General features: G+C 54.5%; 52 protein-coding genes (1 of these 52 running past the window's edge). 45 read left to right on the top strand and 7 right to left on the bottom strand.

Annotated elements, in window-relative coordinates:
• From mltG to L6990_RS08215, 20 genes are all read left to right on the top strand, one after another.
• A protein-coding gene (gene mltG, locus L6990_RS08310; protein WP_237203656.1) for an endolytic transglycosylase MltG crosses the window boundary here: on the top strand, nt 1–746 show its 3' portion. The gene continues 481 nt to the left of window position 1, outside the view; only the last 746 of its 1,227 coding nucleotides appear in the window; the start codon falls outside the window, past its left edge; it ends in the stop codon at nt 744–746.
• Nucleotides 747–1,682, top strand: a complete 936-nt coding sequence (locus L6990_RS08305; RefSeq protein ID WP_237203655.1) for a shikimate dehydrogenase — start codon at nt 747–749, stop codon at nt 1,680–1,682.
• A gap of 91 nt (nt 1,683–1,773) precedes the next feature.
• Nucleotides 1,774–2,988 carry a chorismate synthase gene (aroC, locus tag L6990_RS08300; RefSeq protein WP_237203654.1) on the top strand — a complete coding sequence of 405 codons (1,215 nt, stop codon included), beginning with the start codon at nt 1,774–1,776 and terminating at the stop codon, nt 2,986–2,988.
• Between the two features lie 3 nt (nt 2,989–2,991).
• Nucleotides 2,992–3,612: a shikimate kinase gene (locus L6990_RS08295; protein WP_237203653.1), complete on the top strand. Its 621-nt coding sequence runs from the start codon at nt 2,992–2,994 to the stop codon at nt 3,610–3,612.
• Nucleotides 3,609–4,703, top strand: coding sequence for a 3-dehydroquinate synthase (gene aroB / locus L6990_RS08290; RefSeq protein ID WP_237203652.1), 1,095 nt, complete (start codon nt 3,609–3,611; stop codon nt 4,701–4,703). Before L6990_RS08295 ends, aroB begins: the two co-directional genes overlap by 4 nt.
• A gap of 159 nt (nt 4,704–4,862) precedes the next feature.
• The gene (efp, locus tag L6990_RS08285) at nt 4,863–5,426 is read left to right on the top strand and encodes an elongation factor P (RefSeq protein ID WP_237203651.1); all 564 of its coding nucleotides are present in this window, start codon (nt 4,863–4,865) and stop codon (nt 5,424–5,426) included.
• Entirely contained in the window at nt 5,426–5,836 is a 411-nt protein-coding gene (nusB, locus tag L6990_RS08280) for a transcription antitermination factor NusB (RefSeq protein WP_237203650.1), read from the top strand. Before efp ends, nusB begins: the two co-directional genes overlap by 1 nt.
• A 182-nt stretch (nt 5,837–6,018) precedes the next feature.
• Nucleotides 6,019–6,618 carry a bifunctional pyr operon transcriptional regulator/uracil phosphoribosyltransferase PyrR gene (pyrR, locus tag L6990_RS08275; protein ID WP_237203649.1) on the top strand — a complete coding sequence of 200 codons (600 nt, stop codon included), beginning with the start codon at nt 6,019–6,021 and terminating at the stop codon, nt 6,616–6,618.
• Nucleotides 6,618–7,601, top strand: coding sequence for an aspartate carbamoyltransferase catalytic subunit (locus L6990_RS08270; protein ID WP_237203648.1), 984 nt, complete (start codon nt 6,618–6,620; stop codon nt 7,599–7,601). Before pyrR ends, L6990_RS08270 begins: the two co-directional genes overlap by 1 nt.
• 27 nt (nt 7,602–7,628) lie before the next feature.
• On the top strand, nt 7,629–8,948 hold the full coding sequence (locus L6990_RS08265; protein ID WP_237203647.1) for a dihydroorotase: 1,320 nt from the start codon (nt 7,629–7,631) through the stop codon (nt 8,946–8,948).
• A gap of 18 nt (nt 8,949–8,966) precedes the next feature.
• A complete protein-coding gene (locus tag L6990_RS08260) occupies nt 8,967–9,491 on the top strand; it encodes a PH-like domain-containing protein (protein WP_237203646.1) in 525 nt (174 codons plus the stop codon).
• Nucleotides 9,492–9,551: 60 nt separating this feature from the next.
• Nucleotides 9,552–10,715 carry a glutamine-hydrolyzing carbamoyl-phosphate synthase small subunit gene (gene carA / locus L6990_RS08255; RefSeq protein ID WP_237203645.1) on the top strand — a complete coding sequence of 388 codons (1,164 nt, stop codon included), beginning with the start codon at nt 9,552–9,554 and terminating at the stop codon, nt 10,713–10,715.
• A gap of 8 nt (nt 10,716–10,723) precedes the next feature.
• Entirely contained in the window at nt 10,724–14,032 is a 3,309-nt protein-coding gene (gene carB / locus L6990_RS08250; protein ID WP_237203644.1) for a carbamoyl-phosphate synthase large subunit, read from the top strand.
• Between the two features lie 4 nt (nt 14,033–14,036).
• Complete coding sequence (pyrF, locus tag L6990_RS08245; RefSeq protein WP_237203643.1) at nt 14,037–14,891, top strand: orotidine-5'-phosphate decarboxylase; 855 nt, start codon at nt 14,037–14,039, stop codon at nt 14,889–14,891.
• Between the two features lie 236 nt (nt 14,892–15,127).
• Entirely contained in the window at nt 15,128–15,442 is a 315-nt protein-coding gene (gene mihF / locus L6990_RS08240; RefSeq protein ID WP_237203642.1) for an integration host factor, actinobacterial type, read from the top strand.
• Nucleotides 15,443–15,454: 12 nt separating this feature from the next.
• Nucleotides 15,455–16,027 (top strand): guanylate kinase, encoded by a 573-nt coding sequence (gene gmk, locus L6990_RS08235; RefSeq protein WP_272879278.1) that lies wholly within the window; start codon nt 15,455–15,457, stop codon nt 16,025–16,027.
• A 144-nt stretch (nt 16,028–16,171) separates the two neighbouring features.
• The gene (gene rpoZ, locus L6990_RS08230) at nt 16,172–16,555 is read left to right on the top strand and encodes a DNA-directed RNA polymerase subunit omega (RefSeq protein WP_440480491.1); all 384 of its coding nucleotides are present in this window, start codon (nt 16,172–16,174) and stop codon (nt 16,553–16,555) included.
• A gap of 12 nt (nt 16,556–16,567) precedes the next feature.
• Entirely contained in the window at nt 16,568–17,809 is a 1,242-nt protein-coding gene (gene coaBC, locus L6990_RS08225; protein WP_237203639.1) for a bifunctional phosphopantothenoylcysteine decarboxylase/phosphopantothenate--cysteine ligase CoaBC, read from the top strand.
• A gap of 43 nt (nt 17,810–17,852) precedes the next feature.
• Complete coding sequence (metK, locus tag L6990_RS08220; protein ID WP_237203638.1) at nt 17,853–19,058, top strand: methionine adenosyltransferase; 1,206 nt, start codon at nt 17,853–17,855, stop codon at nt 19,056–19,058.
• 12 nt (nt 19,059–19,070) lie between these two features.
• A complete protein-coding gene (locus tag L6990_RS08215; RefSeq protein ID WP_237203637.1) occupies nt 19,071–21,236 on the top strand; it encodes a primosomal protein N' in 2,166 nt (721 codons plus the stop codon).
• Here L6990_RS08215 and L6990_RS08210 read toward each other — a convergent pair.
• Both L6990_RS08210 and L6990_RS08205 read right to left on the bottom strand, forming a co-directional pair.
• Nucleotides 21,233–22,333 carry a glycosyltransferase gene (locus tag L6990_RS08210; RefSeq protein ID WP_237203636.1) on the bottom strand — a complete coding sequence of 367 codons (1,101 nt, stop codon included), beginning with the start codon at nt 22,331–22,333 and terminating at the stop codon, nt 21,233–21,235. The genes L6990_RS08215 and L6990_RS08210 overlap by 4 nt on opposite strands.
• Nucleotides 22,330–23,250, bottom strand: a complete 921-nt coding sequence (locus L6990_RS08205; protein ID WP_237203635.1) for an alpha/beta fold hydrolase — start codon at nt 23,248–23,250, stop codon at nt 22,330–22,332. The genes L6990_RS08210 and L6990_RS08205 overlap by 4 nt, the downstream gene beginning before the upstream one ends.
• 240 nt (nt 23,251–23,490) lie before the next feature.
• Between L6990_RS08205 and leuS the strand changes: the two genes are divergently transcribed.
• The 6 genes from leuS (at nt 23,491) to holA (ending at nt 31,512) form a co-directional block, all read left to right on the top strand.
• Complete coding sequence (gene leuS / locus L6990_RS08200; protein ID WP_440480496.1) at nt 23,491–25,929, top strand: leucine--tRNA ligase; 2,439 nt, start codon at nt 23,491–23,493, stop codon at nt 25,927–25,929.
• An 84-nt stretch (nt 25,930–26,013) separates the two neighbouring features.
• Complete coding sequence (locus L6990_RS08195; protein WP_237203632.1) at nt 26,014–26,901, top strand: DegV family protein; 888 nt, start codon at nt 26,014–26,016, stop codon at nt 26,899–26,901.
• Nucleotides 26,902–27,078: 177 nt separating this feature from the next.
• Nucleotides 27,079–27,984, top strand: a complete 906-nt coding sequence (locus L6990_RS08190; RefSeq protein ID WP_237203631.1) for a helix-hairpin-helix domain-containing protein — start codon at nt 27,079–27,081, stop codon at nt 27,982–27,984.
• Nucleotides 27,985–28,259: 275 nt separating this feature from the next.
• Nucleotides 28,260–29,564: a ComEC/Rec2 family competence protein gene (locus L6990_RS08185; RefSeq protein ID WP_237203630.1), complete on the top strand. Its 1,305-nt coding sequence runs from the start codon at nt 28,260–28,262 to the stop codon at nt 29,562–29,564.
• Nucleotides 29,561–30,451: a ComEC/Rec2 family competence protein gene (locus L6990_RS08180; RefSeq protein ID WP_237203629.1), complete on the top strand. Its 891-nt coding sequence runs from the start codon at nt 29,561–29,563 to the stop codon at nt 30,449–30,451. Before L6990_RS08185 ends, L6990_RS08180 begins: the two co-directional genes overlap by 4 nt.
• A 56-nt stretch (nt 30,452–30,507) precedes the next feature.
• Nucleotides 30,508–31,512: a DNA polymerase III subunit delta gene (gene holA / locus L6990_RS08175; protein ID WP_237203628.1), complete on the top strand. Its 1,005-nt coding sequence runs from the start codon at nt 30,508–30,510 to the stop codon at nt 31,510–31,512.
• A gap of 113 nt (nt 31,513–31,625) precedes the next feature.
• Here holA and rpsT read toward each other — a convergent pair whose 3' ends face one another.
• Both rpsT and L6990_RS08165 read right to left on the bottom strand, forming a co-directional pair.
• The gene (gene rpsT / locus L6990_RS08170) at nt 31,626–31,889 is read right to left on the bottom strand and encodes a 30S ribosomal protein S20 (protein WP_237203627.1); all 264 of its coding nucleotides are present in this window, start codon (nt 31,887–31,889) and stop codon (nt 31,626–31,628) included.
• Nucleotides 31,890–32,080: 191 nt separating this feature from the next.
• Nucleotides 32,081–32,764 (bottom strand): type II toxin-antitoxin system PemK/MazF family toxin, encoded by a 684-nt coding sequence (locus L6990_RS08165; protein WP_237203626.1) that lies wholly within the window; start codon nt 32,762–32,764, stop codon nt 32,081–32,083.
• Nucleotides 32,765–32,966: 202 nt separating this feature from the next.
• On the opposite strand from L6990_RS08165, the gene lepA reads away from it, so the two are divergent.
• Both lepA and hemW read left to right on the top strand, forming a co-directional pair.
• Complete coding sequence (gene lepA, locus L6990_RS08160) at nt 32,967–34,823, top strand: translation elongation factor 4 (protein WP_237203625.1); 1,857 nt, start codon at nt 32,967–32,969, stop codon at nt 34,821–34,823.
• Nucleotides 34,823–36,067: a radical SAM family heme chaperone HemW gene (hemW, locus tag L6990_RS08155; RefSeq protein WP_237203624.1), complete on the top strand. Its 1,245-nt coding sequence runs from the start codon at nt 34,823–34,825 to the stop codon at nt 36,065–36,067. The genes lepA and hemW overlap by 1 nt, the downstream gene beginning before the upstream one ends.
• 88 nt (nt 36,068–36,155) lie before the next feature.
• Here the strand turns inward: hemW and L6990_RS08150 are convergent, their stop codons facing one another.
• A complete protein-coding gene (locus tag L6990_RS08150; protein ID WP_237203623.1) occupies nt 36,156–36,572 on the bottom strand; it encodes a DUF4870 domain-containing protein in 417 nt (138 codons plus the stop codon).
• A gap of 149 nt (nt 36,573–36,721) precedes the next feature.
• Entirely contained in the window at nt 36,722–37,573 is an 852-nt protein-coding gene (locus L6990_RS08145) for a DUF3097 family protein (RefSeq protein ID WP_237203622.1), read from the bottom strand.
• Between the two features lie 149 nt (nt 37,574–37,722).
• Here L6990_RS08145 and hrcA point away from each other — a divergent pair, with 149 nt between their 5' ends.
• The 12 genes from hrcA (at nt 37,723) to L6990_RS08085 (ending at nt 51,293) form a co-directional block, all read left to right on the top strand.
• Nucleotides 37,723–38,715, top strand: a complete 993-nt coding sequence (hrcA, locus tag L6990_RS08140; RefSeq protein ID WP_237203621.1) for a heat-inducible transcriptional repressor HrcA — start codon at nt 37,723–37,725, stop codon at nt 38,713–38,715.
• Nucleotides 38,716–38,779: 64 nt separating this feature from the next.
• On the top strand, nt 38,780–39,910 hold the full coding sequence (gene dnaJ, locus L6990_RS08135; RefSeq protein ID WP_237203620.1) for a molecular chaperone DnaJ: 1,131 nt from the start codon (nt 38,780–38,782) through the stop codon (nt 39,908–39,910).
• A gap of 5 nt (nt 39,911–39,915) precedes the next feature.
• Nucleotides 39,916–40,677, top strand: a complete 762-nt coding sequence (locus L6990_RS08130) for a 16S rRNA (uracil(1498)-N(3))-methyltransferase (RefSeq protein WP_237203619.1) — start codon at nt 39,916–39,918, stop codon at nt 40,675–40,677.
• 112 nt (nt 40,678–40,789) lie between these two features.
• A complete protein-coding gene (locus tag L6990_RS08125) occupies nt 40,790–41,881 on the top strand; it encodes a PhoH family protein (protein WP_237203618.1) in 1,092 nt (363 codons plus the stop codon).
• Complete coding sequence (gene ybeY, locus L6990_RS08120; RefSeq protein WP_237203617.1) at nt 41,881–42,387, top strand: rRNA maturation RNase YbeY; 507 nt, start codon at nt 41,881–41,883, stop codon at nt 42,385–42,387. Before L6990_RS08125 ends, ybeY begins: the two co-directional genes overlap by 1 nt.
• A 3-nt stretch (nt 42,388–42,390) precedes the next feature.
• Entirely contained in the window at nt 42,391–43,686 is a 1,296-nt protein-coding gene (locus tag L6990_RS08115) for a hemolysin family protein (RefSeq protein WP_237203616.1), read from the top strand.
• A gap of 193 nt (nt 43,687–43,879) precedes the next feature.
• The gene (locus tag L6990_RS08110) at nt 43,880–44,968 is read left to right on the top strand and encodes a GTPase Era (protein ID WP_237203615.1); all 1,089 of its coding nucleotides are present in this window, start codon (nt 43,880–43,882) and stop codon (nt 44,966–44,968) included.
• A gap of 162 nt (nt 44,969–45,130) precedes the next feature.
• Nucleotides 45,131–46,540, top strand: coding sequence for an LCP family protein (locus tag L6990_RS08105; RefSeq protein ID WP_237203614.1), 1,410 nt, complete (start codon nt 45,131–45,133; stop codon nt 46,538–46,540).
• 213 nt (nt 46,541–46,753) lie between these two features.
• Nucleotides 46,754–48,493 carry a 2-isopropylmalate synthase gene (leuA, locus tag L6990_RS08100; protein WP_237203613.1) on the top strand — a complete coding sequence of 580 codons (1,740 nt, stop codon included), beginning with the start codon at nt 46,754–46,756 and terminating at the stop codon, nt 48,491–48,493.
• Nucleotides 48,494–48,591: 98 nt separating this feature from the next.
• Nucleotides 48,592–49,362 (top strand): DNA repair protein RecO, encoded by a 771-nt coding sequence (gene recO, locus L6990_RS08095; RefSeq protein ID WP_237203612.1) that lies wholly within the window; start codon nt 48,592–48,594, stop codon nt 49,360–49,362.
• Between the two features lie 6 nt (nt 49,363–49,368).
• Nucleotides 49,369–50,148, top strand: coding sequence for an isoprenyl transferase (locus L6990_RS08090; RefSeq protein ID WP_237203611.1), 780 nt, complete (start codon nt 49,369–49,371; stop codon nt 50,146–50,148).
• A gap of 53 nt (nt 50,149–50,201) precedes the next feature.
• A complete protein-coding gene (locus L6990_RS08085) occupies nt 50,202–51,293 on the top strand; it encodes a quinone-dependent dihydroorotate dehydrogenase (RefSeq protein WP_237203610.1) in 1,092 nt (363 codons plus the stop codon).
• A 67-nt stretch (nt 51,294–51,360) separates the two neighbouring features.
• On the opposite strand, the gene L6990_RS08080 is transcribed toward L6990_RS08085, so the two are convergent.
• Nucleotides 51,361–52,008 (bottom strand): DUF3043 domain-containing protein, encoded by a 648-nt coding sequence (locus tag L6990_RS08080; protein WP_272879277.1) that lies wholly within the window; start codon nt 52,006–52,008, stop codon nt 51,361–51,363.
• A gap of 21 nt (nt 52,009–52,029) precedes the next feature.
• Here L6990_RS08080 and L6990_RS08075 point away from each other — a divergent pair, with 21 nt between their 5' ends.
• The 5 genes from L6990_RS08075 to L6990_RS08055 all read left to right on the top strand — a co-directional run bounded on the left by L6990_RS08075 (nt 52,030) and on the right by L6990_RS08055 (nt 57,094).
• Nucleotides 52,030–53,415 carry a dipeptidase gene (locus L6990_RS08075; protein WP_237203608.1) on the top strand — a complete coding sequence of 462 codons (1,386 nt, stop codon included), beginning with the start codon at nt 52,030–52,032 and terminating at the stop codon, nt 53,413–53,415.
• Nucleotides 53,416–53,509: 94 nt separating this feature from the next.
• Nucleotides 53,510–53,866: a HesB/IscA family protein gene (locus L6990_RS08070; protein WP_237203607.1), complete on the top strand. Its 357-nt coding sequence runs from the start codon at nt 53,510–53,512 to the stop codon at nt 53,864–53,866.
• 232 nt (nt 53,867–54,098) lie between these two features.
• Nucleotides 54,099–54,968: an aa3-type cytochrome oxidase subunit II gene (gene ctaC / locus L6990_RS08065; RefSeq protein ID WP_237203606.1), complete on the top strand. Its 870-nt coding sequence runs from the start codon at nt 54,099–54,101 to the stop codon at nt 54,966–54,968.
• Nucleotides 54,969–54,978: 10 nt separating this feature from the next.
• The gene (gene ctaD / locus L6990_RS08060) at nt 54,979–56,682 is read left to right on the top strand and encodes an aa3-type cytochrome oxidase subunit I (protein ID WP_237203604.1); all 1,704 of its coding nucleotides are present in this window, start codon (nt 54,979–54,981) and stop codon (nt 56,680–56,682) included.
• Nucleotides 56,683–56,692: 10 nt separating this feature from the next.
• Nucleotides 56,693–57,094, top strand: coding sequence for a cytochrome c oxidase subunit 4 (locus tag L6990_RS08055; RefSeq protein WP_237203603.1), 402 nt, complete (start codon nt 56,693–56,695; stop codon nt 57,092–57,094).
• The last annotated feature ends 577 nt before the right edge of the window (nt 57,095–57,671 follow it).

The following is a 57,671-nucleotide window of genomic DNA, read 5'->3' as shown; positions in this document are numbered from 1 at the left end:
CTGCTCTCAGCGAGCTGCTTAACCTGGATGAGGCGAACACCAATTACGTTGCTGTTTCCCGCACCTGGCGTATGGACGAAACATTTGACGCCCTGGCAAAGGGCACCGGGATCAGTGCCGGTGAATTTGAGTCTTTGGGTAACTCACCTGATGCCTTTGGTATTCCTTCTAACTTCCCCACGATCGAGGGTTTCTTGTACCCCGGTGAATATCGCTTCCCCAAGGACGCTACCGCCGAAGAGATCTTGCAGACCATGGTTGATCAAACCAAGGAGCAGCTTGAGGCCGATGGCGTGACCGGTGACGACCGTATTTTCCATGTACTAACCGTTGCCTCCATCCTGGAGTTCGAAGGTATTGAGAAAGACTACGCGCCCATCGCCGGTGCCATTGAAAACCGCATGAATAACCCAGACGGCGAAACATCAGGCTATCTGCAGTCCGACGCCACCGTGGCCTACGGCCTAGGGATCAAGAGCTACCACATTTCCAAAGAGCAGAAAGCTGACTCCTCGAACAAGTACAACACCTTCTACTACAAGGGATTGCCTGAGGGCCCAATCGGCTCACCTGGCGAAGCCGCTATCAAGGCTGCTGCTAACCCCGAGAAGAATGACTACTACTTCTGGGTGACAGTTGACCTCTTCACCGGTGAGACCCTCTTTGCTGAAACCTACGAAGAGCATCTGGATAATGTAGAGATTTACGATGAGTTCTGTGAAAACAACAAGAATGTGTGCCAGTAAATGACCCTTCTGTCAGGTGTGGGCCCCAAGGCGTTTGTCTTGGGGTCTCCCATTAGCCATAGCAAGTCTCCGCTCCTCCACCAAGCTGCTTACAGTGCCCTGGGCGAACCTATTGAATACCAGCGTCAAGAGACGCAGGGGGAAGATCTGCCTGCGGTTTTTGCCCAGCACGGTCCCCACGACGACACCTGCGGTTTCTCTGTGACTATGCCGCTCAAAACAGCCGTCCTAGACTACTTGGACGAGCTAACTCCCTTTGCCCAGGCAGTCGGTGTAGTTAACACCATTTACTGGAGAAAGGGTGTTAAGGGGTGGAGCGCTTGGGGGCACAACACCGATGTATCAGGGATCGTGAATGCTCTGAAGACCGCTGGTGCCCCAGCAGAAGTGCAAACCGGAGCAATTATTGGCGGGGGAGGCACAGCGACCGCGGCCCTCGCCGCTTTAGCCTACCTGGGGCTTAAGAGGGTAGACGTTTTTGTGCGAAACCCTGACCGAGCTCAAAGTGTCGTGGAGACGGCTCAGAGGCTAGGCGTTACTGTGCAGTTTGAGCCTATAGAAGCTTTTTCTCACCAGTGTTCACTTTACGAAGTCTGTATCTGTACTCTGCCAGCCGGTGCGGCTGACCACCTAGTGTCTGACACGACCTCGCCCCTGAGGTCGCAGTTGGGGGTTCTGCTCGATGTCACCTACGATCCTTGGCCCTCACCTCTTGCTCAGCGCTGGCAAGAAAGAGGTGGAAAGGTAACCTCTGGCCTAGAAATGCTGATGTATCAGGCAGTTGACCAGGTCAAGCTATTCACGGGGCGTAACTTAGAAGAGCGGTTGCCGAGCGAAGATAAGGTGATAGAGGCGATGCGCAGTGCCGTTGGGCTACCTCCGGCTGAGATTTCACCGCAGATGGTCTGGGATCCTCTCAAGCTAATTCGCTCCTAAAAAGTCCCAAATAACGGCCCCGGTTTGCACCAACCGGTTAAGTTTGAAAATCTTAGAAACAATACATACGACAGACGAATGAAGGTGGCAGATGCTACGTTGGCTATCAGCCGGTGAATCACACGGTGAGGCACTGGTAGGAATCATCGAAGGTGTACCAGCCGGAGTCGAGCTCACCAGCGCTATGGTAAGTGACGCTCTGGCCCGCCGACGGCTAGGGTATGGCCGTGGCGCCCGCATGAAATTCGAAGAGGACCGTGTACGCATTCTTGGCGGCGTCCGTCATGGGATTACCCAGGGCGGGCCGGTTGCCATTGAAATTGCTAATACCGAGTGGCCCAAGTGGAAAGATGTGATGTCATCTGACCCTGTTGACCCCGCTCTGATTGAAGGCCGTGCCCGGAATGCTGCACTGACACGCCCGCGCCCCGGCCACGCCGATTTTGCCGGTATGCAGAAGTATGACTTCGCTGAGTCCCGCCCCGTACTGGAGCGCGCTTCAGCCCGCGAAACCGCAACCCGTGTTGCTCTGGGCGTTGTTGCTTCTCAAATATTGAAGTCACTCGGCATCTCGTTGGTAAGCCATACCACCGCTATCGCTGAGGTGGCTGCACCCGTGGACGCGGCGCGTCCGCTACCTTCGGACCTTGAATACCTGGATGCTGACCCACTGCGTTGCTTCGATAAGGAAGCCAGTGATGCCATGGTTGAGACCATCGACCGTGCCCACAAAGACGGCGAAACGCTGGGCGGCGTGGTTGAGGTTCTTGCCTACGGTATGCCCCCTGGGCTAGGTTCTTACGTCCACTGGGATCGCCGACTCGATGCTCGTCTGGCTGCGGCGCTCATGGGTATTCAGGCAATCAAGGGTGTTGAAGTTGGCGACGGTTTCCTTACCGCTGCCCGCCCCGGAACCCGCGCTCACGATGAAATCGTGCCGGGTGAGAATGGCGTGACCCGCCAGTCAAACCGTGCCGGAGGCATAGAAGGTGGTATGAGCATCGGTGACCTTCTGCGCGTACGCGCTGCCATGAAGCCAATTGCTACCGTACCTAAGGCGCTTGCTACCATCGACACTTCAACGGGTGAGGCAGCTACAGCCCACCACCAGCGCTCTGACGTTTGTGCTGTTCCTGCTGCAGGCGTGGTTGCCGAAGCTATGGTGGCTCTGGTGCTGGCTGACGCGGCTCTTGAAAAGTTCGGTGGCGACAATATCGCTGAGACCCGCCGCAATATGGAGTCCTACCTATCAGCTATCCCTGAGTCTTTAGCCTGGGAGTCTAACGTGGCTGGATGGGACAGCTAAACCATGACCCCCCGATCCCGTGAACACGCGATCGATATGACCGGAGGGCTTGCGCCCAACCAGGTGCGCGAGGTTCAAGAAACCTACATCGAGAAATCCCGACCGGTGGTTATTATCGGTCCCATGGCAGCCGGTAAATCCTACATCGGTACGCACCTCGCGCGCTTTTATGGTTATGAGTTTATTGACTCTGATCACCTCATCGTTGATAAATACGGTGAAGTCTCTCAAATCTTCACTGACTTCGGTGAAGATGAGTTTAGGCGCATGGAGGCTGAAGTTATTCGTGAGGTCCTGACGTCCCCGTCCCGAAGGAACACTATTTTCTCTTTGGGTGGGGGAGCTCCTATGACGCCTGAAACGGCGGAGCTCCTGCGGCAAGAAACGGTTATTTACATCAAGGTTGATGCAGAGACCGTTGCACCGCGTATTATCCACGGGCGGGCACGCCCGCTTTTGCAACCCAATCCAATTGAAAAATGGTCGGAAATTTTTGAAGCTCGACGTGAGCGTTTTGAAGAACTGGCCAGCTACACCTTGGATGCCAGGGGTGGTCGCAGTATCTCAGATATGGCAGCTGAAATTCAGAACTTTATTCTTCGATCCAGAAAAGGGCAGGTATGAGCACCGAAGCTAGCACCCGCATCAGCGTGACCGGCAGCCAAGCATCAGAAAATTACGATGTGCTGGTAGGGCATAATTTGCTGGGAGAAATCCCGGGTATCTTAGGCCAGCGCACCCAGCGTATCTTGGTGATCCACCCGCGTGCTCTGCGGTCGACCGGTGAGCTCGTGATGGAAGATATGCGCAAGGCTGGTTTTGAAGCCTTTTCAGCAGAGATTCCTGATGCTGAGGAGGGCAAACATATTCAGGTTGCCGCCTTCTGCTGGAAGGTATTGGGGCAGAACGATTTCACCCGCACTGACGCCATTATTTCAGTGGGCGGCGGGTCCGTGAGCGATGTCGCGGGCTTCGTTGCAGCCACCTGGCTCAGGGGCATCAGGGTTATTCATATCCCCACTACACTCCTAGGCATGGTGGACGCCGCGGTGGGGGGTAAAACCGGCATCAATACCGCTGAGGGTAAGAACCTGGTGGGTGCCTTTTACCCGCCCGCTGCCGTCCTCTGCGAACTGGGTGTGCTCAGAACCCTGCCTGAAAACGAATTGCTCACCGGCATGGCTGAAGTCGTTAAGTGTGGGTTTATTGCTGACCCAGAGATTCTGAAACTGATTGAAGATAACCCCGAGAAGATCAGGGATTCTCAGTCTCTGGTCGTTCGCGAGCTGATTGAACGGTCGATCAGGGTAAAAGCTGATGTTGTCTCGGAAGACCTTAAAGAGAGCGGGCGTAGGGAGTTCTTGAACTACGGTCACACGCTGGGCCACGCTATCGAGCATGCCGAGCGCTACCAGTGGCGTCACGGTGCTGCGGTTGCTGTGGGCATGGTCTTTGCTGCAGAGCTGTCACTGGCAGCCGGTTACCTGGACGAAGCCACGGTGGACCGTACACGGGCCATCTGCGAGTCGTTAGGGTTACCGGTTAGCTACCCGGCAGATCGCTGGAGCAAGCTTCTTGAAACGATGCGTCGTGACAAGAAAACTCGCGGTAACCTGCTGCGGTTTGTTGTGTTGGAAGGTCTGGGTAAGCCCCGCATCTATGAAGTACCTGAAGAGTCAATCCTTTTTGCGACCTACCAAGAAATAGCTGAGTAGAAATAGGGTGCAACTGCAGGGTGGTTAGCCTATCTGTAACAAGGGAACAGCTCTGAGGTGAAAAACTCACCCCTGGTTGAAGCAAGTAGGGGAGTGAGCAGGTAGACTTGAGCACGGTTTACCCCATGCTTATTGAAAATTTATTGTGAGGAGCGTCTGTTGGCTACTACCGCAGATATCAAGAACGGTGTTGTTCTCAAGATTGATGGAAACCTCTGGTCCATCGTTGAGTTTCAGCACGTCAAGCCCGGTAAGGGTGGCGCATTCGTGCGCACCAAGATGCGTAACGTGACCTCCGGCAAGGTAGTTGATAAGACTTTCAACGCTGGTGCTAAGGTCGAAACTGCAACCGTTGATCGCTCTGATTACCAGTACCTCTACCAGGACGGTACCGACTACGTCTTCATGGACATGAAGACTTACGACCAGATCAACGTTTCAGAGACCGTTGTTGGTGATGCCGCTAAGTTCATGCTGGAGAACCAGACTACAACTATCGCAATGCATGAAGGCTCACCTCTCTACATTGAGCTTCCCGCCTCAGTCGTTCTCGAAATCACCTACACTGAACCCGGTCTACAGGGTGACCGCTCAACCGGCGGTACCAAGCCCGCAACCGTTGAGACCGGTGCTGAAATTCAGGTCCCACTCTTCCTAGAGACTGGCACCAAGGTTAAGGTTGATACCCGTACCGGCGATTACCTCGGTCGCGTCAACGACTAATGAATTCAAGAACTAAAGCTAGACTTCGCGCGCTAGAGGTTCTTTTTGAGGCTGAGCAGCGCGGTGAGGGCGTGATTGATGTTCTCACCAGTCGCAGGCTTCATACCTCAGCGCAAATATCCCTCTACTCTGAGCAGATTGTTCGAGGGGTTCGTGACCGTGAAGAGGAAATCCGTGAGTACATTGAGACATACTCACAGGACTGGACCATGGACCGTATGCCCAGCGTAGACCGTATTGTTCTACTGATTGGCGCTTGGGAACTCCTCTTCAATGATGAGATTCCTGATGCCGTTGCCATTTCAGAAGCAACTGGTCTGGCACGCATGCTCTCCACCGACGACTCACCCAAGTTCGTCAACGGTTTGCTAGACCGCTTGCGCCAGGTTAAACCAACTCTCCTTGCTTAACTGCTCATGAGTGCCGCACCTTTTCGGTGCGGCACTTTTTGTGTCTTAATGCTTCACAAGGTATGGCTTGGTGTTTTATACAGCGAGCAACACTTTGTATGAAGAGACGCGCATGATAAGTTTGGTTCACGACAGCAACCTTTAAGTCCGTCCTGTGAGGCGGGGAAGGAGGCCGGCGACCAATGAGCGATACCAGAAGTGTATCTTCAGCAGGGTCACAACGTGTGATTCTGGAATCTGCCGACATCGATCGCGCGCTAACCCGAATAGCGCATGAAATTCTTGAGGCTAATAGGGGTGCCCAGAACCTGGTCATCTTGGGTATACCCCGCCGCGGTTACCCGCTAGCTCAGCGACTAGCCCAAAAAATCTCAGATACTGATGCATCATTCAACCCGGCAATGTCGCTGGGACAGCTCGATATAACGATGTATCGTGACGATTTGCGTTCTAAGCCAGGGCGAACCCCCGAACCTACACGTCTGCCACCTCTTGGCCTTGACGGTAAAAATGTTTACCTGATTGATGACGTCCTTTTCTCTGGCCGTACTATTCGTGCAGCCCTTGACGCTTTACAGGATTACGGACGCCCCGCCTGCGTGCGCCTGGCAGTTCTTGTTGATAGGGGCCACCGCCAACTACCCATCAGGGCTGATCACGTGGGCAAAAATCTACCCACGAACTCAGATGAATCGGTCAAAGTTCTCTTGGAGCCCATCGACGGTGTAGCCGATCAGGTGGTTATTATTCAGCCCGGTGCAGAGACAGGGGAACAGCTCTAATGCGTCATTTACTCGATACTAAAGACCTGAGTCTGGCTGATGCTCTGAACATCCTTGATACAGCCGACTACATGGGCGAAATCGGTCAGCGCGAAGTAAAAAAATTGCCGGTTCTTCAGGGACGCACTGTCGTCAACCTCTTCTTCGAGGACTCCACCAGAACCCGCCTTTCTTTTGAAGCGGCAGAGAAGCGGCTGTCGGCGGACATCATTAACTTCTCAGCTAAAGGTTCATCTGTTTCTAAGGGTGAATCACTTAAAGATACAGCTCAGACCCTTGCTGCCATCAATGCGGATGCTGTTGTAATTAGGCACAGTGCTTCTGGCGCTCCTCAGCGTCTGGCTGAGGCTGGGTGGATTGATGTTCCGGTTCTCAATGCCGGTGATGGAACCCACGCCCACCCTACCCAGGCTCTGCTTGATGCTATGACCCTGCGCCAGTTTCGTGCCCAAACAACGGGGGCTGAAACCAGAGGGCTTACTCTTGAGGGGATGCGTGTCGCTATAGTGGGCGACATCCTGCACTCCAGGGTGGCGCGTTCTAACCTCTGGCTTCTGACAACTCTGGGGGCACAGGTCAAGTTCGTCGCTCCACCTACTCTTTTGCCGGTAGAAACAGAAGACTGGCCCTGCCAAATTTTCTATGACTTCGATGAAGCTATTGAATCTGGGGCTGATGCTGTCATGATGTTGCGCATCCAAAAAGAGCGCATGCATAACGCCTTCTTCCCCAGCAGTGAGGAATACTCAAGACTGTGGGGCCTGACACCCGAACGTTTCGCTCGCCTGGACGCCGCGGACCATGAGACCGCTGTGCTCCACCCTGGCCCCATGAACCGGGGTCTAGAAATTAGCGCTGAAGCAGCTGACTCAGACCGCTCATGGGTGCTACGACAGGTCACCAACGGGGTTTCTGTGCGTATGGCGGCGCTTTACCTCCTGATGACCGGTGGCAAAGCAGCCGACTTTTACCCCGGTGCCTAAACCCTAGATTGAAGAAAAGAGAACACCGTGACTAAACCATCTACCTATCTCATCAAGGGCGCTTCACTGCTGGGCGAACGTGAGGCGGACATCCTCATTCGTGACGGTTTGATTGCCGAAGTAGGGGCTGATCTGTCAGCGCCTGAAGCAGACATCATTGACGCTGCCGGTCTTATTGCTCTGCCCGGTCTCGTAGATCTGCACACCCATTTGCGGGAACCAGGCTTAGAAGATGCTGAGACCGTAGAAACCGGTAGCCGTGCTGCGGCACTGGGAGGTTACACCGCTGTATTCGCTATGGCTAATTCCAACCCCGTAGCCGATACCGCTGGTGTTGTTGAACAGGTTTACGAGCTGGGCAGAAAGTCAGGTTGGACCGAGGTGCAGCCCATCGGTGCCGTTACTACAGGTCTAGCCGGTGAGCGCCTGTCTGAGATTGGAGCTATGGCAGAATCTCGCGCCAAAGTGCGAGTATTCTCGGATGATGGCATGTGCGTGTGGGACCCGGCCCTTATGCGGCGAGCCCTTGAATACGTCAAAACCTTCAACGGTGTCGTTGCCCAGCACGCCCAGGAGCCCCGTCTAACCGAGGGCGCTCAGATGAACGAAGGCAAAGTCTCTGCAGAGCTTGGCCTTGCTGGCTGGCCTGCTGTGGCAGAGGAATCCATCATTGCCCGGGACGTCCTGTTGGCTGAACATGTGGGTTCACGACTGCATATCTGTCACCTTTCCACTAAGGGATCGGTTGAGATCATTCGCTGGGCTAAAGAACGCGGCATTGATGTTACCGCTGAGGCTACCCCCCACCACCTGCTACTGACCGATGAGCTCGTGCGCACCTACGACCCTGTCTATAAGGTCAATCCACCGCTGCGCACCGAGGAAGATGTTATGGCGCTGCGTCAGGCTGTTGCGGACGGAATCATCGATATTATCGGCACCGATCACGCGCCTCACCCCACCGAATCTAAGGATTGTGAGTGGGCCTGTGCTGCTAACGGTATGACCGGGCTTGAGCAGGCGCTGTCGATTGTCCAGAAAACCCTGGTTGATACCGGCCTCATCTCCTGGGCTGATGTGGCTCGTATTATGAGCACTAAGCCAGCTGAAATTGGCCTGGCAACGGGGCAGGGGCGTCCTCTGGAAGCCGGTGAACCAGCCAACCTGGTTTTGGTTGACCCCGCCGCGGCTCGCACTATTGACCCACAGGCTCAAGCGACCAAGGGCAAAAATAACCCCTACCGAGGATTGGAAGTCCCAGGCGCCGTCATGGCAACCTTCTATGGTGGTCACCCGGTGGTTCAAGACGGCAAGCTGACCACTCCCGTGGTTCACTCTGGCAACTAGGGAATCGAAGGTAGATTCGTGGACAGACTCCTACCAGTAACTCTTCTAGTACTGCTCTGTGCCCTCATATTTTGGGGCATGTGGGCTGGCTGGAAGGGGCGTCAAAAACGTCAGAAAGGCACGGGAGTTCTTGCTCCTGTCCCTGACCGATACGAGGATGCCGAAAGCCTGCTTGCCGTCCCCGGTGTTTACATTGCTACCACCCGCATGGGGGACTGGCTGGACCGTATCGCTACTAACACTCTCGGTGTTAAGGCAGCCGGCACCCTTTTTATCTTCGAGGACGCTGTGGTTATCGCTAGAGATGGCGCTCAAGACCTCTGGGTACCAGCCAGTGACATTCTTGCGGTACGAACAGAGGCCGGCATGGCCGGTAAGTTCGTGGAGAAAAACGGTCTCGTGATGCTGTCCTGGGATCTCAACGGCACGCCCGTTGATACCGGATTCCGCACCCGTTTTGCAGCCGATAAAAAGACCGTTCTCGCCACTATTCAGCAGATTGCACCTCAGGCCCTAGAAGAGCTACCGGCGCCTTCTGCCTAAATCTATAAATCTTTGGGGCTAGCCCCCACACCCGACCAACCTACGACAGGAAGTACGCGAATGACCCAGTTAGCACCCAGCGAGCGTGCAGCGGTTCTCGTATTAGAGGACGGCACAGTATTCCGCGGCCAGAGCTACGGAGCTACCGGAAGTACCCTCGGCGAAGCAGTATTCTCCACCGGCATGACCGGTTACCAAGAAACCCTGACTGACCCCTCCTATGCGGGCCAGATTGTGGTGCAGACTGCGCCCCACATCGGCAACACCGGTGTCAACGAAGAAGATGCCGAATCTCGTAAGATTTGGGTTTCAGGCTACGCTGTGCGTGATGCAGCGCGTCGAGCCTCTAATTGGCGCTCAGAGCGCACTCTAGATGAGGAGCTTGTTGAGCAGGGGATTGTTGGCATTCAAGGCATTGACACCCGTGCACTGACCCGCCACCTGCGGAGTGCAGGAGCTATGCGCGCCGGTATCTTTACCGGCGAGCAGGCACTGGCTTCAACCGAATCACTGGTGGAAAAGGTCAAGGCGAGCGCCCAGATGCAGGGGCAGAAACTGGCTGATACGGTATCCATCGATCAGGCTTACACCGTTGAACCAGCCGACCAGGGCTGGGAGGGGGAGCCCAAGGCAACCCTGGTTGCCCTTGATCTAGGGATTAAAGCCATGACCCCCAAGCGTTTTGCTGAGCGAGGGGTGCGCGTGCACGTCCTACCGGCAACTGCCACCCTAGAAGATATCAAGTCCTACCGGCCGGATGGCGTTTTCTTCTCCAACGGCCCCGGTGACCCAGCGACCGCTGACGACCAGGTTGCCCTGCTTCAGAGCGTCCTGCGCACCGGTACCCCCTTCTTCGGCATCTGCTTTGGTAACCAGCTGCTTGGCCGGGCCCTGGGCTTTGGCACCTACAAGCTTCCCTTCGGTCACCGGGGTATCAACCAGCCGGTCATGGATCGTACCACCGGTAAAGTCGAAATTACCGCCCAGAACCACGGCTTTGCAGTGGATGCGCCCCTGGACGGCGCAGTTGAAGCTCCCCACGCTGAGTTCGGCAGGGTTGAAGTTTCACACATCGGTCTCAACGACCAGGTCGTTGAAGGGTTGCGCTGCCTAGATATCCCAGCTTTCTCTGTGCAGTACCACCCAGAGGCAGCAGCTGGTCCCCACGACGCAGCCTACCTCTTTGACCGCTTTATTGACCTCATGCTTGAGAAGAAGAACTAGGAAGAACTATGCCAAAACGTCAAGATCTCAACTCAATTCTCGTCATTGGTTCTGGCCCCATCGTCATTGGTCAGGCTGCCGAATTCGATTACTCCGGCACCCAGGCTCTGCGAGTTCTCAAGGAAGAAGGCGTTCGCGTCATTCTGGTTAACTCCAACCCGGCTACCATCATGACTGACCCCGAGTTTGCTGATGCGACCTACATCGAGCCGATTACTACCGAAGTCATCGAAAAGATTATCGCTAAGGAAAAGCCGGACGCGATTCTCCCCACCCTGGGCGGCCAGACCGCCCTCAATGCTGCCATTGCTCTCGACGAACAGGGCGTACTAGAGAAGTACAGTGTCGAACTCATTGGCGCTAACATCGAGGCAATTAACCTCGGCGAAGATCGTGAAGCCTTCAAGGGCGTTGTCGAACGTGCCGGCGGCGAGTCTGCTAAGTCAGTTATCGTTCACACCATGGATGAAGCCCTAGAAGCTGCCAAGATCCTGGGCTACCCCATGGTGGTGCGCCCGTCCTTCACCATGGGTGGCCTGGGCTCAGGTATGGCCTACAACGAGGAAGACCTCCACCGCATCGCCGGTGCCGGTATTCAGTACAGCCCCACTAGCGAGGTTCTGCTCGAAGAATCTATTCTGGGCTGGAAAGAATACGAACTCGAAATGATGCGAGATAAGAACGACAACGTGGTGGTAGTTTGCTCCATCGAAAACTTTGATCCCGTTGGTGTGCACACCGGTGACTCCATCACCGTTGCCCCGGCACTCACCCTCACGGACCGCGAGTACCAGAAACTACGAGACATTTCGATCAACGTAATCCGCGAAGTTGGTGTCGACACCGGTGGCTGTAACATTCAGTTCGCCGTTGATTCGGCCACCGGGCGCATTATCGTCATTGAGATGAACCCCCGCGTCTCCCGTTCGTCAGCGCTGGCGTCCAAGGCAACAGGCTTCCCCATTGCAAAGATTGCCACCAAGCTTTCCCTGGGCTACACCCTGGACGAAATCCCCAACGATATCACCCAGAAAACCCCGGCGTCCTTTGAACCGACCCTAGACTACGTGGTAGTCAAGGTGCCCCGTTTCGCTTTTGAGAAGTTCCCGGCAGCTGACCCCACCCTGACCACCACCATGAAGTCAGTGGGGGAGGCTATGGCTCTAGGCCGCAACTTTACCGAGGCACTGCAGAAGGCCATGCGTTCACTCGAGCAGAAGGGTGGAGCCTTCTCCTACGCCAACCCCGAGCTGCCGGCAGGGGAGCTGGCAGAACTCATTGAGAAGTCTAAGACCGCCACCACAGAGCGTATCCACCAGGTACAGCGGGCACTTCTCGCAGGAGCTACCGTTGAGCAGATGTTTGAGACAACCAAGATTGACCCCTGGTTCCTCGACCAACTGGTACTGCTCAACGAGGTAGCCGGCGAAATTGCTGCTTCTAAAAACCTCAATGAGGAGTCCCTACGCCTGGCGAAACGACACGGTTTCTCTGACGCCCAGATTGGCGAGATTCTCAACATAGACGAGGCTGTGGTCCGCGGTATTCGTCACGCACTGGATATTCGCCCCGTCTTCAAGACCGTAGATACCTGTGCAGCCGAGTTTGAGGCATTTACCCCCTACCACTATTCCTCCTATGACATGGAGGACGAGGTCGCACACCACGAGAAGCCCTCCATCATGATTCTGGGTTCTGGGCCCAACCGTATCGGTCAGGGTATCGAGTTCGACTACTCCTGTGTGCACGCTTCGATGGTGCTGCGCGAAGCCGGTTACGAGACCGTTATGGTCAACTGTAACCCTGAGACAGTTTCAACCGACTACGATATCTCAACCCGCCTCTACTTTGAGCCTCTCACCCTGGAAGATGTACTTGAAGTTGTTGAAGCGGAACGCCGCACCGGTGGGCTGATGGGCGTCTTTGTGCAGCTCGGTGGACAGACCCCGCTGAAGCTCGCGCAGGAACTCAAGGCAGCCGGAATTCCGATTCTAGGCACCTCACCCGAGGCTATTGACCTCGCCGAAGACCGCGGTGAATTTTCGCGAGTCCTGGAAAATGCCGGTCTTATCTCACCTAAAAACGGCACCGCCTCGACCTTTGAGAACGCCAAGCGAATCGCTGATGACATCGGCTACCCGGTTCTGGTGCGCCCCTCTTACGTTTTGGGCGGTCGCGGTATGGAGATTGTTTACAGCGAAGAACAGCTGGCTCGCTACCTAGAAAATGCGACTGAAGTTTCTCCCTCCCAGCCGGCTCTCATTGATAAGTTCCTTGAAGATGCCGTTGAAATTGACGTTGACGCTCTCTATGACGGCACCGAGCTTTACCTCGGCGGTGTCATGGAACATATTGAAGAAGCTGGCATTCACTCGGGCGACTCTGCCTGCACCCTGCCACCTATCACCCTCAGCCCTGACATCATTGCCAAGGTTGCAGATGCCACCGAACGCATTGCAGCCGGCGTAGGTGTTCGCGGTCTGATCAACATTCAGTTTGCGGTAGCTTCAGATATTCTCTATGTCATCGAAGCCAACCCCCGCGCATCACGCACCGTTCCGTTCGTCTCCAAGGCAACCGGCGTCCAGATGGCTAAAGCAGCCGCCCTCATCGGCACGGGTCAGACCATCAGCCAGCTTAAAGAAGAGGGCTACCTGCCCACGTCGATGGACGGAGCCAGCCTTCCGGCAGATACAGCAATCGCTGTCAAAGAAGCTGTTCTACCCTTTAGCCGTTTCCGTACTCCGGAAGGGGTTGTGGTCGATTCACTGCTTGGCCCCGAGATGCGCTCAACCGGTGAAGTCATGGGTCTCGACCCCCATTTCGATACCGCTTTTGCTAAGGCTGAAGCATCCGTGGGCTCCTTCTTGCCCACCGAAGGCAAGGTCTTTGTCTCGGTTGCTAACCGCGACAAACGCAACAGCATTATCTACGTGAAGATGCTCCAGCAGCTGGGCTTTGACATTGTTTCAACCGGTGGAACCGCTGAGGTTCTGCGTCGCAACGGAGTAAAGGCTCAGGTCGTTTCAAAGATTGCTGAAACAGCTGAGGGGGAGCGCTCCATTGTTGACATGGTCCGCGATGGTGAAATCAACCTCATCCTCAACACTCCCTCGGGAGGTCAAGCACGAGGCGATGGCTACGAAATCCGCGCAGCTGCAACCTCGGTGGGCTGCCCCATCATGACCACGGTCTCAGAGTTTGGTGCTGCTGTTCAGGCTATTAACGCCTTGCGTGAATACAGCTGGGGAGTGATGAGCCTCCAGGAACACGGGGCATCAATCCGTGAAGCGATTTCCCAGCGTGAGAGTGCATAAGCGCATGAGCAATGTGCTTCCTTTCGGGGATCGACTTTCACGCGCAATGGCAGAGAAGGGGCCTTTGTGCGTGGGAGTTGACCCCCACCCAGGGCTCCTGGCTCAGTGGGGACTTGAAGATACAGCTGCCTCCTTGGAGCGTTTCGCCTTCACCGTTCTGGACGCCTGCGGTGACGTTTCGGCGGCTCTAAAACCCCAGGTAGCTCTCTTTGAACGTCACGGCTCAGCTGGTCTTGCGGTGCTAGAGAAGTTTCAGGCTGAAGCTGCTCAGCGGGATGTCTTGGTGGTGGCAGATGCTAAACGCGGAGATATTGGGTCAACCATGGCTGCCTACGCGGATGCTTGGCTGGGTAAAGCGTCCCCTTTGGCGACCGATTCAGTAACCCTAAGCCCCTATCTGGGGTTTGAATCTCTTCGACCGGCCCTTGACCTCGCTTCAAAGAACCAGCGAGGTACCTTTGTGCTAGCTCTTACTTCTAACCCAGAAGGAAAGAGTGTACAGCACATTGGGGGGTCTGAAAAGTCTGTGGCCGGCTCAATTATTCAAGCAGCTCAGCGTGAGAATGAATCTTCTACCTGGCAGAATATGGGCTCCTGTGGTTTGGTGATTGGGGCTACGGTGGGTCATGCCTTGGCTGAGCTCAACATTGATCTTTCAACCTTCAATGGGCCGATCCTTTCACCCGGATATGGAGCTCAGGGAGCTACAGCCGACGATCTTTACAGGGTATTTGAAGGCATCGAGCGCCAGGTACTGGTTAACTCTAGCCGCGGTGTTCTTAGCGCAGGGCCTCATCGTTCTGGTTTGAGGGATGCCGCTCAGCGTTCTGCTGAGGAGCTGAACTCGGCTTCACGATAGGGCTAGATGATAAAAGATGGCGGGGGGAGGGAGCTTCCCCGCCATTTTTATATTAATTACATTACCCACGGGTAACTTACTTTGAAAAAACCACCTGACGTGCTAATTTATAAATGTTGGATCGCAAATAGCTTTCATTTGATTTCCCCCTGGGTAATACCTATAAGAAAAAGCTATTCCACACTCGTATATTCCATGTTCGCACCGTGAACACCTCGCACATAAGGAAGGCAATCATGCCCCTCAAACCCCTCACCGAAGAACAGCGCGCCGCAGCCCGTGAAAAGGCCAAGAAAGCCCGTGTTACCCGCGCTGAAATCAAAGAGGCTGTCAAGAATAAGCAAATTACCATCTCAGAGGTGCTTAAGCGCGCTGAAACTGATGAAGCTGTCGCTAGACTGAAGGTAACCGATCTTCTCACTTCCCTACCGGGTGTTGGTGAAGTTCGAACCGAAAATATTCTGAAAGACCTGAATATTGCTGCGTCTCGCCGCCTGCGTGGTCTTGGCATCCACCAGCGTCGAGCACTCATCAATCTTCTTGACCGTTAAGGGCTTGATACCGTGGCAGAAACTCACCAGACACCCAAACTCACCGTCTTGGCCGGTCCCACAGCTGTAGGCAAGGGGACCGTGTCTACCTACATTCGTGAGAATTACCCGGACGTATGGTTTTCGGTTTCTGCCACAACTCGTGACCCCAGGCCAGGCGAAGAAGACGGAGTCCACTACTACTTTGTCTCTGATGATGAATTTGACTCAATGGTCGAAAATCGTCAGATGCTGGAGTGGGCAACCGTGCATAACTCTTACAAGTACGGAACCATCCGCTCCATGGTTGAACGCCAGCTCAAAGCGGGTAAGAACGTACTTCTTGAAATTGATCTGCAGGGCGCACGCCAGGTGCGTAACGCTATGCCTGAAGCTCAGCTGATCTTCTTGGCGCCCCCTAGCTGGGATGAATTGGTGTCCCGCCTAATCGGTAGAGGCACTGAATCTGCCAGGGAACAGCAGATGCGGCTTGAAACAGCAAAAATTGAGCTGGACGCTGAGCCCGAGTTTGACCATACGGTCATTAATGATTCGGTACCAGAAGCTGCTGAAGCAATTATCAAGCTCATGGGCGTAGAGCGTTAAATAGTAGGCGCGGGCGGCACTAGGGGAACATCACCTCTGGGCCGCCCGCGTTTTACGTGACAAAAAATCGGTTCGCCGATAGTATTAGTAAAGTTTTTTGCCACCGGATTGCGGTGGCGCAGTCCAGTAAAGATGGAGTCTTACGTGGCTAACGCACACAACGATCAAGGTATCATCAACCCCAGCGCAGACGCTCTGATTAAGAAGGCTGAGTCTAAGTATGGTCTGGTGATTTTCGGTGCTCGCCGTGCCCGTCAGATCAACGCTTACTACTCACAGCTGCACGAGAACCTCTACGATCACGTAGGGCCCCTTGTTGATTCAGAGCCCAACGAGAAGTCACTATCTGTGGCCATGCGTGAAATTAATGAAGATCTGGTTGAAGCTCGCCACGTTACCGATGGCAAGTTTGATGAAAACGGCACCCTCATTCACGATGACGAACCCAGCGCTTTCCTGGGTGCAGATTTCTACATCGACGAGCCCTTCGTGGAATACGTCGACGCTGAAGACGCCGAACAGGCATAGTTTCTAAAGACAATGCGCGTCATTATCGGCATTGGCGGGGGCATCGCTGCTTATAAAGCAGCGATGCTCCTGCGTCTTTTTTCCAAAGATGGCCACGAAGTAGTAGCTATCCCTACCGAAGCTGCTCTTAAATTCATTGGCCAGCCCACTCTTGAGGCTCTTAGTGGCAACCCTGTGTCGGTTGATGTTTTTGACCGGGTGCCCGAGGTCAATCACGTACGCCAGGCAGAGAAAGCTGATGCTGTGGTCATTGCGCCGGCAACGGCTGATTTAATGGCACGCTTAGCTAGCGGTCGCGCTGACGACCTACTCTCGGCAACCGTCCTGACAACCTACGCTCCGGTGATTCTGGCGCCGGCGATGCATACCCAAATGTGGGAGCATCCGGCTACTCGCGCCAATGTTGAGACTCTGCGTGGGTTTGGCTATCACATTATTGAACCCGCCGTTGGGCGCCTGACAGGGCCTGATTCCGGTATTGGCCGCTTGCCTGAGCCCGACGATATTTTCGCGCAGGCACAGGCGATTTTGGGCTGGGATACCGAAGAAGCGGCCCCGGCTGATTTGCCCTTGGCCAGACGCCGCGTGGTGATTACTGCTGGTGGGACGCGTGAGGCTTTGGACCCGGTCCGTTTTTTGGGGAACCGTTCCTCCGGTAAGCAGGGCTTTGCCCTGGCCAGCGTAGCGCAGCAGCTAGGAGCCAGCGTGCACCTCATCGCGGCGCATGTGGAAGTTGAGCTACCGACAGGTCTTGATACCGTGACCCGCGTGTCTAGCGCCAGAGAGCTACGAGAGGCTACTTTGGCAGCTGCCCAGGGGGCTGATCTGGTGATTATGGCTGCTGCTGTGGCTGACTTCCGCCCTGCTGAGTACGCCGACTTCAAGATAAAGAAGACGGATGACCCGGGGCAGGACCCCGTCATACAGCTGGTGCGTAACCCGGATATTCTGCGAGAGCTCGTTGAGCGCCGGTCAGCTAATAGAGAGGCAGGCCCACAGCTTATCGTTGGCTTTGCAGCTGAAACCGGTGATGATAGCGCTAGTCCCTTAGATTACGGACGTGCAAAGTTAACCCGCAAGGGTTGCGACTACCTAGCGGTTAATACCGTGAGCGCTACCCAGGGGTTTGGGGCTGAGGACAATACTCTAATCATCCTTTCCGCCAACGGAGCTGAGCCTTTGGTGACCCAGGGAACCAAGTATGAAGTTTCTGAAGACCTTCTGCGTCATGTAGCGCAACACCTCAACAATTAATCATCTTTACCTCCAGTTAGACCAAGAGAAGTACAGTAGAACCGTGACTGAAAATAACCATCTTCGCCTTTTTACCAGTGAGTCTGTGACCGAAGGTCACCCTGACAAAATCTGTGATCAGATTTCTGATGCCATCCTCGACGCTCTGCTTGAGACCGACCCCCGCTCTAACGTAGCCGTTGAAACCCTGGTCACTACCGGGCAGGTACACGTTGCCGGTGAGGTAACCACCAACGGATACGTCGATATCCCCAGTATCGTCCGTAAAACCATCCTGGACATTGGCTACAACTCGTCAACCCACGGTTTCGACGGCGAATTCTGCGGTGTTTCCGTTTCGATCGGCGAACAGTCCGGTGATATCAACGCAGGCGTCTACAACTCTCTCGAAGAACGCCAGGGCACAGCGGTCGATGAGCTGGATAAGCAGGGTGCCGGCGACCAGGGAATCATGTTCGGGTACGCAACCAACGAGACCAAGGCTTTGATGCCTGCCCCTATCTTCGTGGCGCACCGTCTTGCTGAGCAGCTCACCAAGGTACGTAAGGACGGCACCCTGCCCAACCTGCGCCCCGACGGCAAAACTCAGGTCACCATGGGGTACAACGAAGATTTCACCCCCGTCACCATTGATACCGTGGTGGTTTCAACCCAGCACACTGCCGATTACGATCTGGACCAGCTGGCTGCTGACGTCCGCGAACATGTAATTGAGCCCGTCCTCGCTGACTTCGATTTTGATGCCAGCGATGCCAAGCTCATCATCAACCCCGCTGGCCGCTTTGTTCAGGGCGGCCCCGTGGGCGACGCCGGTCTGACCGGCCGCAAGATTATCGTTGATACCTATGGCGGTATGTCCCGCCACGGTGGAGGTGCTTTCTCAGGTAAGGACCCCTCAAAGGTAGACCGTTCAGCTGCTTACGCTATGCGCTGGGTCGCCAAGAACATCGTGGCTGCCGGTCTAGCTGACCGTGCAGAGGTTCAGGTTGCCTACGCTATCGGTCAGGCTGCTCCCGTAGGTATCTATGTTGAGACCTTTGGGACCGAAAAGGTTGATGTCTATAAGATTGAGGCGGCAATTCGCGAGGTCTTCGACCTGCGCCCGCTAGCCATTATTCGCGATCTTGAGCTGCGCCGTCCTATCTACAAGAAGACTGCGGCTAACGGTCACTTCGGCCGTGAGGGCGCTGACTTCACCTGGGAGCGCACCAACCGTGTAGCCGAGCTGAAAGCCGCTGTTGGCCTATAGTAAACTGGTCACATGACCAGCTTTAACACCGAACCCCTGCAAACAGACCTGTTGCAGGGGTTCGGTGTTTCTTTGCCCTCTCAGGCAGGTTCTACCGAGGCTGAAGATAGCGCTGTTAGCCTGCCCGTTGCGCGGGTGCATATCGATACCCATGTGCCCCATCTTGACCGGCTCTTTGACTACTCTGTGCCTGCCGCGCTGGATACCGAGGCTCAGCCGGGGGTGCGGGTGAGGGTCAAATTTGGTGGCCGGGAGGTGACCGGCTGGCTTCGCGAGCGCGTAGCACGGTCCGATTCCCCAACCAGGCTTGTTCCCCTGCATAAGATTGTTTCTCCCTTGCCCGTGGTGGATGCTGAAATCTTTGAGCTGGCCGATGCTCTTGCTGATCGTTATGCGGGCCTTGTGCCCGACGTCCTGCGGCTAGCTGTACCGCCCAGGGTTGCAAGTGTTGAGCAGCAGTACCTCGTACCTGCGTCGTCTGTCAGCTCACCGGAGGGTGAGGACGCAGAGGGAAAGCCAGAGCCAAACCAGCTAGCAGAAGCAGTTACCGAGGAAGTCCGGGAGGCAGAACCGGAGCCTCTTCAGGCACCGGATATTTCAGTCTTTGAAGACTATGCTCAGGGCACAGAATTTTGTGATGATGTTGCTGCTGGAGCCGCGGCCCGCGCCGTCATGAGCGTGCTGCCTTCACACCCGGAACACGGTTGGGAGGATCTAATGGCTGTGAGCCTTGTGCACGCGGCGGCTAACGGCAGGGGAGCGCTGGGCGTTGTCCCTGATCTCAAAAGTCTAGAGCGGCTTGAAGCAGCGCTTGCCCAGCTTGCCATTCCTGAGCATTACGCCCGGCTGACAGCCGGTGACTCGCCTACCCCGCGCTATGAAAGTTTTTTGCGAGCCAAGCAGGGGCTTGCAGAGATCGTTATTGGCACGCGGTCAGCAGCCTACGCCCCTGTAAAGAATCTAGGTTTTGTTGCCTGTTGGGATGATGGGGACTCATCACTGATTGAACAACGCGCGCCCTACTGCCATGCCCGTGACGTCCTTCTTCTGCGTGCTACGCTGACGGATTCTGCGGCTCTTTTCATGGGCTATGCAGTCAGCAGCGAGGCAGCACGACTCGTGCGCAGCCGCTGGGCTACCCTGCTGTCAGCTGATCGAGCGGTCGTCCGCTCCTTCACTCCGCGGGTTCTACCAACAGGCGATGACTACCAGCTGGCTAGGGACCCCCTCGCTGCTATAGCTCGTATACCCCATCAGGCTTTTGCAGTCGCCCAGGACGCTTTGAAGCAGGGGCCGGTGCTTGTCCAGGTAGCGCGAGCGGGCTACATACCGAGCCTCAGCTGCCAGCGCTGCCACATGCCGGCGCGGTGTAGCGACTGCCGCGGCCCTCTTTCGCTGGCTCATGGTCAAGGGCTGCCACAGTGTGGGTGGTGTGGTCGCATAGCTCAAAACTGGGCCTGTACTGACTGTGGCGAACGCAGATGGCGCTCTGGTGCGGTGGGAGCCCTTCGAACTGCCGAGGAACTGGGCCGTGCTTTCCCTGATGTGCCGGTCATCAGCTCCAGTGGTGAGAACATTAGACCCTCTATTGGCCCTGAACCTGCTTTGGTGATTGCTACCCCGGGTGGAGAGCCGGTTGCTGAGGGAGGCTATTCAGCCGCTCTGCTGCTGGATGCTGATCGAATGATGCAGGCTGATTCTCTCCGCGCTCCTGAAACTGCCTTGCGACGCTGGTTTAACGCTGCAGCCCTGGTGCGGTCTTTTGCTGTTGGTGGCCGCGTCGTGACAACTGCTAGCCCTTCACCCGTACTTGAGGCGTTGGTGAGGTGGGACCCGATGGGCTATGCCCTGTGGGAGATTGATGAACGGCACGATATTGGTTTGCCACCGGCAGTCCGTACGGCGGCTATTACCGGTAGCGAGAAGGGGGTCGAGACCTTCCTCGCCTCTCTCGCAATCCCTGAGGACGTTCGGGTCAGCGGGCCGGTGCCCCTACAGGAGGATGGGGATTACTTTGAGCCGGATATAGACGGTGAAGTTTACCGGGCTATTCTCTTCTTTACTTATGCCCGCGGGCACGAGTTCACCCGTCACCTGAGGGCTGTCAAGGCCTCCCTCTCAGCCCTCAAGAAAAGCGAACCGGTGCAGGTGCGCTGCGATGGTCTAGATATTCTCTAAAGCTCGCTGACAAGGTCAAGGAGCTTGAGAGCTGAGGCGTGCCAGCTATACCGGGCAGCATCAGCTAACCCACCCTCAACCCGAAGTTTTACCTCCTGTGGGTCTTCAAGGTCTCGCACTGCCCATGCAAATTCACTGGGGGAGTTAGCGTCAGCGAAGAGCGCTGAGGGGGCGATTTCTCTAAAGATAGGGATATCGCTGAGCACCACGGGGCACCCTGCTGACTGTGCCTCAACCACCGGCAGACCGTACCCTTCATCTTTCGAAGCGGTCAGCAGGGCAGCGGCTGAGCTCAGCAGGGCTGAATAAGTTTCTTCATCTACTCCGTTGTGAAACACAATATTGGGCCCGGCTTTTTGCTCTAGCTCGCGCCGTCGAGCCGGAGAAATCCGGGAGAGCAGGTGCAGGGTGTAATCCGGCAGGGATTCCATAGCCGCTATCAGTGTCTCTACGTTTTTATAGGGCATAAAAGAGCCCATGTAGATTAGATCTTTGCTGCGCAAAGGGAGTTGGCTTAGCGCTTGGTCTTGACTGTTGACCGTTCCCTGGGGGGCGTTAGGTACCACGTGAAGGGGCTTGTTCGTTAGGCTGTGCTGCCTCATCAGCCCCGCGGTAGTTTCAGACACCGTCACCACGGCATCAGCCCGGTTGAGCAAAAAACGCTGCGGAGCGTAGGTGGTGTGAAAGACTCGCCAGCCCGCGCGGACGGGAGCAGGGAGGAAACCCGGCGGATCGGGGTGGGCGTAGTAAATCAGATCGTGGAGGGTGAGTACCAGCTTGAACTTCCGCCCCCAGCCCCCCAGCCCCAGAGTCTGCATGGGGGAGAAGACCACATCTGGCCGGTAACGGTTAATCTGAAGAGCAGCCGTGGGTTCCAGGGGAGAAGTAGGTGAGCAAATCTTTACGTGAGGAAGTTCTGGAAGCATCTCTAGCTGCCGCTCATCACTAATCACCATAGCCAGCTGCAGATCGCCAGATACTGCGGGGTGACCGGCGTCCTGCAGCTCTTTGAGACCTGTTAGCAGGGACGCCGTGTAGCGGCTAATACCGTCATGTACGCCGATGCGGGTGTAGCGGGCGTCGATCATCAGTTTCATCGGGTGGCCTCCTGATGGAAATCAGCAATGAGAGCAGCAGCGCGGAGAGGAGTTTCGTAGTGGATGAGGTGCCCGACCTCCGGAATGACGTCACAACGGCCCCGCTGAAGAGCGGCAAACATGGACCGCTGGCCCTCCATGCTGCCCAAATCATCTTCCTCCGCCACAATCATCTGCACCGGTGCGGTGATTACGGGAGTGAATTCAGCAGCAGTTGATGAGATGGAAGCCCGGTAGGCTTGAAGCACAGCATCGCGGGAAGAGAAAGCACCAAAGTAAGCTGCATGCTGACCGTTGATGAAATTCCTCAGTTCTGCATTGCTATTCTTCATCATAAACTCGCTACTGAGCCTGGTGATGATGTGAGATTTCAGCAGACTGAACCCAAGAGGACCAGGCAGTAGCGCACCCGCTGCGTAGTACATCTCAGCTAGTCGGCTCATCAGTTTCTGGTCGCCGTCCAGGGCAGGTTCACAGATCGGGTTAATGAGTGTCAGTCTCTGAACGAGGTCCGGCCGGGTAGCCGTAAGGTAGGAGCTAACAATCGACCCGAAAGAGTGACCCACCAGGTGAATGGGCTCTTGAACAGTAAACTCTAGAAATTCTGCCAACCAGGCAGCATAGGTGCTCACGTTATGCTCTGCAGCCGGTATGGGTTCAGACCTGCCGAAACCCGGCAGATCGGGGATAAGCACGCGATAGTCCAGCAGCCCCTGAGCCAGGAGTTCTAGACCGTGGTGGTCCCCTCTAAAACCGTGAACCAAGACAAGGGTTTCACCGCTTCTATCCCCGTATTCCCACCACCGGGTGAGCGAACCGTTCATCGTGGCTTCGTGGAGCTTGCCGTGGGAAGTGACGGTAGGGTCTAACTCAAAAACACTGGCAGGGGGCATCGATACTCTAGCTTTCTCACTCACCCCTTTACTCTACCGCCGCGGCAGCGACCCCGCTGCCCACTGCCGCTCAACAGCGTCCAAAAAACTGGGTGGTCAGGCGAAAAATGGGCGAAACCGATAGACTGTACCCAAAGGTTTTGACACCGGCGCCTTTCGTGCGCCCAAAACTCAAAACTCAACCTACTCGTACAGACAGGAAGTCAAGTGACTGCTGAGGTAGAAACTACCGAACAGAACGAAAATACCTGGGATTTTCGCGCGATGGAGACCAAGTGGCAGCCCTACTGGGAAGATACCAAGGTCTTTGAACCCACCAACGAAGAGGGCAAAGAAACCCGCTATGTAGCGGATATGTTCCCCTACCCCTCAGGCGACCTTCACATGGGCCACGCCGAGGCTTTCGCTATTGGAGATGTCACTGCCCGTTACTGGAAGCAGAAGGGCTACGACGTTCTGCACCCCATCGGTTGGGATTCATTTGGTCTACCCGCAGAGAACGCGGCTATCAAAAACAACACCCACCCCAAAGAGTGGACCTACAAGAACATCGAGACTCAGGCGGGTTCTTTCAAGCGCTACGGCATTATGGCTGACTGGTCACGCCGCCTGCACACCTCAGACCCCGAGTACTACCGCTGGACCCAGTGGCTCTTCCAGCAGTTCTACAAGAAGGGCCTGGCCTACCGTAAGTATTCCCAGGTTAACTGGTGCCCCAAGGACCAGACCGTTCTGGCCAACGAACAGGTCGTCAACGGTGAGTGCGAGCGCTGCCATACCCAGGTCACCAAGAAATCCCTGAACCAGTGGTACTTCAAGATCACTGACTACGCCCAGGAACTGCTGGACGATATGAAGGACCTGGAGGGTCACTGGCCCGAGCGTGTGCTGGCTATGCAGCGCAACTGGATTGGTCGCTCCGAGGGTGCCGAGGTCAGCTTTGCAGTTGAGGCTACCAAGGGCAAGGAAGCATCTACCGTTGATGTTTTCACCACCCGCCCGGACACTCTCTTTGGCGCTACCTTCTTCATCGTGGCAGCAGACGCTGACCTGGCTATCGAATTGGTCACCGATGAGCAGCGCGAGGCTCTGGAGAACTACCGCGAGAGCATCAAGGTACTCTCTGACATCGACCGCCAGGCATCAGACCGCGAGAAGACCGGTGTCTTCTTGGGCCGCTACGCTATCAACCCGCTGACCGGCGATAAGCTGCCCATTTGGGCGTCCGACTACGCCCTGGCTGACTACGGCACCGGCGCCCTGATGGCTGTGCCCGCTCACGATCAGCGAGACCTTGACTTCGCTCGTAAGTTCGATATCCCCGTCATCACCGTGGTCGAAACCGGTGAAGAAGACCCAGCTGAAAGCGGAGTGGCGACAGCTGGCGACGGCAACCACATCAACTCTGGCCCCCTGAACGGGCTGAACCGTGCAGAGGCTACCAGCAAGGTCATCGAGCTGCTGGAAGACCAGGGTGCAGGCAAGGGTAAGGTTAACTTCCGCCTGCGTGACTGGTTGCTCTCCCGCCAGCGTTTCTGGGGCTGCCCCATTCCCGTCATTCACTGTGAAGAGCACGGCGAAGTTCTGGTTCCTGAAGATCAGCTACCCGTTCGTCTGCCGGATAACCTCTCCGGTGAAGACCTAGCGCCCAAGGGTCAGTCACCCCTGGCAGCAGCCGAGGACTGGAACAACGTACCTTGCCCTGAATGTGGCAAGCCTGCCAAGCGCGATTCAGACACCATGGACACCTTCGTGGATTCCTCCTGGTACTTCATGCGCTATGTTTCCCCAAACTTTGATGCCGGTGTCTTTGACCCCGAGCAGATGAAGAAGTGGAACCAGGTTGATATGTATGTGGGCGGTGTTGAACACGCAATTCTGCACCTGCTCTACGCCCGTTTCTTCACCAAGGTTATCCGTGACCTTGGTCTGATTGAACATTCAGAGCCCTTTAAGGCCCTCATGAACCAGGGTCAGGTGCTCAACCAGGGCAAGGCCATGTCTAAGTCACTGGGTAACGGCGTTGACCTGGGTGAACAGCTCGATAAGTTCGGCGTGGACGCCGTGCGCACCGTCATGGTCTTTGCCTCGCCCCCCGAGGACGATGTGGACTGGGCAGACGTTTCACCGGCAGGTTCACAAAAGTTCCTGGCCCGTGCTTGGCGTGTTGCCAACGACGTCACCAGCACCCCCGGCGTCGATGGTGCAGAGGGCGATAAAGACCTACACAAGCTAGTGCACCGCACCATGTTTGAGGCAGCCAAGCTGGCTGAAACCGGCAAATTCAATGTGCTGGTTGCAAAGACCATGGAGCTGGTCAATGCCACCCGTAAGACCATTGACTCCGGTGCTGGTGCTGGGGATCCCGCCGTTCGCGAAGCCGCTGAAGCTATCGCGATTCTGCTCTCCCTTTACGCGCCCTACACCGCTGAGGACGCCTGGCACCTGCTGGGGCATGAGACCCCCGTGCTCACCGCCGGCTGGCCCGAGGTTGACGAGACCCAGCTGGTAGACGATACCGTCACCGCTATCGTCCAGATCAAGGGCAAGGTTAAGGATCGCCTCGAAGTTGCTCAGGACATCTCTGAAGCTGATCTAGAGAAGCTAGCTTTGGAATCCGAGGCAGTTCAGCGTTCCATTGGGGACGATGAGATTCGCAAGGTCATTGTTCGAGCACCCAAACTGGTGAACATCGTCATCTAGGGTTTTCCTGAGCTGAGGGGCAGCCAAGGTCATAACGATCTTGGCTGCCCCTTCTATCTGCCCGGGAGGCGGTAGAGTGGAACGGTGCGTTCTATAGCTATCGTGACTGACTCTTCGGCGGCCCTGCCCGCCGATTTCTTGGCCGAAGCCACAGCCTCTGGTGGCTTGGCCCAGGTTGATTTACCTGTTTCCATTGCCGGGAAGCCGTTGGAGGGGCTGAACTCCGCCGAGATAGATGCTGCTATCTTCACCGCCCACGTTCAAGGGGAACAGGTCACCACGTCAGGCGCTTCACCGGGGGAACTTCTAGAAGTTTACGAAGGGCTTGCTAGCCAAGGGTTCACGGGCATCATTTCTATTCATCTCTCGGGAGCGCTCTCAGGCACCTGTGACGCGGCGCGAGTTGCCGCTGATATGGTTCAGCTACCGGTGGCGGTTATCGATTCTGAAAATCTAGCCATGGCACTTGGCCAGGTCGTTATGGACCTCTACCGTTTCACCGAGAATACCGATGATGTAGAGGCTGCCGTAGAGGTAGCAGAAGACCTGTGCGCCGCTGTAAAACTGTTCTTCTTTATACCGACGCTGGACGCCCTCAAACGGGGCGGTCGCGTTGCACCTGCCCTGGCAGTGGTGGCCCAGATGTTTCAGATACGGCCAGTTGCCACGGTGCTTGATGGGAAGCTGATCTACCTGGAACGGCCGCGTACCACGCCAAAAGCTATTGAACGGCTCACCGAACTTACCCAAGACTTCAGTGCTGAACAGGCCAAGGGCTCTCATCGTTTTCCCGCCGGGGTTCCAGCACCTACCGGCCGGGTCGTCGCCGTCCACTACTGCGGTAATCTCCTGCAAGCCCAGGAATTTCAACGAGCTCTGGGTGAGCCTGCTGAAAACGCGGAGCTACTGCCTCTTCCGCCAGTGCTCTCTGCTCATTCAGGCTTGGGTGCTCTGGCAGCTGTGGTGTATTAGTTCAAAGATCGGTGAAACAGCCTGTGGATAGGATGCAACCGGCCGGTTAAAGATTCGTCTCAGGTTCACCGAGGTGGGTGGGAACCGATGCAAAATACTGGCGGTTAAGCGGGCTGTTCGTATCCACAGGTCTTCGTTTTAGAGCTAAGCTCTCAGACCCGCGCTTATCCTGAGGGCATGAAACATGGCAGGCGAGAAGACGGCCCAGACTGGGGCTCACATGATGATGTCGCTGAGAGTGCAGAGCCACAGGAATCCTTAGGTGACCTAGAGACAGAGCGTCTTCTAACGAGCCGCCGTTACGGTTCCCAGCGGGCAAGGGCACACACTTCATCGGGTTTACGCAGCCGCACTCTTCTCAAGGAAACTCTAGAAGCAAGCCCTCACCATTCTCTTTCATCAGATCAGCACCTTGTACGGTGGAAAATTCCTAGCGGGCTCATTGCCACCGTGGCGGTCTTACTCACCCTGTTGACGCTCTGGACCACGGTCAAGGGGGCGCTTCCCGGCGAAACTGAAACGGTGTCACTCGCGCTTCCTTCTTCAACCGGCTCTACCTCTGCTTCTTCCCCTTCTCAACACCATGCCGGCTTAGCGACGCAGGAGTCTCTAAGCCCTGCCCCTCAAGAGTCTCTGACGGTCCATGTGGACGGTGCTGTTGCTGCTCCGGGTGTTTATACTCTTCCACCCGATAGCCGCGTGAACGATGCAGTTCAGGCGGCCGGCGGCGCCCTTCCCGAAGCCGAGACAGGAGCAGTAAACCTGGCAGATAAGCTCTCTGACGGGGTGAAAATCTACCTCCCAACTCCCGGCGAAGCCCCACTTCAGAATGAAACAGGGCTTACCGACGGTGGAGCAGCGACCGGGCAGGCCCCTTCCGCCGGTGCTAACGCTCTGGTCAACATCAATACCGCGACCGCAGAAGAGTTACAAACCCTTCCAAAAGTCGGGCCGGTGTTAGCTTCGAGCATTATTAGCTGGCGCGAAGAGCACGGTGGGTTTAAAAGCATCGAAGAGCTGGACCAGGTATCGGGAATCGGGCCGGCAACTATGGAAAATCTCAGAGATTTGGTCACTCTATGAGGATTACATGGGGGCAGGAGCGCTTCAAGCAATACTGGCTCTCCGATAGAGACCGGCAGCTTCATCTCAGAGAATTACCTCGCCTACTAGACGCACGATTGCTGGCCCCAGCCACCTGTGTCTGGGTCTTTACCCTCGTGTGGATTCTGAGTGGCACTAGGGCAGCGCTTGTAGGTCTAGTCTTCATAGCCGCAGCTACAGCCCTCCTAACCCTGGCCAAAAACGCGGGGCCGGTTTCGTGGCGGTTGAGACTACAACCGCTGTTAGGTGTCCTGATGCTCTGCTTGCTCTTTACCTGCGTCCAGGCTGCTCTCATTACCGCTCGTGGCTATCAGGAGCGCTGGGACTTCCTGGGCGCGGCCAATGGCCAGGGTGTTCGATTCTCCGGTTTCGTTCTCGAATCCTCTCCCAGTGCTTATAGCGGTTCGTTGACAAAGGTGAGAATAGGGGAGCTTGAACACCGAGGGCAGATTCTTGGACAGCCTCTAACCCTGAGTATTTTTACCGATAGCCGCTTTGAACCCGGCAGAGAGGTGACGGGGGTGGGCACCTTCAGCGTTGATGGTAGCTACTACCGTGTTAAGGGAGGGCTCTACTCCCAAAGTTCTGATGTATCACCGCCAGCCGTTTACGGTCACAAGACCGTGGTCAGGGAACGGGCTGTCCAGGAGGTAGGAGGGGACGCTGCCGGGTTGCTTCTCGGGATGGCTTACGGTGATGACTCATCCCTCAGCGCTGAGGCTGTTAACAAGATGCGGGTATCGGGGCTCACTCACCTGACCGCAGTGTCTGGGGCTAATATCTCCCTGGTTTTTGTGGTCTCTTACCGTCTTGCGCAAAAATTTCGTATTAGTCGCTACGCCCTGGTTTTTGTTGGCCTGATCTCAGCTGCCCTTTACGTCTGCTTGGTGGGGTTTGACGGTTCAGTGCTCAGAGCCTGGGTCATGGGTATCTTGGGCGGCTTAGGTATGGTTCTTGGGCACGGTGCTCACCGCGTGACAGCGCTGTGCACCTGTCTTATAGTTCTGCTTTTGCTCTCTCCAGAACTAGCCAGTAACTATGGTTTCGCTCTCTCTGCCATCGCTACTGCCTCCCTACTCTTCCTGGCACCAGCCCTACGGAGGCTAGTCACAAAATTTTTGCCTGGAATCCTGGCAGACGTCATTGCCATTCCTCTCTCAGCAGCGCTCTGGTGCGCCCCGGTAATTCTCTTGCTGTCTGATGCTGTCTACCCCTATACCGTGCTAGCTAATGTACTGGTAGCTCCGATGGTTGCCCCCATAACCTTTATGGGCCTCCTTCTCCTTATCGGTGCTGCCCTGGGCCCCTGGGCTAGCTTCCTCGTGTCTTTTCTCTTCTGGGCTGGTGAGCTACTAGCGGGCAGTGTGCATACAGTGGCCTCTTGGGTTACCCACCTGCCTGCAAGCTCCGTAGCTCTGCCAGCTAGCCCACAAACAGTGGCGGTCAGCGCTAACCTGGTTGCCCTCATCTCGGCGGTCATCATGGTCGCAGATAGCAGACTCAACAAACCGCCACCAGTTCGTCAGCCAATCCTGTCAAAACAGGGGAGCAGAAAGTGAAAGCTACATCGCCCAAAGACCGCCGCAGACTCATCTTTTCGGTCTGCCTTTTACTCTGTGTCCTTACACTGAGCCTATTCACCCAGAAGACGAGTGCCGCCCCGGCGCCGGACGGTTGGCAGTGGATTACCTGCGATGTAGGGCAAGGGGACGCCCACCTGGTGCGCACCGGGGAGCACCAGGCTTCCCTCATTGATACAGGAGATAGCTACAGCGATTTAGATGCCTGCCTAGAGTGGGCACAGGTTGAGAGGCTAGACGCTGTGTTCATCACCCACCAGCACAACGACCACTATGGAGCTCTGGACGAGCTGGCGGAAAGATACCCCATAGGCCACCTTTTCACCTCAGCACATTTTGACCCTGCTCACGCGCCTCCGGACATTGACCTGACACAGTTAGCCAGCTCAGATGAATACACCCCAGAACTTTCCTTAGGTACGGATGTTCAGGTCCGAGTGCTGTGGCCGCCGGATGACCTCAGCAGGATACCGGGGGAGCAGGGCAGCAATGCTTTGGTAAATAACACTTCGTTGGTGCTGCACATTAACGTTGGCGGGGAACAACCGCTGACGGTTTTAACTACGGGTGATCTTGAAGAGGCAGCCGCTGGTAGGCTGCTCGCGAGTCCAAAGAATCTAGAAGCTAGCGTCTTGAAAGTAGCCCACCACGGATCGCGGGGAAGTGGAACTGAGCTCATCAGTGCAACAAGCTCTGCTCTGGCACTCATCAGCGCAGGGCGGGGCAACGACTACGGCCACCCTCATCAAGATATCACTAACTACCTAGAGCAGCACGGGGTTTCCGTCGCCAGGACTGACCAAAGTGGCAGTATCGCGCTTGAACTACGCAATCACGAAATTGCGGTAACCCGAGAGAGGAAATAAACCCACTGCAGAGAATGAAAAAGTCTGCCAGAATAGGAGGGCACCTAAGGAGGCATATGGCACGCGCATCACGAGCAAATACCGGTCAAGTGAACGGCTGGAGAAGAGTAGATTTAGCACCGTTGGTCCTACTCTACGGATCGGATGATTACTTTGCTCAGCGGGCTAAGGAACGTCTACGACAGCTGTATCAGGAACGTGAGGGTAGCTACGAACTAGCCACCTTGTCCGCTAAGGATTACAGGAGCGGACAGCTCACCGTCATTACCAGCCCCTCCCTTTTTGACGAACCTAAAATCATTGAGATTGAAAATGTAGCCCAGATGAGTGACGACTTTCTCATCGATGCTCTCGACTACGCTCAGAACCCTTCTTCAACGGCTGTCGTGGTGCTGAGCCACAGCGGCGGTAACCGCGGTAAGAAATTAATTGATACCGTGCGGGCTTCCCGCACCTTCCCCCTGGTGGAATGCAAGCCGCTCAAAACCGAAAAAGATAAGACAGACTTTGTGCTCTATGAGTTTAGAGCACTGGGCAAAAAGATTACCCCCGGCGCTGCGCAGGCTCTAGCACAAGCAACCTCTGATACAGCGGAACTAGCTTCAGCCTGCCGGCAGTTGCATGCTGATGGCCCAGATACCATCGATATCTCAGTTGTTGACCGTTACTACGGTGGACGCACTGAAGTGACCGCCTTCAAGGTGAGCGATGCTTCGGTAGCGGGTAATAGCAGAGAAGCTGTTAAGCTGCTTCGTCAGGCTCTGGATACCGGTAGTGACCCTATCCCTATGTTGGGCGCACTAGCTTTGCGTATGCGCAATATTGCTAAAGTTCACGGCATGCGAGGGAGTGCTCAGCAGCTAGCCAGTGATTTCAAAATGGCGCCCTGGCAGGTCGAAGTAGCCCTGCGGGATTCACGACGTTACTCGGCTGGGGATATCGCGGCTATTATGCAGGTTTTGGCTGACACTGACGCTGCACTCAAGGGGGAGAACCTTGACGCTCTCTATCCCCTCGAAAAAGCGGTGCTTACTGTTTCCCGTGCCTCCCAGCATCATTAGAAAAAATTACCTTAAAATTAAAGCACGTTGCCCCGCTGACCAATGAATGGTCAGCGGGGCAACGTGTCACTTCGCTAAATAGACAGCCAGCTAGAGGGGCTGGCAGAGAAAAATTAGGAAAGCTTGTTTACGCGAGCTGCGAGGCCTGACTTCTTGTTTGCAGCGTTCTTCTTGTGAAGAACACCCTTTGAAACAGCCTTGTCAAGCTTGCGGCTTGCAGTGCGCAGAGCATCGGTTGCTGCTGCTACGTCCTGCGCCTCAACTGCCTCGTTGACGCGGCGTAGGCTGGTCTTGAGGTCGGACTTGATTGCGTTGTTACGCAGACGAGCCTTTTCGTTGGTGAGGATGCGCTTCTTCTGAGACTTAATGTTAGCCACGGTGTAAAAACTTTCTGTTTTTGTCTAATTGGTCGGTGAGGGCTTCGCTGTCCGATCATCGACTGAGCGGCGTGGGGATGCCTATGGCAATCGAACAGCAGTGCCCGATGACCATCGGACACACAAGGATTAACTCTAACAGGCTTACCCGCATCTTGGGCAGAGATGCGGGCAACATTTAGAGCTCTGGTTTACCGCTGACGGTAAGCGTTGGCGACGAGGTCGAAGGTTTCACGGGGCATGATGGCGCCCTCGCGGCGAATTCCATCAGCATTCAGGCGGATGACGCGGTCCAGCTTCACTTCTGAAGAGCGCCCTTCTTTGTCCCAGACTCCGCTACCGATATCTACGTAGTTGGAAGCCTTGTTCACCGCATTGTTGTGGTCTTTGCTGGTCAACATGAGAGCCAAGAGGTAGTCTCCCTCACGACCAACAATCACAACCGGGCGATCTTTACCCTGCTGGTAATCTTCTTCAAAGGGGACCCAGGCCCAAACCACTTCACCGGGGTCAGCTTTGCCATCCTGCACAGGTGTGTAGTCAAAAGATAGGCTGCCAAAGTAGTCCCCTGGGTAACCCCCAGCCTCCCAGCTACCGGAGACGGAGCCAGATGCAGTGACAGTGGTTGCATAGGGGTTAGACCGTGAATAAGGATTTGCCGGGGGAGCGGTGCGGGGTTGCTGCTGGCCGCCAAAATTACCAAAGTTGCCACCCTGCTCTTCTTTGGGTGGGGCGTAACCGGCTGGTTGGTTGGTGGAACGTGACTGCTGCCTGGCTGTTTCACGCGCCTTCTTGTTCTGGTATTTGTTCCATTCGCGGTAGACCCTTTGCCCAATATTGAGGGCCTGTTGGATGGTTCTCATGTTGATCTTCATACCTATAAGAATAGGCGAATAGGGCGCGCAAGAACCTGAAAACTCTCTGAGTCCTTCGTGGCTGCCTCGGCAAGTGTTGAAAGTGCAAAGTCACCCTAGATGTGGGAAACTAGTTAACTGACCTATACCAACTCTCTGCGCGCCGGTGTCCGCCCCAGATGCGCGCAACCGTGTTGCAACCAGCCGTGAAAGGAACCACAGCTTGTCACCTCTGGCAACTAACCCGCCCAAACCTGCGGCCACCAACCCAGAAATTATCCGTAATTTCTGCATTATCGCGCACATTGACCACGGTAAGTCCACCCTGGCTGACCGCATGCTTCAGGCAACGGGGGTTGTGACACCGCGCGAGATGAAGGCGCAGTATCTGGATCGTATGGATATTGAGCGGGAGCGCGGTATTACCATCAAGTCCCAGGCAGTACGTATGCCCTGGGAGGTAGACGGGGTTAACTACGCCCTCAATATGATTGATACTCCGGGTCACGTGGACTTCACCTACGAGGTCTCTCGTTCTCTGGCAGCCTGCGAAGGTGCTTTGCTGCTGGTGGACGCCGCCCAGGGAATCGAAGCTCAGACCCTGGCTAACCTCTACCTGGCCATGGAAAATGATCTCGCTATCATTCCTGTTCTCAACAAGATTGACCTACCGGCTGCTCAGCCTGAAAAGTATGCTGAAGAACTTGCCAACCTTATTGGGGTTGAGCCTGATGAGGTTCTGCGGGTTTCAGGCAAGACCGGTGAAGGCGTTGAGGAGCTTCTCAACCGCATCGTTGAGCTGCTGCCTGCACCCCAGGGAGAACCTGAGGCACCTGCCCGTTCCATGATTTTTGACTCTGTCTACGATTCTTACCGCGGCGTGGTGACCTATGTGCGTGTCGTGGACGGTAAGCTCAGCCCCCGCCAAAAAATTAAGATGATGTCGACCGGCGCCGAACACGAGCTGTTGGAGATTGGCGTTATTTCACCCGAGCCCAAACCTACCGATGGTTTGGCGGTGGGTGAGGTGGGCTACCTCATCACCGGTGTGAAGGATGTCCGCCTGTCCCGCGTGGGTGATACTGTCACCTCGGCACAGAAGTCAGCTACAGAGGAGCTGGGTGGCTATGAGGACCCCAAGCCCATGGTCTTCTCCGGCCTCTTCCCCATTGATGGTTCTGATTACCCTGCTCTTCGAGACGCCCTGGATAAGCTCCAGCTTAATGATGCTGCGCTGGTATATGAGCCCGAGACATCAGCGGCCTTGGGCTTTGGCTTCCGCTGTGGCTTCCTGGGTCTTCTCCACCTTGAAATTGTGCGCGAGCGCCTGGAACGAGAGTTTAACCTGGACCTCATTTCAACTGCTCCCAACGTTATTTATGACGTGGTGGCTGAGGACGGGACCTCGCAGCGGGTGACCAACCCCAGTGAGTTCCCCGAGGGTAAGGTTGCCACCATCAGGGAACCCATGGTTGCCTGCACCATCATCGCTCCCAACGAATTTGTGGGTGCCATTATGGAGCTTTGCCAGTCACGTCGCGGCACCATGGGCGGCATGGACTACCTGTCTCAGGACCGTGTTGAGCTTCGCTACCGTCTGCCCCTGGCCGAGATTGTGTTCGACTTTTTCGATCAGCTCAAGTCTAAGACTCGCGGCTATGCCTCACTGGACTGGAAGTTTGACGGCGAAGAGGAAGCTGACCTGGTCAAGGTAGATATTCTTCTGCAGGGTGAGAAGGTCGATGCTTTTAGTGCTATCACCCACCGCGATAAGGCTTACTCCTACGGCATGATGATGACCGGTAAGCTGCGTGAGCTGATCCCTCGTCAGCAGTTCGAGGTACCCATCCAGGCAGCGATTGGTTCTCGTATTATTGCCCGCGAGAATATCCGCGCTATGCGTAAGGACGTGCTTTCTAAGTGTTACGGTGGCGATATTTCGCGTAAGCGTAAGTTGCTGGAGAAGCAGAAGGAAGGCAAGAAGCGTATGAAGATGGTGGGCCGTGTGGAGGTTCCGCAGGAAGCCTTCATCGCTGCGTTATCCTCCGGTGAAGAGTCGAAGGATAAAGGGAAAAAATAATGCCGGCTCAGCCTTTAGGCGCTCCGGCCCCCTTGGACGGCAGGATCCCCGCGGATTCTGCCGTTCGATGTAACGAGCGCGATTTCAGCCTCTATGTCCACGTACCCTTCTGCTCGGTGCGCTGCGGCTACTGTGATTTCAATACCTACGCTAACGATGATTTTGGCAACGGCGTCGGTCTCGGCTCTTATGCTCAGGACGCTGTGGCGGAGCTTGAGTTCGCGCAGCGGGTTCTGCGGGAGTCAGGGGTGCCAGACCGCCCCCTCTATTCGGTTTTCTTTGGGGGTGGCACGCCTACCAAACTTCCGGCAGCTGACCTAGTCACCATTCTGCGGTCAGCCGTTGAATTATTCGGATTGCAGGATGGCGCAGAGGTTACCACTGAAGCCAACCCTGACTCAGTGACCAGAGATGACCTCTTCGAGCTCAAAGCTGGTGGTTTTACCCGCGTTTCTTTTGGTATGCAGTCTGTTGTTCCCTCGGTTCTGAAGGTTCTTGACCGTACCCATGCACCCGCCAACGTGCCCAAAGTGGTGCAGTGGGCGAAAGAAGCTGGTCTGCAGGTGTCAGTTGACCTCATTTACGGAACTCCTGGGGAGACCCTTGAGCAGTGGCGAGAATCTGCGCAAGCCGCGGTGAGCTATCGACCGGATCATATATCTGCCTACTCACTCATCGTTGAGGAAGGCACCAAACTTGCTGCCCAGATTCGCCGCGGTGACTACCTGATGCCTAACGATGATCTCATGGCAGATATGTATCTGGCCTCCGAAGAGATCTTTAGCGCTGGTGGCTACCGCTGGTATGAAGTATCCAATTATTCGACGGCCGAAGCTACCCGCAGTCGGCATAACTACGCCTACTGGCGCAATCAGGATTGGTGGGGCATTGGTCCAGGTGCTCACTCACACATCAACGGCACGCGTTGGTGGAACCTGAAGCACCCGGTTCCCTATGCCCACAAGGTGAGGGAGGGTCTCAGTCCGGCAGCTGCACGAGAGGTTCTGGCCGCTGGCACTCGCCAGTTCGAAGACATCATGCTGCAGGTTCGCGTGATTGATGGGCTAGATATCAGCAAACTTGAAGGTAGCCGATCTACTCAAGACATTGAGAGCTCCCTGGACTGGCTTCAAGCGCAAGGGCTGATTGAGCCACAAGCTAGAGCAGAGGGTAGGGTGCGACTGACGCTCCAGGGAAGGTTACTGGGAGATGCGGTAACCCGCGAACTCTTACCAGACCTATAAATCTGGCTAGACCCCTTACTCGGTCTTTTAAAAAGCGATGCCCGGCACTGGTTCAGTGCCCGGCAGCGCTTTTGTTGATTGGCTACCCTTATTTTTTACGGTTCAAAATGCGGGTAAAAAGCTGGGTGTTAAAGCGGTACTGGTAAGGGTTACCGCGAGTTACCTTGATACCGGCAATCAGCGATGAAACCGCGAGGAAGGTCCAGGTGAGAGCTGCCAAGAGCCCAAAGAACCAACCGATACCGGGCACACCGCTGAGAATGATTGATACAGCGATGACGAGGGTGGGCAACAGAGTGAAATCTAGTGCTTCTCTTGATTCTTGTTCGGTAAAGGGGCCACGGCCGCGGTAGAGGTAGTAGATGACGGCCGAAGGGATGCACCCGATGACGCCTCCAAAGTGAGCGGTGGTTGCAATGTTTCGGTCAGCCGCTACTGAAAGATGCGAGGCGGTAGCCGGTGAGCCCTTGTAAGCGTTTGCTGAGGGAGAGGTTGCAGTCTTCAAAAATTTTCTCTTTGAGTGTGGTGCGAACGGGTGGTGGCAGAAGACAGGGTGGGTCTTGCGCTTTGACCATTCTAGTGAAAATTTGGTGTAGAGAACATACCGGTGACAGGCATTTTTGCTGTCTTGGCCACGATGTTTGTCACATACGGCTAGGGTTCTAAGGTGACAAAGTCGATGAGTTGCTCCACGGGGCCGAGAAGGGCTGGTTCTAAATCCGTATAGGTTTCGACTTTCGAAAGGATAGTCTTCCAGCCAGTGGCAATATCTGCTTGGGTTTCGTGGGGCCACCCGAAGCGCCGTAGTATGCCTTTTTTCCACTCTTCTGAGCGTGGAATGTGAGGCCAGGCATCGATGCCTACAACACCTGGTTTGACGGCCTGCCAGATGTCTACAAAAGGGTGACCGGCGATGGTGACATTTTCGCGTGCACCGGGAGCTTGTAGAGCCTGTGCAACGATTCTGCTTTCTTTGCTGCCTTCCACCAGGTGATCAACCAGGATACCCAGTTTGCGGTGCGGTGCAGGGCCGAAGGCCGCTATGGCAGCAGCGAGGTCATCCACGCCGTGTAGGGGTTCTACAACGATTCCTTCTACTCTGAGATCGTGACCCCATACTTTTTCCACCAGCTCAGCATCGTGGGTGCCTTCCACCCAGATGCGGGAGGCACGTGCGGTGCGAGATGGGGCGTTTTCAAGGGCGCGGGAGCCTGATCGAGAGATTTGCGGCTTCGTTTGTTGCGGTTTGCGGGCAGGGACGACGGCGCTGACCGGCTGCCCTTCGTAGAGAAAACCTGGGCCTAGCGGAAATTTTTTGACCTTCCCGTATCGGTCTTCTAGACCGATAACACGCATGCCGCCGATGGTTTCTAACGAGACGACGGCTCCCACCCAGCCACTTTGCACGTCCTCTAGGAGGAGACCAGGTTTGACAGCAATTTTTTTGGGTTCTGCGACTCGGTGGTTAGTGAGGTCAGCTGACCCCCAACTGTCTCTGTAATCCACTAGCTGCCTTTCTGCGTGCGCCTGCCCACCTTAGCCATGAGCGTACCGAATTCTGATTCTATCCCAGGGGGTATTAGAGTTAAGCGGTGTTAGCACTCTCAAGCTGAGAGTGCCAGATATGAAGCTTTGTTTTAGCCCAGGAGGTGCATATGGATCACCCTCGTCGCCTGCAGGTTCTACAGGCAATTGTTGAAGATTATGTGCACCTGCGTGAGCCGGTGGGTTCTAAAGCTCTCATTGAGCGGCACAATCTGGGGGTCTCAAGTGCCACGGTGCGCAACGACATGGCAGCACTCGAAGAAGCGGGGCTTATCAGGGCTCCTCATGCTAGCGCGGGACGGGTTCCGACGGACCAGGGCTATCGGGTTTTTGTAGACCGCGTAGCGCAGGTTCAGCCGCTAAGTTCTGCTGAGAAACGAGCTATACAAACACTTCTGGATAGCGCCGAGGACATCGACGAGATGATGGGGCGTAGCGCCCGTCTGCTGTCGCATCTTACACAGCAGGTTGCGCTTGTTCAGTACCCGCGTAAAAAAACGGTGACGGTCCGGCATATTGAGCTGGTACCACTTTCAAGCGCCATGATTCTGATGGTGCTGATTACCAGCACCGGTCAGATCCTTCAACGCAATGTGGCAGCTTTGCACACCGAAGAACAACTGTCATTTTGGCGCAGAGTACTGAACCAACAGTGCGAGGGCGAGCCGTTGCATCTGCTGACTGAGCTTCAGCCCGCACTACATGATGCCCCCGGGGTCAGCCCCCTCTGGGCTGCGCTTCAAGCAATGGGCAGTCAGGGAGACCCCACCCGTTTACTGGTGTCAGGTACCGCTTACCTAGCTGAGGGAGCCGTAGACTTTAGCCGCAGCATTGCGCCGGTGCTCGACGCTCTAGAAGAACAGGTAGTTCTTCTCAAACTCTTGGCCGGCATCGACCGGAACGAACAGGGTTTTGCTGTCAGTATCGGTCAAGAGAACCCGGAAGATTCGCTGTCAGAGGCAGCGGTCATTGCTCGCGGTTATGGCCCAGATGAAGCAGCTGCCTTAGGAGTGGTAGGGCCAACCCGAATGGACTACTCCATGACTATTTCAAAGGTCAACGCTGTGGCGCGTTACCTGTCAAAGATTTTGAGCGAGTCCTAGGCAACTGCCTTTTAGCGCCTCGTTCGGTATATTTTGTGTGAACCTACTCTAGAAAGAGGAATCAGTGAGCAGTCACTACGAAACTTTGGGTGTGTCCAAAGATGCGTCCGCAGAAGACATTAAGAAGGCTTATCGCAAGAAGGCTCGTCAGTTGCACCCTGACATTAACCCTTCGGAAGAGGCTGCAGAGCAGTTCAAGCGGGTTTCGCTAGCTCATGATGTGCTCTCCGACCCTGAAAAGCGTCGTATCTACGACCAGACCGGTAACGAAAACGGTTCTGCCGGGGGCTTTGGCGGTGCGGGTGGTTTCGGTGGTGGCTTTGGTGGCTTCCAGGATATTTTTGATACCTTCTTCAACTCTGGCCCCAGCGGCCCGCAGAGCCGCATGCGTCAGGGCCAGGACGCCCTGATCAACGTGAAAATTGACTTGCAGGACGCTGTCTTCGGCGTTAATAAGCCCATCACTGTTGATACAGCGGTCACCTGTGGGCGCTGCGAGGGTGAAGGCACTGCAGAAGGCACTCACCCTGAGACCTGTTCAACCTGCCACGGTCAGGGTTACATGCAACGCCAGGTTCAATCTATTCTGGGTACTGTCGTCCAGCCGGTTGAGTGCCCGTCCTGCCGTGGTTTTGGCACCGTCATCAAGAATCCCTGTGCTGAGTGCTACGGTGAGGGCCGTGTGCGCGAGCGCAAGCCGCTCACCATCAAAATTCCTGCAGGTGTTACTAACGGTGCCCGCATTCGTCTGGCTGGTCAGGGTGAAGCGGGAACTGCGGGGGGCCCCAACGGGGATCTCTACGTTGAGCTGCGAGTAGCATCTCACCCTGTGTTCGTCCGCGACGGTGATGACCTGGTAGCAACACTGGGTGTGCCCATGACTGCTGCCGCTCTGGGAACCACCGTTACGCTGGAGACCTTCGATGGGGTTCAGGAGGTTAACGTACCGGCCGGTACCCAGTCTGGCGATATCATCACTCTCAAAGAACTGGGCGTGACCCGTCTGCGCGGTGGCGGTAGGGGCGACATCCGTGTACAGATTGAGGTGCGCACTCCCACCCGCTTGACCGAGGAACAGAAGAACCTTCTGTTGCAGTTCTCTGAGTCCCGCGGTGAAGACCTCAAGGTCAGTGAAACGCTTTCAAATAAGAACTCCGGGGGATTTTTCTCCCGACTGAAAGATCATCTGAAGTAATCCCTATGACAAACGCGGTCTACTACATTAGCACCCCCGAATTTGATCTCTTGGAAGAAGGTAGCACCTTTGACCTGACGGGCGATGAAGGGCACCATGCTAAGAATGTGAAGCGGGCTTTGGTCGGCGAGGGCATTGATTTAGCAGATGGTGCAGGACGACGCGCTACCGGGTCAGTTCTTGAAATCCTAGATGCTGGTGTCAGGGTTGGCATTAACCTGCTCACCGAGCAGTCGGAGCAGGTTGCCATCTACCTGGTGCAGGCTCTTGCCAAGGGGGACCGTGACATCCAGGCCATAGAAATGGCCACGGAGCTGGGCGCACATGGCATTGTGCCGTGGAATGCTGATCGCTCTATTGTGCGGTGGAAGATGGAACGCGCCGCTAAGGCTCATGCCAAGTGGCAGAACACCGTACGGGCTGCGGCAAAGCAGTCCAGGCGAGCTACCATCCCGCAGGTTTATGAGCAGCACAGCAGCGCTGACCTTGCCAAATTAGCCCAGGAACTCGGCGAAACCGCTCTCTTCCTGGTTCTTCACGAGCAGGCTGAGGGTCGACTCACCCAAGAACTTTCAGTTAGCCTGACCGACGCTATTGAAGAGATTTACTTCTTAGTGGGTCCCGAAGGGGGAGTCAGCCCACGAGAACTCGATCTCTTAAAATCTGCTGGAGCCAGAGTCGTACTCTTGGGCGATGAGGTTCTACGTAGTTCCACCGCGGGGGCTGCTGCTATCTCAACCCTCAACGTCGCGCTGGGCCGCTGGTAGCCGTAATATCACTGACCGCAAAACTTCTACCTCCTGCTGCCCGCACTCGGTAAAGTAGTTTTTACCCACTCTGCTATTGCCAAGGAGCTCTGAAAGACCTGCGAGGTCACCTATGACTACTGCATCTGCTACGCACCGCCCACTGACCGTTGCTCGAACTTTTTCTTTCCGCTCAGCTGAAGAGATGGTAGCCGTCCTTGGCCCCCACGATGGCAACATCACCCTGATTGAACAGGCTTTTCCGGGTCTCTCCATCCGCCCTAAGGGGTTAGATGTTGTGGTCACCGGCCCTTCTGAAACCGTAGGGACCACCGTGCGGTTGTTGGGTGAGCTGGTCCAGCTTGTTCAAAATGACACCCAGGTTACCACCGAAGTGGTCACTCGCATTATGGGCATGATGACAGCCACGTTGGCGCATCCAGCTGCGGCCATTAGCCATAACATTCTGAGTTCACGGGGCAAGAACATCCGCCCCAAGACCATCAACCAAAAAAGCTACGTTGATGCCATTGACGCCAATACCGTTATTTTCGGTATTGGCCCGGCTGGTACCGGTAAAACCTACCTTGCTATGGCAAAAGCTGTTCAAGCATTGCAGGCTAAAGAGGTCAACCGAATTATTCTGACCCGCCCCGCGGTAGAGGCAGGGGAGCGACTAGGTTTCTTGCCCGGCTCTCTCCACGAGAAGATCGACCCCTACCTGCGCCCGCTCTACGATGCGCTTCACGACATGATGGATCCGGAGTCTATCCCGCGTCTCATGGAGGCTGGAACCATTGAGGTAGCGCCCCTTGCCTATATGCGTGGCCGAACCCTCAATGATGCCTTCATTGTCTTGGATGAAGCTCAGAATACAACTGTTGAGCAGATGAAGATGTTCCTCACGCGCCTGGGTTTTGGCTCCAAAATGGTGATTACCGGCGACGTCACTCAGATTGATCTTCCCGGTGGCCATGCTTCTGGTCTTAAGCAAATTCGCCAGATTCTTGAGGGAGTCGAGGATATTAACTTTTCTTTGCTGCAGGCTGAGGACGTGGTCCGTCACTCGCTCGTGTCAGATATCGTGAGTGCCTACGATCGCTGGGACGAAACGAAATCTAATATCGATCGCCGTAAAACCCGCAAGGTCAAGCGCCAAACCATTGAAGCTGCTGCTGAGAAGCTACTCGAAAAATCCGGTATTGAAGTATCTAAGGACCACTAATGAGCATTGAATTTGATATCGAGGACGCCGGCGAGGACGCTTCTGAAACCGTTCGTCGGTCTTTTGCTGAGGTTGATACAGACGCCATTGAGCGTTTGGTAGCTCATGCTTTCGCTCATCTGAATGTTTCTGCAGAGACTGAGCTTTCAATCAGCGTCGTGGGGGAATCTGAAATGGAGCGTATCCACCTAGAGTGGATGGATTTGCCCGGCCCAACCGATGTGATGTCCTTTCCTATGGACGAGCTAACACCCGGTACACCGGACCAGCCGGCAACTGGCGTACTGGGTGATATCGTGCTCTGCCCACCGGTAGCTGCTGCTCAGGGCAAAGAAGCCGGTCATTCGACTCTTGATGAGCTGTGCTTGCTCACCACCCACGGCATCCTGCACTGCCTGGGCTACGACCACGCCACGAAGGAAGAGGAAGCTGAGATGTTTGGTATCCAGCGGACTATTCTTGAAGACTTTCTGGGCCGCCCTGCTCCCGTTGAAACGAGGCACTAACCCGTGCTTTCCGTCTTCTTTCTCACTAACGGTGTACTGGTTTTAGTTCTCATCGGTTATCTTTTCACCGCTATGGAGTCTTCTTATACCTACCTGCCCAGGGCCGTTGCGGAGGAGTTAGCGGATGAGTCCGGTAAAGAGAGCGTCCGGGCAATTCTTGCTGACCCTGAACCTTACTTCCGTTCCTTACGCATCTGGCGGGTTTTAGCGGAAACTGCGGCAGTAATCTGCTTTTATCTCTTGGTTTCCGAGATATTTCACCGTACCTGGATCAGCGTGGTGCTGACCCTACTGGTAATGACTGTCCTGATTTTTGCCTTCTTCGGGGTGGCTCCACGTTTAGTGGGTCGCACAAAGCACGTTCAGGTTTTTAAAACCATGGCGGGTCTAACCTATGCCCTGGGTGTTCTGACGCGCCCTTTCTCATCTTTGCTGACAGCGCTGTCGCGCAAGTTTAGCCCCAAAGACTCAGGCCGGGTCACCGGTATCTTTACCGAGGATGAAATTCTCGAATTCGTTGACCGGGCATCGTCCTCTGAAGCTATTGAGGACGATGAAGCTGAGATGGTGCAGTCAATCTTTGAGTTGGATGAAACCCGCATCCGCTCGGTGATGGTTCCTCGCGCAGATATGGTCACTATCGACCTCGAGGAGAGCTTAGATGATGCCCTCAATCTTTTCTTGCGCTCAGGGTACTCTCGCATGCCGGTCTTGGGTGACTCTTTTGACGATGTGCGGGGCGTCCTTTATCTGAAAGACACCATCGAGGGTTATCGAGGAGTCACTGGTAAAGCTTCCGCTCTTAGTATCGCTTCGCTGATGCGCCCGGCCCGTTTTGAGCCTGAAACCAAGCGGGTGATGGACTTGCTCAAGCAAATGCAGAGGGAGTCAACGCATGTTGCGGTGGTTGTTGATGAATACGGGGGCACCTCAGGGCTGGTTACTCTTGAGGATCTGATTGAAGAGCTTGTTGGTGATATTGCCGATGAGTACGACAACGAGAAACCAGAAGTAGTGATGCAGGAAGACGGCACCTTCCGTATCAGCTCCCGTCTAGGGGTGGAAGAACTGGGGGAGACCTTTGGTGTTGACCTCGAAGATGAAGACGTCGAGACGGTGGGAGGGTTGCTCTCTAAGCACCTGGGACGAGTACCTATTATTGGTAGTGAAGTCGTCGTGGAGGGCATCCATATCAAGGCAATTGGTGCCCGCGGTCGCCGTAATAAGATTGGCACCCTAGAAGTCTGGGCAGAGCCCCCTGTCACCGTTGAAGCGAGTGAACAGCCTGTTGATCAGTAGGCACCCCTGCAAAGCCGCCCTTTCCATCCCCCGGGGTGGAGGGGCGGCTTGTTTATTGGTGCATCAATAGAGGAGCAGTGAGGAGACTTCTACCGCAGTGGAACCGACTTACAGCACAAACTCAAAGGGGCACAGGTAAAAGGTTGTAAAGTGGTCTGTAGTTTTTATTGAGACCAACACTTGGAGTTTTTGAGTGGATTTTGCAGCTTTTCCCGATGACTATTCGGCTGGCTTTGCGGTGCTGGTTGGGCGCCCTAACGCCGGCAAGTCAACCTTGACTAATGCGCTGGTGGGGCAGAAAGTTGCTATTACTTCAAATCGCCCACAAACCACCCGTCATACCATTCGCGGTATCGTGCACCGCGATGATTTTCAGCTGGTGCTGGTTGATACTCCCGGTCTGCACCGGCCGCGTACTCTGCTGGGAGAACGTCTCAACGATCTCGTAGCTGAAACGCTGTCTGAAGTTGATGTCATTGGTTTCTGCATTCCGGCTGATGAGAAGATCGGACCGGGTGATCGCTATATCGCTCAACAGCTTGCTGCCTCTGGAAACAAGCCCATCGTAGCGATTGTTACCAAAGCAGATAAGGTGAGCCACGAACAGCTGACCGAGCAGCTCATTGAGGTTTCTGCTCTGGGTGATGAGATTATGAGCGCGGAGCGAGCAGCTCGCAAACAGCGACGCGATCGGCAAGAGCGCAAGAAAAAGGGCGAAGAAATGCCCTTCCGTAAGGGAAGTGGCCCGGCTGCTTCTCGGGCTGGGGCTAAGGGCGAGCCTGCCAGCAGCGTAGTGAACGACGGACGCGGCGGCTGGGCCGATATCATTCCTGTATCTGCAGTCAATGGCTACCAGGTTGAAGAAGTGGCTAAATTGCTTTCCACACATCTGCCTGATTCGCCTCCTCTGTACCCCACCGGTGAATTGACCGATGAGCCTGAGGCCACTCTCATTGCCGAGCTGGTTCGTGAAGCTGCCTTGGAAGGCGTCACACACGAGCTACCGCATTCGGTTGCAGTGACCGTCGAGGAGATGGAATTCAGGGAGGGTCGCCGCGAGGAAAACCCGCTCTTGGATATCCACATTAACTTGTTCGTTGAGCGTGATTCTCAGAAGGGAATTATTATCGGCAAGCAGGGTGCACGCCTGAAAGAAATTGGTCAGACGGCACGCAAGAATATCGAGGCTTTGCTGGGCACCAAGGTGTTCCTATCGATTCATGTAAAGGTTGCTAAGGACTGGCAGAAGGACCCCAAGGCTCTGGGCAAGTTAGGCTTTTAGGCTTCCTTTCAGCTTTTGAGCTAAGAACCATAAGAATTTGTGGGTATTTTTAAGCATTACCTTGAACCACGGTGCTTATCGTCGGTATCTATGAAACGGAGTTTATGAATGGCCTTTTCAGGCTCTTCCCCTCAGCCTTCAACAGCTACACATGGGCGCCACATGCTACTTCAGCCCCAGAAGTCTCAGCGTTTGAAGTGGCTTGCCTTCGGTTGCATAGCTATGTTGCTTTTAGTGTTAGGGCTGGGTGGCTTTGCTCTGGCCAGGTTGCGCTCTAACGTTCACACCGCTGAGATGGATGTGGGGGAGTTAGTCGGCAATCTGGCGAGTGGTTCACTCGATATTTTGGTCATTGGCTCCGATACCCGCTCGGGTAATAACGCTGCTTACGGTGATGAGGCTGATGCAGAGTCGGGGGCCCGTTCAGATGTGATGATGCTGCTTCAGGTCAGTGAGGACCGCCAGATGGTTAATGTGGTGTCTTTCCCTCGCGATTTGATGGTAGATATCCCCAAGTGCACCGACGCTGAGACGGGCCAGGTATACGCCGCCAGCGAAGATACACAGATTAACGAGTCACTTGAGCGCGGTGGCCCGGGCTGCACCGTCGCTACCATCAGCAACATCACCGGTGTAGAAATTGATCACTTTATGCTGGTTGATTTCAACGCTGTTAAAGCACTGTCCAGCGTTGTTGGTGGAGTCCAGGTATGCGTCACCGAAGATATTGATGACACCTACAGTGGTTTGAAATTGAAGGCTGGAACTTCCGACGTTGAAGGCGAGCAGGCACTAGCTTTCCTTCGGTCACGTCACGGCTTTGGAGATGGCAGCGATACCGCCCGTATTAGAGCACAGCAAAGCTTTTTATCTTCCCTGCTACGCAAGGTTCAGTCGGAGGGCACTCTTTCTAACCCGGGCATGCTCTACCGTATGGCCGAAGCTGTGACCCAGAACGTTACGGTTGATAAGGGGATGACCGATCTATCTACGCTGGTCAGCGTGGGGTCGATTTTCTCAACAGTTGACCTCAGCAAGGTTGTTTTTGCAACGGTTCCTCACGAACCCTACGTCCTAGATGACAATAAACTGCAATTATCCACCGAATCTGAAGCTTTCTTCACGAAACTGCAGAAGGACGAGAGTCTGGTTGAGCCGCCAAGCGAGCCGGCTGCCACAGATGAAACGGCAGAAGAGGACGTTGATCCGCTAAACTATGCTGTCTCCGTTTCCGTCTCCAACGGCTCAGGGGTGGATGATAGAGGTTCTGCTCTTGCATCGGCTATCGAGGATCGCGGCTTCAAGCAGACCACTGTTAATGAAAACGCTGTCGAGTATGCAACCTCATCCATCGTTTACCCCTACGGTTTTGAGGCTGAAGCACAGGCTGTCGCAGATATCTTTGGAATTACTACCCTCACCCCTTCTGATCAGTACATTGGGATTGAGGTAGTCGTTGGCTCAGACTTGGCAGAGCATGACAAGATCGAATCTCAAGAGACTGATATAGCTTCCGGTGCCACCGGGCAGACCGCTGATCAGGTCACCTGCCAGCAGTCCTTCGGCTACTAAATGTAAAAGCTCCCGCTACAGCGGGAGCTTTTCATATAGTGGAAATAGTGTGCCCTTACTACCGGTGGCTAAAAAACGCGTGATACCTTGAACACATGAGTGAGATGCATATGGAAATGCTTATTTGCCGTAGCGCGGTTACACAGGTCATGCTGCGCTGCGGGTTTGTTCCTGTTTCTTAGAACTATAAATCTCACGCTGAAAGTACACCTCATGAAAAATTTCCAGCAGCCGGCTCCTATGCCAGTTCACAAGTACGTCCCTTTTGATCAGCAGATTCAGGTATCACTTCCAGATCGTTCCTGGCCAAACAAAACTATTACTACAGCACCTCGCTGGTGCGCGGTAGATTTGCGTGACGGCAACCAGGCTCTGATAGACCCCATGGACACAGAGCGCAAACTCGCCATGTTCAAGCTGCTGGTTAAGATGGGCTACAAAGAAATTGAGGTGGGTTTTCCCTCAGCTTCTGCAACCGATTTTAATTTTGTGCGCACCCTCATTGAAGAGGGGCACATCCCCGCTGATGTCACCATTCAGGTGCTGGTGCAATGCCGTGAACACCTGATTCAGAAGACCTTTGAGGCAATTGAAGGTGCCCCCAGAGCTATTGTGCACTTCTATAACTCAACCTCTGTTCTGCAAAGACGCGTTGTCTTTAACCAGGACCAGGACGGTATTTTGGACATCGCTCTGACCGGTGCTCGTCTGTGCAAGAAGTTTGAAGAGCAGATGGTTTCTGATACCAAAATCACCTATGAATACTCTCCGGAATCTTTCACCGGCACAGAACTCGAATTTGCTGTCAAGGTATGCAACGCTGTCACCGACGAACTGGGCATTGGTGAGGGCCGGGAGGTTATCATCAACCTGCCGGCAACCGTCGAGATGGCAACCCCCAATGTATACGCTGATTCTGTTGAATGGGTTAGCCGCAATTTGACCAACCGTGAACACGTCGTTCTTTCCCTGCACCCGCACAATGACCGAGGCACCGGTGTAGCCGCTGCAGAGCTGGGCTACATGGCGGGGGCAGACCGTATCGAGGGTTGCCTTTTCGGTAATGGCGAGCGCACCGGCAACGTAGACCTGGTAACCCTGGGTCTGAACCTTTACACTCAGGGCGTGAACCCGGAAATCGATTTCTCCAATATTGATGAGATTCGTTCTACCGTTGAGTACTGTAACCAGCTACCGGTTCATGAGCGTTCACCGTACGGCGGCGACTTAGTCTTTACGGCTTTCTCCGGTTCTCACCAGGACGCTATTAAAAAGGGTTTCGAGCGTATGGAGAAAGACGCCCAGGCTGCAGGCAAAGATATTGATGACATGGTGTGGTCAGTTCCCTACCTGCCCATTGACCCCAAGGATCTGGGGCGCACCTATGAAGCAGTTATCCGTGTGAACTCACAATCGGGTAAGGGCGGCGTCGCCTACCTGCTGAAGAAGGATTTCGGATTGGACCTTCCCAAACGAGCGCAGCAGGAATTTTCTGCCATTGTCCAGGCGCGAACTGACTCGCAGGGCGGTGAGGTTTCAAGCCCGGTCTTGTGGAACATCTTTGCTGATGAGTACCTGCCCAGCACCGATGTTGAGAACCGCTGGGGCAAGTACCGCATTGAGTCCCTGTCGATTGATTCTGAAGAGCACGGTGCCACTACGATGCGTGCTGGTCTGGTCATTGACGGTCATCGCTATGAGCGAGTCGGCAGAGGCAGCGGTCCCATTGAGGCTCTGCAGTCTATCCTCTCCAAGGAGGGAGTAGACATTCGTGTCCTGGACTACTCTGAGCACACCCTCGCTTCAAGTGCCAATGCGCAGGCAGCGTCCTACATCGAAGCCGCCGTTGGAAGCAGAGTTCTATGGGGCATTGGGATTGACTCATCTACTACCCGCGCATCATTGAAGGCGATGATTTCGGCGGTCAACCGAGCGATCAGAGACTCAGAATAAGTTTGCCGTGGCGGGGCTAGCCCCTTGGAGGTTCAGCCCCGCCGATTTCTTTACTCTCTGTAACTGACAGAGTGTACAGGGTATGAAAGAATATGAGTGTGAGTTCAGCGCTATCAACGAATAAGTCCTTTCGTGATAGCGCTATTGTTTTGCGCACACAAGATCTGGGGGAGACCGATCGTATCATTGTTTTGTGTACCCGGGAGCACGGCATCGTTCATGCGGTGGCTAAAGGGGTAAGACGCAGCTCTTCCAAATTCGGTGCCCGCCTCGAGCCCTTTATGCTGGTGGAGTTTTCGGCCTCCAGCGGAAAAAAATTAGCAACCATCTCTCAGGTAGTAACGAGAAGGGCCTACGCTGCCCCTATTGCTGCTGATTACGGTGTGTTTACCGTTGCGGCTGTTCTTTGCGAGTTAGCTGAACAGCTGGTGCAGAACGACCAAGATGCTAGTGTGGGTCAATTCTCGCTGCTGGCAGGAGCACTTTCTGCGCTGGCTCACCGATCCCATTCTCCCTACAGAATCCTTGATTCTTACACCGCCCGCTCTTTTTCTTTAGCAGGGTGGGATTTAGCAACTTCTGCCTGCGGTATATGTGCATCTCTCGATGATCTTGCCTACTTCTCGGCTGAGGTCGGGGTACTGTGTCAGAACTGCGGGCGGCGTAACTTGGTACAACGTGTCACACCTATCTCAGAAGAAACCCCCTCATATCTAACAGCCCTAAAAGCCGGTGATTGGGAGACCGTTAGGGCACTAGCAACTACTCCTTCCCTTTCTGTCAGATCTTCACGGCTTATGATGGAGTATGCTCAGTGGCATCTAGAGCGACCACTGAAAACGCTCGCAATTTTAGAAACGGAAAGCTAGTCTCCTATGTCCCACCTTCTGCCTAATCCACACCCCAGTGGTGCTACTGCGCCGTCCATTCCACGTAAGTTTGTTCCTCAGCACGTTGCTGTAGTGATGGATGGTAACGGTAGGTGGGCAAACGAACGGGGGTTGCCTCGTAATGAAGGGCATCGTGCCGGTGAGGCAGCACTTCTCGATGTGGTAGCTGGAGCGATTGAGATGGGTATCCCTTACATCTCGGCTTACGCTTTTTCAACAGAAAATTGGAAACGATCACCAGATGAGGTCGCCTTTTTGATGCGTTTTTCGTCAGAGGTGCTAGAGCGGCAGCTAGAGACCCTTAAGTCGTGGGGCGTTCGTATTAGGTGGGCGGGCCGACGCCCTAAACTGTGGAAATCTGTCATTACTCTACTCGAGAAGTGCGAAGCTGAGACAAAGAATAATACTGTTTGCACTCTCACCATGTGCGTTAACTACGGAGGCCGTGCTGAAATCGCCGATGCTGCGGCCTTGATTGCCCAGGACGTCGCTGACGGCAAACTAAAACCAAAACATGTTACAGAAAAGACCTTCCAACGGTATCTTGATGAACCTGACCTTCCCGATGTAGATCTATTTCTACGGACTTCGGGGGAGCAACGATTCTCTAACTTCCTCCTCTGGCAGAGTGCTTACGCCGAAATGGTCTTTATGAATGTCCTGTGGCCAGATGTTGACCGAACTGTTCTGTGGGACGCCGTCGAACAGTATGCACGCCGAGATCGCAGATACGGTGGCGCTATCGACCAGGTTGCCTCTAGCTAATTTAGATTTTTATACAACTGGTAGTTTTTACCGCGGCTGAAAGGGGAATGACCGTGAGGTTATACCCAACCCTGTTCAATACGATTTTCAAACCCATGGATGCCGAAAGGGCCCACCATGTTGGCATGTGGGGTGTGCAAACCCTCCGCAAGACCGGTATTTCCAAAATTGGTGAACGTCTGCTTTTTGCGCCTCATCCGTCATTGAAAACTGAGGCTATGGGGCTGACTTTCCCTTCGCCTTTTGGTATAGCTGCAGGTTTCGATAAGGGTGGCTATGCTATCTCGGCGCTCGGCAACCTCGGTTTTGGCCATATCGAAATTGGTACGCTAACCGGGCAGGCACAGCCAGGCAACCCTAAGCCTCGTCTTTTTCGTTTGGTTGATGATAAAGCTGTCATCAATCGCATGGGATTTAATAACGGGGGAGCAGCTGAAGCTGGGCCGCGAGTCGCAGCGGCACGAGCTGATTTACAGAGTGAGTACAAAGGCAAACTGCGCCCCCTTATTGGCGTCAATATTGGAAAAACCAAACTTGTAGACCTTGAAGATGCCGTTGAAGACTACTTGGTGAGCACACGTGTATTGGCACCCCAGGCAGATTACCTGGTGGTAAATGTTAGCTCACCCAATACCCCAGGTCTGAGGGACCTTCAGGCTATTGAAACTCTTGAACCTCTACTTGAGGCTGTAAGAGCTGAGGCAGACAGAGTAGTTGTAGGACGGCGGGTTCCATTGGCGGCCAAGATAGCACCCGATTTGGCTGATCAAGATATCGTTGAGATTGCTCGTATGGCTGTCCGATTAGGGCTGGATGGCATCATTGCCACCAACACCACCATAGCCCGAGATGGTATGGGCCTAACTTCTGACACCGCTACAATTACTGACATCGGTGCTGGCGGTCTATCGGGGGAGCCGCTAAGGAGCCGCTCACTAGAAGTTCTCAGCATCCTTAAGTCTGAGGTGGGAGATCAGCTTTCACTGATTTCAGTAGGCGGCGTAGCTACAGCCAAGGATGTACAGGAAAGGTTGGATGCAGGAGCTCAGCTAGTGCAGGGCTATACCGCTTTCCTTTACGAAGGCCCGCTATGGGCAGCTCGTATTAACAGAGAACTTCTTGCTCTGCGGAAAAATAGTAAGTAGTCGGTAAACGGGGGCCGGAACTTCTATAAAGAAGTTCCGGCCCCAGTTCATTGATAAGAGCTTGAGTTTAGTTGGGGTACTGACCGCGAGCAACCTGAGGCTTGGGTAGACGGAATCTACGAATCATCATTGACCGGTTAAAGGCGTAGAAACCTGAACGGGGTTCTACAGCACCAAACTTTGCGATAATCCTTGGCTTGAGCTTGCGCCATAGAAGCCAGAAATCAAGAAACCACAGCAGGATGAAGGCCCACATGACCAAAATGCTGTATTCCTGAAAGGCTCTGGTGAAAAGGCCGACGATGAAGGTTAGCAAAATGACGGGAAGAAGTACATCGCCCACATTAAATCTTGCATCTACGAAATCCCGAATGTAGCGGCGCTGCGGGCCGCGATCGTTGACTGGAAGATAACGTTCATCGCCGGTCTGCATAGCTTGCTGCTGCTTGATGCGGAATTCGCGATTTGCTGCTTTTTCGGCTTCTTTAGCCGCCTTTCTATCTACCGGCACGAGAGGCGACTTGCGTGCGGCCTCTCTTTCTTTTCGAGAGGGGGTAGGGCGGCCCTTGGGAGGGGTGTACTTAGGATCAGACAGATGAGGTTCTGCACTTTCAACCCTGACAGATCCCGCGGACTGCTGACTTTCAGTTTCTGCTGATTTATTTTTACGACCAAACACCTTTAAAGGATAACGATTTCGTGCCTTTAAATACATTTGACGCGTATTCTGAGATGTATGACAACGCATAATTTTAAATTTGAGCACAAGGATCAGTTGGCAAATCTCGTAGAAGAGCAGTTCGACGCGGAACTGGCTAAGCTAGTTGAGTTAGTCGCAATTCCTTCTGTGGCCTGGGAGTCTTTCGATCTCTCAAAGGTCACCGATAGCGCCCAGAAAGTTCGTGAACTTGCGCTAGATGCTGGGTTTGAGTCGGCAGAAATACTGAGTGCTGAGTACGCGGGAGGCAAGATGGGCATGCCCGCTGTAGTAGCTCGCAAAGAGGCGAGCCCAGGTTACCCAACCTTCTTGCTGTACGCACACCACGACGTCCAGCCCGCAGGGGACCTAACGCTATGGAAGACAGACCCATTTACTGCGACCCAGGTTGGTGACAGACTTTATGGTCGTGGAGCTGCTGATGATAAAGCTGGAGTTATCGCCCACCTAGCAGCTTTTTCTGCAGCAAGGGCAGTCTTGGGCGACTCCTTTAAAGTAGGTGTCACCCTGTTTATAGAGGGTGAAGAAGAGGCGGGTTCACCCAGTTTTGATAATTTTTTGTCACAATACAAACATAAGTTAGCGGCTGACTACATTATCGTGGCTGACTCAGCCAATTGGCGAACTGGTGTACCAGCTCTAACCACAAGCCTCAGGGGTGTAGCCAGCGGTGATATATCAGTGAAGGTTAGCGACCACTCGGTTCATTCCGGGATGTTCGGTGGGCCTTTACTCGATGCCCATACTGTGCTCATCAAACTGTTATCAACACTTCATGATGATAAAGGTAAAGTTGCGGTTGAAGGTCTAATCACTTCACCTCAACCCAAAGTTGAATATGATGAGTGTAATTTCCGAGCCGACTCCGGAATCCTAGACAGCATGGACTTGGCTGGTGAGGGCTCGATATCTTCCAGGCTCTGGGCACAGCCTGCCATATCAGTAATTGGCATGGATATTACTTCGGTATCTGAATCCTCCAACACCATTGCTGCAACGTCTAAGGCTCGTATTAGCGTGCGCCTAGCTCCAGGCCAGGATCCCGAAGACGCGCACAGTGCCCTAGCGCGTCATTTTGAAGCCCGCAATGACTTTGGGGCTGAAGTTATTTACCAAGCCGAAGATTCAGGTCAGCCTTACTCCGCTGACACTTCTGGGGAGGGAGCGCAGCTAGCCTTAGCCGCCTTCTCTCAGGCATGGGGAGTAGAACCTGTAACTACTGGCATGGGCGGCTCAATCCCATTCATAGCTACCCTAACCAGCCAGTACCCGGACGCGCAGATACTAATTACTGGTATTGAGGATCCTGACACAAGAGCCCACAGTGCGAATGAGTCCCTCTACATACCTGACTTCAAAAAAGCTATTCTCGCTGAAGCTCTGATGCTAGCCGAAAAGAGCTAGGGGAGTGCCCTCGCTGTAGACTAACGCCACCTCGCGTCCAAAGTTTTAAAAGCGTAAACTAGATGCTGAATAACACCTCTTGAAAGGAAAATCGATGTCAGAGACTGTTCTCGATAACGTATCAACCCACGGAGTAAACCTCACTGACGTTGCTGCAGCAAAAGTTCGAGCCTTGCTCGAACAGGAGGGTCGTACCGACTTACGCCTGCGTATTGCTGTACAGCCCGGCGGTTGCTCGGGTCTGATTTACCAGCTCTACTTCGATGAGCGTGTGCTGGAGGGTGACGCTATCCGTGACTTTGACGGTGTTGAGGTAATCGTTGATCGCATGAGCGTCCCCTACCTCGATGGGTCCACCATTGACTTTGAAGACACCATTCAAAAGCAGGGTTTCTCAATCGATAACCCCAATGCTCAGGGGTCATGTGCATGTGGTGATTCGTTTAGCTAACCACTGCTGGCAAAGACGATGGGGGTCAGCGTGTGCTTTCGCACACGCTGACCCTAAATTTTTAGCCTGGCTCTCATGAAATACTTTTGTAATGACACGTCTATTAGTTGACAGGTTCTCACCGTAATTACCCATTTACAGGTAAGCTCGTATTGAAAGATTCATACCTAGATTAATGCTGTCCACACACAGCACCTAGGTAACACGCACATCGCTACAGGAAGGGCCGTCTGTGAGTTCGCAGCATCGAACCGGCAGCAAGGGGCTGAAGAGCAAGGCAATCGCCTCAGCTACAGCAGTTTCTGCACTGCTAATGACCGGTTGTTCAGAACAGGCAAAGGTTGGCTGGTTGCCTACCAAGCGTGGTGTAACCGATAACGCAGATACCATCATGGACCTTTGGATTGGTTCGTGGGTAGCTGCATTGGCCGTGGGCCTCGTTGCCTGGGGCCTTATGCTCTGGTGCATCATCGCCTACCGTCGTCGCAAGTACGAAACCGGTTACCCTCGCCAGGTGAGCTACCATGCTCCTCTGGAAATTTTCTACACCATGATTCCCATTATCATGATTGTCAGCCTCTTCAGCTTCTCAGACCGAGCTGAGCGAGAGATTACTGTACCCAAGGCTGACAACGCCGATGTTACCGTCGAGGTTTACGGTAAGCAGTGGGCTTGGGACTTCAACTACATTAACGAAGATGTCTACTTCTCCGGTGTTCAGGCACGTCTCAGCACCACTGGTGAAGAGGGCGTTGAAGAGACCCTTCCCACGCTCTACCTGCCCACCAACTCGACTGTAGATATCCAGTTGAAGTCTCGCGATGTAATCCACTCATTCTGGGTACCCGCGTTCCTCGAAAAGCGCGACACCATTCCCGGTATGACTAATCACATGTATTTCACCACTGGTGATGAAGCTGCCACTTACGCTGGCAAATGCGCAGAGCTCTGCGGTGAATACCATTCTGAGATGCTCTTCAACGTCAAGGTTGTTCCCCAGGACGAGTACGACGCTTACATTCAGTCACTCGAAGATGAAGGTAATACCGGACGTCTCGGTGATGAATACAACCGCAATCCCAACCAGAACACCAACAATTAAGAGGTAACCCGTGACTACTCTTGAGTATTCAGCGGACACAACTAACGGCAGTGTTGTTCCGCGGGTGGTACCCAAGTCTAAAGGGCGAATTATCGTCAATTGGCTCACTTCCACCGACCACAAGACCATCGGGTACATGTACCTGATCGCTTCTTTCATTTTCTTCTGCTTTGCCGGTGTTATGGCTCTGATTATGCGTCTAGAGCTTTTCACCCCTGGTATGCAGATTCTTGAAACCAAGGAACAGTTCAACCAGCTGTTTACCATGCACGGTACTCTCATGCTTCTCATGTTCGGTACCCCGCTTTTTGTTGGTTTTGCTAACGTCATCGTCCCTCTTCAAATTGGTGCCCCTGACGTTGCTTTCCCACGCTTGAACTCACTAGCTTTCTGGTTCTTCCTTTTTGGATCCTTGATCGCTATTGCCGGGTTCATTACCCCTCAGGGCGCTGCATCATTTGGCTGGTTCGCCTACGCACCGCTGAACAGCACCACCTATAGCCCCAGCGTTGGTGGCGATCTGTGGATCTTCGGTCTTGCTCTGCAGGGCTTCGGCACCATCATGGGTGGCGTCAACTTCCTGACCACCATCCTCTGCATGCGTGCCCCCGGTATGACGATGTGGCGTATGTCCGTCTTTACCTGGACCACTCTGATCACCGCAATTCTGATCATCATGATCTTCCCGCCCCTGGCATCAGCTCTGTTCGCACTGGGCATGGATCGCCGCCTTGGTGGTCACATCTTCGATCCTGAAAACGGTGGAGCCATCCTGTGGCAGCACCTCTTCTGGTTCTTTGGTCACCCTGAGGTGTACGTTCTGGCACTACCCTTCTTTGGTATCGTTTCCGAAATTATTCCGGTCTTCTCCCGTAAGCCGATTTTCGGCTACAAGGGTCTGATTTTCGCTACCATCGCGATTGCTGCACTATCAGTAACCGTATGGGCGCATCACATGTACGTCACTGGTGCAGTAATGCTTCCTTTCTTCTCGTTCATGACGATGCTTATTGGTATTCCTACCGGTGTTAAGTTCTTCAACTGGATCGGTACTATGTGGCAGGGCTCGATCACTTTCGAAACCCCCATGTTGTGGATCTTCGGCTTCCTCATTACCTTCCTGTTCGGCGGCATCACCGGCGTTATCCTTGCAACTCCTCCGCTTGACTTCCACCTATCCGATTCCTACTTCGTGGTTGCACACTTCCACTACGTTATTTTCGGTACCTTGGTGTTCGGTATGTTCGGCGCACTCTACTTCTGGTGGCCTAAGTTCACCGGTAAGATGCTGAACGAACGAATCGGTAAAATCCATTTCTGGTTGCTGTTCGTTGGCTTCCACATGACCTTCCTGGTCCAGCACTGGGTAGGTGTGGATGGTATGCCACGTCGTTACGCCGACTACATGCCTGAAGACGGATTCACCTGGATGAACCAGCTCTCAACTTTGGGCTCTATGATTCTCGCAATCTCGATGATTCCCTGGTTCTGGAACGTATACACCACTTACCGTTCAACTAAGACTGTTGATGTTGATGATCCTTGGGGCTTTGGCGGTTCTCTGGAATGGGCTACCTCTTGCCCTCCTCCCCGCCATAATTTCACGGCTCTTCCCCGCATCCGCTCAGAGCGTCCTGCACTTGACTTGCACCATCCGGAGCTGTCAACCAACAACGACGTCGCTGCGGCTGCTCGCCAGGTAAGCGCACGATAGGGGACATGGTATGAAACTTCTTGCAAAAACTTTTGGTCTCATCGGTGTGTTCCTGATTCCGGTTGGTATCGTCTACGGGTTCATGACTCACTTTGAGGAATGGGCTGGTTTCCCAGCATTGCTGGCCACCGCTGCGATGTGCCTTTTCCTCTGGTACTTCCTGTCCTTCACTGACAAGAAGCATCCAGATATGCCCTACGAAGACCTCGATGGCGAAATCTCACATGCTGCTGGCGATTACGGTTTCTATTCACCATGGTCTTGGTGGCCCCTGTTGATTGGCGTAGCCTGCTCTATCGCCGTCATCGGTCTAGCACTCGGCTGGTGGGTATTCCTGCTATCACTGCCCGTTGCAGCGGTTGCAGTTATCGGTTGGGTTTATGAATACAACAGCGGCGATCACGCTCACTAGTTTCATAAACAACTAACAGGTTGGTGTCCGGTTCTGAAAGGTTCCGGGCACCAACTTTTTTGTGCCTGAAAATAACCATCACGAATTTCACCTAAGAGGTTCATTAAGCCTTCAGCCTGTTCATCGCTGTAAACACAGCTGCAGTAGTTTGATTCAAGAAACCGTGGAGTTAAGTTTCTCAGTCTCCCGCACATCGGGCGTGTAATTCATATGGTGATGGCGGTTGTGTAGAATCTTGCGCAAATACGTAGAGCCAGGCATTGATAATCGCTTGATAAGAATTATCTAGAATTCATCATTAGTAACCCTCAGTGGGCCCAGGGCTAGTTCTCACAGTCTGCGATGTATATCCTTCTTCTACGGCTCCTCATTTCTGCGTGGTGTTCGTTTTTTTGCGCGCCATCGGGGGTTGCTGGGCGATAGATAGTTGCTGAGGTACTACATATCATCGCTCAGGACAGCTCAGGACAGCTCAGGACAGCTCAGGACAGCTCAGGACAGCTCAGGACAGCTCAGGACAGCTCAGGACAGCTCAGGACAGCTCAGGACAGCTCAGGACAGCTCAGGACAGCTCAGG

This window comes from Rothia endophytica (assembly GCF_928381505.1).
Taxonomy (GTDB): Bacteria; Actinomycetota; Actinomycetes; order Actinomycetales; family Micrococcaceae; genus Rothia; species Rothia endophytica_A.
Note: the sequence above shows the minus strand (reverse complement) of the source record. Positions and strands in the feature narration are given on the sequence as shown.

Excerpts from the sequence above, each read along its gene's own strand:
- L6990_RS08305 (WP_237203655.1), top strand. The coding sequence starts at position 747 with ATGACCCTTCTGTCAGGTGTGGGCCCCAAGGCGTTTGTCTTGGGGTCT.
- aroC (WP_237203654.1), top strand. The coding sequence starts at position 1,774 with ATGCTACGTTGGCTATCAGCCGGTGAATCACACGGTGAGGCACTGGTA.
- L6990_RS08295 (WP_237203653.1), top strand. The coding sequence starts at position 2,992 with ATGACCCCCCGATCCCGTGAACACGCGATCGATATGACCGGAGGGCTT.
- aroB (WP_237203652.1), top strand. The coding sequence starts at position 3,609 with ATGAGCACCGAAGCTAGCACCCGCATCAGCGTGACCGGCAGCCAAGCA.
- nusB (WP_237203650.1), top strand. The coding sequence starts at position 5,426 with ATGAATTCAAGAACTAAAGCTAGACTTCGCGCGCTAGAGGTTCTTTTT.
- pyrR (WP_237203649.1), top strand. The coding sequence starts at position 6,019 with ATGAGCGATACCAGAAGTGTATCTTCAGCAGGGTCACAACGTGTGATT.
- L6990_RS08270 (WP_237203648.1), top strand. The coding sequence starts at position 6,618 with ATGCGTCATTTACTCGATACTAAAGACCTGAGTCTGGCTGATGCTCTG.
- carA (WP_237203645.1), top strand. The coding sequence starts at position 9,552 with ATGACCCAGTTAGCACCCAGCGAGCGTGCAGCGGTTCTCGTATTAGAG.
- carB (WP_237203644.1), top strand. The coding sequence starts at position 10,724 with ATGCCAAAACGTCAAGATCTCAACTCAATTCTCGTCATTGGTTCTGGC.
- pyrF (WP_237203643.1), top strand. The coding sequence starts at position 14,037 with ATGAGCAATGTGCTTCCTTTCGGGGATCGACTTTCACGCGCAATGGCA.
- mihF (WP_237203642.1), top strand. The coding sequence starts at position 15,128 with ATGCCCCTCAAACCCCTCACCGAAGAACAGCGCGCCGCAGCCCGTGAA.
- coaBC (WP_237203639.1), top strand. The coding sequence starts at position 16,568 with ATGCGCGTCATTATCGGCATTGGCGGGGGCATCGCTGCTTATAAAGCA.
- L6990_RS08215 (WP_237203637.1), top strand. The coding sequence starts at position 19,071 with ATGACCAGCTTTAACACCGAACCCCTGCAAACAGACCTGTTGCAGGGG.
- L6990_RS08210 (WP_237203636.1), bottom strand. The coding sequence starts at position 22,333 with ATGAAACTGATGATCGACGCCCGCTACACCCGCATCGGCGTACATGAC.
- leuS (WP_440480496.1), top strand. The coding sequence starts at position 23,491 with ATGGAGACCAAGTGGCAGCCCTACTGGGAAGATACCAAGGTCTTTGAA.
- L6990_RS08190 (WP_237203631.1), top strand. The coding sequence starts at position 27,079 with ATGAAACATGGCAGGCGAGAAGACGGCCCAGACTGGGGCTCACATGAT.
- L6990_RS08185 (WP_237203630.1), top strand. The coding sequence starts at position 28,260 with ATGCTCTGCTTGCTCTTTACCTGCGTCCAGGCTGCTCTCATTACCGCT.
- holA (WP_237203628.1), top strand. The coding sequence starts at position 30,508 with ATGGCACGCGCATCACGAGCAAATACCGGTCAAGTGAACGGCTGGAGA.
- L6990_RS08165 (WP_237203626.1), bottom strand. The coding sequence starts at position 32,764 with ATGAAGATCAACATGAGAACCATCCAACAGGCCCTCAATATTGGGCAA.
- hemW (WP_237203624.1), top strand. The coding sequence starts at position 34,823 with ATGCCGGCTCAGCCTTTAGGCGCTCCGGCCCCCTTGGACGGCAGGATC.
- hrcA (WP_237203621.1), top strand. The coding sequence starts at position 37,723 with ATGGATCACCCTCGTCGCCTGCAGGTTCTACAGGCAATTGTTGAAGAT.
- L6990_RS08130 (WP_237203619.1), top strand. The coding sequence starts at position 39,916 with ATGACAAACGCGGTCTACTACATTAGCACCCCCGAATTTGATCTCTTG.
- L6990_RS08125 (WP_237203618.1), top strand. The coding sequence starts at position 40,790 with ATGACTACTGCATCTGCTACGCACCGCCCACTGACCGTTGCTCGAACT.
- ybeY (WP_237203617.1), top strand. The coding sequence starts at position 41,881 with ATGAGCATTGAATTTGATATCGAGGACGCCGGCGAGGACGCTTCTGAA.
- L6990_RS08105 (WP_237203614.1), top strand. The coding sequence starts at position 45,131 with ATGCTACTTCAGCCCCAGAAGTCTCAGCGTTTGAAGTGGCTTGCCTTC.
- leuA (WP_237203613.1), top strand. The coding sequence starts at position 46,754 with ATGAAAAATTTCCAGCAGCCGGCTCCTATGCCAGTTCACAAGTACGTC.
- L6990_RS08090 (WP_237203611.1), top strand. The coding sequence starts at position 49,369 with ATGTCCCACCTTCTGCCTAATCCACACCCCAGTGGTGCTACTGCGCCG.
- L6990_RS08080 (WP_272879277.1), bottom strand. The coding sequence starts at position 52,008 with ATGTATTTAAAGGCACGAAATCGTTATCCTTTAAAGGTGTTTGGTCGT.
- L6990_RS08075 (WP_237203608.1), top strand. The coding sequence starts at position 52,030 with ATGACAACGCATAATTTTAAATTTGAGCACAAGGATCAGTTGGCAAAT.
- L6990_RS08070 (WP_237203607.1), top strand. The coding sequence starts at position 53,510 with ATGTCAGAGACTGTTCTCGATAACGTATCAACCCACGGAGTAAACCTC.
- L6990_RS08055 (WP_237203603.1), top strand. The coding sequence starts at position 56,693 with ATGAAACTTCTTGCAAAAACTTTTGGTCTCATCGGTGTGTTCCTGATT.